Source organism: Virgibacillus oceani (genome assembly GCF_014638995.1).
Taxonomy (GTDB): Bacteria; Bacillota; Bacilli; order Bacillales; family Amphibacillaceae; genus Virgibacillus_E; species Virgibacillus_E oceani.
The window spans coordinates 1-57,068 of sequence record NZ_BMFR01000016.1; the positions used below are offsets into that span (position 1 = coordinate 1).

At 37.6% G+C, this 57,068-nt stretch carries 66 protein-coding genes and 1 pseudogene (1 of these 67 running past the window's edge); 16 read left to right on the forward strand and 51 right to left on the reverse strand.

The genetic code is table 11. From position 1 onward, the window contains the following. Positions 1–491 precede the first annotated feature (491 nt). The 4 genes from IEV74_RS15445 to IEV74_RS15460 form a co-directional block, all read right to left on the reverse strand. Positions 492–1,397 (reverse strand): endonuclease I family protein, encoded by a 906-nt coding sequence (locus tag IEV74_RS15445; protein ID WP_188456276.1) that lies wholly within the window; start codon positions 1,395–1,397, stop codon positions 492–494. Between the two features lie 145 nt (positions 1,398–1,542). After that, positions 1,543–2,385: a pyrroline-5-carboxylate reductase gene (proC, locus tag IEV74_RS15450; RefSeq protein ID WP_188456277.1), complete on the reverse strand. Its 843-nt coding sequence runs from the start codon at positions 2,383–2,385 to the stop codon at positions 1,543–1,545. A gap of 262 nt (positions 2,386–2,647) precedes the next feature. Then, positions 2,648–3,379, reverse strand: coding sequence for a class I SAM-dependent methyltransferase (locus IEV74_RS15455; RefSeq protein WP_188456278.1), 732 nt, complete (start codon positions 3,377–3,379; stop codon positions 2,648–2,650). Positions 3,380–3,494: 115 nt separating this feature from the next. Next, the gene (locus IEV74_RS15460) at positions 3,495–4,058 is read right to left on the reverse strand and encodes a GNAT family N-acetyltransferase (RefSeq protein ID WP_188456279.1); all 564 of its coding nucleotides are present in this window, start codon (positions 4,056–4,058) and stop codon (positions 3,495–3,497) included. A 134-nt stretch (positions 4,059–4,192) separates the two neighbouring features. On the opposite strand from IEV74_RS15460, the gene IEV74_RS15465 reads away from it, so the two are divergent. After that, positions 4,193–4,582 carry a thiol-disulfide oxidoreductase DCC family protein gene (locus tag IEV74_RS15465; RefSeq protein WP_188456280.1) on the forward strand — a complete coding sequence of 130 codons (390 nt, stop codon included), beginning with the start codon at positions 4,193–4,195 and terminating at the stop codon, positions 4,580–4,582. A 10-nt stretch (positions 4,583–4,592) separates the two neighbouring features. Here the strand turns inward: IEV74_RS15465 and IEV74_RS15470 are convergent. The 5 genes and pseudogenes from IEV74_RS15470 to IEV74_RS15490 all read right to left on the reverse strand — a co-directional run bounded on the left by IEV74_RS15470 (position 4,593) and on the right by IEV74_RS15490 (position 8,984). Then, positions 4,593–5,014: pseudogene (locus IEV74_RS15470) on the reverse strand (DUF1801 domain-containing protein). A 17-nt stretch (positions 5,015–5,031) separates the two neighbouring features. Beyond that, positions 5,032–5,538 carry a GNAT family N-acetyltransferase gene (locus IEV74_RS15475; protein ID WP_188456281.1) on the reverse strand — a complete coding sequence of 169 codons (507 nt, stop codon included), beginning with the start codon at positions 5,536–5,538 and terminating at the stop codon, positions 5,032–5,034. A gap of 320 nt (positions 5,539–5,858) precedes the next feature. Next, on the reverse strand, positions 5,859–6,776 hold the full coding sequence (locus tag IEV74_RS15480; protein WP_188456282.1) for an aldo/keto reductase: 918 nt from the start codon (positions 6,774–6,776) through the stop codon (positions 5,859–5,861). 77 nt (positions 6,777–6,853) lie between these two features. Beyond that, positions 6,854–7,282 carry a DUF5392 family protein gene (locus IEV74_RS15485; protein ID WP_188456283.1) on the reverse strand — a complete coding sequence of 143 codons (429 nt, stop codon included), beginning with the start codon at positions 7,280–7,282 and terminating at the stop codon, positions 6,854–6,856. A gap of 223 nt (positions 7,283–7,505) precedes the next feature. Then, entirely contained in the window at positions 7,506–8,984 is a 1,479-nt protein-coding gene (locus IEV74_RS15490) for a BCCT family transporter (RefSeq protein ID WP_188456284.1), read from the reverse strand. A 720-nt stretch (positions 8,985–9,704) separates the two neighbouring features. Between IEV74_RS15490 and IEV74_RS15495 the strand changes: the two genes are divergently transcribed. After that, positions 9,705–9,872, forward strand: a complete 168-nt coding sequence (locus IEV74_RS15495; protein ID WP_188456285.1) for a hypothetical protein — start codon at positions 9,705–9,707, stop codon at positions 9,870–9,872. Between the two features lie 23 nt (positions 9,873–9,895). Here the strand turns inward: IEV74_RS15495 and IEV74_RS15500 are convergent, their stop codons facing one another. Then, complete coding sequence (locus IEV74_RS15500; protein ID WP_188456286.1) at positions 9,896–10,927, reverse strand: S66 family peptidase; 1,032 nt, start codon at positions 10,925–10,927, stop codon at positions 9,896–9,898. Positions 10,928–10,988: 61 nt separating this feature from the next. Beyond that, on the reverse strand, positions 10,989–11,918 hold the full coding sequence (locus IEV74_RS15505) for an aminoglycoside phosphotransferase family protein (RefSeq protein ID WP_188456287.1): 930 nt from the start codon (positions 11,916–11,918) through the stop codon (positions 10,989–10,991). Positions 11,919–12,043: 125 nt separating this feature from the next. Between IEV74_RS15505 and IEV74_RS15510 the strand changes: the two genes are divergently transcribed. Together IEV74_RS15510 and IEV74_RS15515 are read left to right on the forward strand one after the other, a co-directional pair. After that, a complete protein-coding gene (locus IEV74_RS15510) occupies positions 12,044–12,451 on the forward strand; it encodes a general stress protein (protein ID WP_188456288.1) in 408 nt (135 codons plus the stop codon). A gap of 120 nt (positions 12,452–12,571) precedes the next feature. Beyond that, a complete protein-coding gene (locus IEV74_RS15515) occupies positions 12,572–14,854 on the forward strand; it encodes an ATP-dependent DNA helicase (protein ID WP_188456289.1) in 2,283 nt (760 codons plus the stop codon). Positions 14,855–14,941: 87 nt separating this feature from the next. On the opposite strand, the gene IEV74_RS15520 is transcribed toward IEV74_RS15515, so the two are convergent. The 4 genes from IEV74_RS15520 to IEV74_RS15535 all read right to left on the reverse strand — a co-directional run bounded on the left by IEV74_RS15520 (position 14,942) and on the right by IEV74_RS15535 (position 20,128). After that, on the reverse strand, positions 14,942–16,114 hold the full coding sequence (locus IEV74_RS15520; protein ID WP_188456290.1) for a hydroxymethylglutaryl-CoA synthase: 1,173 nt from the start codon (positions 16,112–16,114) through the stop codon (positions 14,942–14,944). Positions 16,115–16,418: 304 nt separating this feature from the next. Continuing rightward, entirely contained in the window at positions 16,419–17,561 is a 1,143-nt protein-coding gene (alr, locus tag IEV74_RS15525) for an alanine racemase (protein WP_188456291.1), read from the reverse strand. 89 nt (positions 17,562–17,650) lie between these two features. Then, positions 17,651–18,775 carry an alanine dehydrogenase gene (gene ald / locus IEV74_RS15530; protein ID WP_188456292.1) on the reverse strand — a complete coding sequence of 375 codons (1,125 nt, stop codon included), beginning with the start codon at positions 18,773–18,775 and terminating at the stop codon, positions 17,651–17,653. Between the two features lie 102 nt (positions 18,776–18,877). Then, positions 18,878–20,128, reverse strand: a complete 1,251-nt coding sequence (locus IEV74_RS15535) for a PucR family transcriptional regulator (protein ID WP_188456293.1) — start codon at positions 20,126–20,128, stop codon at positions 18,878–18,880. A gap of 230 nt (positions 20,129–20,358) precedes the next feature. On the opposite strand from IEV74_RS15535, the gene IEV74_RS15540 reads away from it, so the two are divergent. Continuing rightward, entirely contained in the window at positions 20,359–21,426 is a 1,068-nt protein-coding gene (locus tag IEV74_RS15540) for a YkvI family membrane protein (protein ID WP_188456294.1), read from the forward strand. Between the two features lie 68 nt (positions 21,427–21,494). Here the strand turns inward: IEV74_RS15540 and IEV74_RS15545 are convergent, their stop codons facing one another. The 4 genes from IEV74_RS15545 to sspO form a co-directional block, all read right to left on the reverse strand. Further along, complete coding sequence (locus IEV74_RS15545) at positions 21,495–22,916, reverse strand: DHA2 family efflux MFS transporter permease subunit (RefSeq protein WP_188456295.1); 1,422 nt, start codon at positions 22,914–22,916, stop codon at positions 21,495–21,497. Positions 22,917–23,147: 231 nt separating this feature from the next. Further along, complete coding sequence (locus IEV74_RS15550) at positions 23,148–23,435, reverse strand: hypothetical protein (protein WP_188456296.1); 288 nt, start codon at positions 23,433–23,435, stop codon at positions 23,148–23,150. Positions 23,436–23,568: 133 nt separating this feature from the next. After that, positions 23,569–24,735, reverse strand: a complete 1,167-nt coding sequence (locus tag IEV74_RS15555; RefSeq protein WP_188456297.1) for a TraB/GumN family protein — start codon at positions 24,733–24,735, stop codon at positions 23,569–23,571. 151 nt (positions 24,736–24,886) lie between these two features. Further along, on the reverse strand, positions 24,887–25,036 hold the full coding sequence (sspO, locus tag IEV74_RS15560) for a small acid-soluble spore protein SspO (RefSeq protein WP_188456298.1): 150 nt from the start codon (positions 25,034–25,036) through the stop codon (positions 24,887–24,889). 187 nt (positions 25,037–25,223) lie between these two features. Here sspO and IEV74_RS15565 point away from each other — a divergent pair, with 187 nt between their 5' ends. Together IEV74_RS15565 and serA are read left to right on the forward strand one after the other, a co-directional pair. Further along, the gene (locus tag IEV74_RS15565) at positions 25,224–26,369 is read left to right on the forward strand and encodes a pyridoxal-phosphate-dependent aminotransferase family protein (RefSeq protein WP_188456299.1); all 1,146 of its coding nucleotides are present in this window, start codon (positions 25,224–25,226) and stop codon (positions 26,367–26,369) included. Positions 26,370–26,396: 27 nt separating this feature from the next. Further along, positions 26,397–27,980, forward strand: coding sequence for a phosphoglycerate dehydrogenase (gene serA, locus IEV74_RS15570; protein ID WP_188456300.1), 1,584 nt, complete (start codon positions 26,397–26,399; stop codon positions 27,978–27,980). Positions 27,981–28,203: 223 nt separating this feature from the next. On the opposite strand, the gene IEV74_RS15575 is transcribed toward serA, so the two are convergent. The 6 genes from IEV74_RS15575 to IEV74_RS15600 all read right to left on the reverse strand — a co-directional run bounded on the left by IEV74_RS15575 (position 28,204) and on the right by IEV74_RS15600 (position 32,695). After that, positions 28,204–29,001, reverse strand: a complete 798-nt coding sequence (locus tag IEV74_RS15575; protein WP_188456301.1) for an HAD family hydrolase — start codon at positions 28,999–29,001, stop codon at positions 28,204–28,206. 41 nt (positions 29,002–29,042) lie between these two features. Continuing rightward, positions 29,043–29,249: a hypothetical protein gene (locus IEV74_RS15580; protein WP_308419005.1), complete on the reverse strand. Its 207-nt coding sequence runs from the start codon at positions 29,247–29,249 to the stop codon at positions 29,043–29,045. 194 nt (positions 29,250–29,443) lie between these two features. Continuing rightward, complete coding sequence (gene putP / locus IEV74_RS15585; protein WP_188456302.1) at positions 29,444–30,919, reverse strand: sodium/proline symporter PutP; 1,476 nt, start codon at positions 30,917–30,919, stop codon at positions 29,444–29,446. 294 nt (positions 30,920–31,213) lie between these two features. Beyond that, positions 31,214–31,780, reverse strand: a complete 567-nt coding sequence (locus IEV74_RS15590) for a DUF6241 domain-containing protein (protein WP_188456303.1) — start codon at positions 31,778–31,780, stop codon at positions 31,214–31,216. Positions 31,781–31,814: 34 nt separating this feature from the next. Next, positions 31,815–32,405: a DedA family protein gene (locus IEV74_RS15595; protein ID WP_188456304.1), complete on the reverse strand. Its 591-nt coding sequence runs from the start codon at positions 32,403–32,405 to the stop codon at positions 31,815–31,817. Between the two features lie 113 nt (positions 32,406–32,518). After that, the gene (locus IEV74_RS15600; RefSeq protein WP_188456305.1) at positions 32,519–32,695 is read right to left on the reverse strand and encodes a YjzC family protein; all 177 of its coding nucleotides are present in this window, start codon (positions 32,693–32,695) and stop codon (positions 32,519–32,521) included. Between the two features lie 184 nt (positions 32,696–32,879). Here IEV74_RS15600 and IEV74_RS15605 point away from each other — a divergent pair, with 184 nt between their 5' ends. From IEV74_RS15605 to IEV74_RS15615, 3 genes are read left to right on the forward strand one after another with little or no spacing between them, the layout of a single operon-like run. Then, positions 32,880–33,671: a methyltransferase domain-containing protein gene (locus IEV74_RS15605; RefSeq protein ID WP_188456306.1), complete on the forward strand. Its 792-nt coding sequence runs from the start codon at positions 32,880–32,882 to the stop codon at positions 33,669–33,671. Positions 33,672–33,725: 54 nt separating this feature from the next. Continuing rightward, a complete protein-coding gene (locus IEV74_RS15610; RefSeq protein ID WP_188456307.1) occupies positions 33,726–33,923 on the forward strand; it encodes a hypothetical protein in 198 nt (65 codons plus the stop codon). A gap of 3 nt (positions 33,924–33,926) precedes the next feature. After that, positions 33,927–34,133, forward strand: a complete 207-nt coding sequence (locus IEV74_RS15615; protein WP_188456308.1) for a GNAT family N-acetyltransferase — start codon at positions 33,927–33,929, stop codon at positions 34,131–34,133. A 65-nt stretch (positions 34,134–34,198) separates the two neighbouring features. Here IEV74_RS15615 and IEV74_RS15620 read toward each other — a convergent pair whose 3' ends face one another. Then, positions 34,199–34,471, reverse strand: coding sequence for a VOC family protein (locus IEV74_RS15620; RefSeq protein WP_373284364.1), 273 nt, complete (start codon positions 34,469–34,471; stop codon positions 34,199–34,201). Positions 34,472–34,732: 261 nt separating this feature from the next. After that, entirely contained in the window at positions 34,733–35,248 is a 516-nt protein-coding gene (locus IEV74_RS15625; protein WP_308419006.1) for a GNAT family N-acetyltransferase, read from the reverse strand. Between the two features lie 214 nt (positions 35,249–35,462). Between IEV74_RS15625 and IEV74_RS15630 the strand changes: the two genes are divergently transcribed. After that, the gene (locus tag IEV74_RS15630) at positions 35,463–35,873 is read left to right on the forward strand and encodes a DUF6376 family protein (RefSeq protein ID WP_188456310.1); all 411 of its coding nucleotides are present in this window, start codon (positions 35,463–35,465) and stop codon (positions 35,871–35,873) included. Between the two features lie 69 nt (positions 35,874–35,942). Here IEV74_RS15630 and IEV74_RS15635 read toward each other — a convergent pair whose 3' ends face one another. The 9 genes from IEV74_RS15635 to IEV74_RS15670 all read right to left on the reverse strand — a co-directional run bounded on the left by IEV74_RS15635 (position 35,943) and on the right by IEV74_RS15670 (position 43,358). Next, positions 35,943–36,617 (reverse strand): phosphatase PAP2 family protein, encoded by a 675-nt coding sequence (locus IEV74_RS15635; RefSeq protein WP_188456311.1) that lies wholly within the window; start codon positions 36,615–36,617, stop codon positions 35,943–35,945. Between the two features lie 79 nt (positions 36,618–36,696). Further along, complete coding sequence (locus tag IEV74_RS15640) at positions 36,697–38,538, reverse strand: LTA synthase family protein (protein ID WP_188456312.1); 1,842 nt, start codon at positions 38,536–38,538, stop codon at positions 36,697–36,699. Continuing rightward, a complete protein-coding gene (locus tag IEV74_RS15645) occupies positions 38,510–40,147 on the reverse strand; it encodes an aminotransferase class V-fold PLP-dependent enzyme (RefSeq protein ID WP_188456313.1) in 1,638 nt (545 codons plus the stop codon). Before IEV74_RS15645 ends, IEV74_RS15640 begins: the two co-directional genes overlap by 29 nt. Position 40,148: 1 nt before the next feature. Then, positions 40,149–40,703, reverse strand: coding sequence for a glycerol-3-phosphate acyltransferase (locus tag IEV74_RS15650; protein ID WP_229683216.1), 555 nt, complete (start codon positions 40,701–40,703; stop codon positions 40,149–40,151). A 300-nt stretch (positions 40,704–41,003) separates the two neighbouring features. Continuing rightward, entirely contained in the window at positions 41,004–41,507 is a 504-nt protein-coding gene (locus IEV74_RS15655; RefSeq protein WP_188456314.1) for a DinB family protein, read from the reverse strand. Positions 41,508–41,557: 50 nt separating this feature from the next. Further along, positions 41,558–41,794: a hypothetical protein gene (locus IEV74_RS15660; RefSeq protein ID WP_188456315.1), complete on the reverse strand. Its 237-nt coding sequence runs from the start codon at positions 41,792–41,794 to the stop codon at positions 41,558–41,560. A gap of 21 nt (positions 41,795–41,815) precedes the next feature. Next, the gene (csaA, locus tag IEV74_RS15665; protein WP_188456316.1) at positions 41,816–42,145 is read right to left on the reverse strand and encodes a chaperone CsaA; all 330 of its coding nucleotides are present in this window, start codon (positions 42,143–42,145) and stop codon (positions 41,816–41,818) included. A 103-nt stretch (positions 42,146–42,248) separates the two neighbouring features. Beyond that, positions 42,249–42,353 (reverse strand): small protein YxzF, encoded by a 105-nt coding sequence (gene yxzF, locus IEV74_RS20090; protein ID WP_506016888.1) that lies wholly within the window; start codon positions 42,351–42,353, stop codon positions 42,249–42,251. Between the two features lie 108 nt (positions 42,354–42,461). Next, entirely contained in the window at positions 42,462–43,358 is an 897-nt protein-coding gene (locus IEV74_RS15670; RefSeq protein WP_188456317.1) for a TetR/AcrR family transcriptional regulator, read from the reverse strand. Positions 43,359–43,533: 175 nt separating this feature from the next. On the opposite strand from IEV74_RS15670, the gene IEV74_RS15675 reads away from it, so the two are divergent. Continuing rightward, positions 43,534–45,069 carry a DHA2 family efflux MFS transporter permease subunit gene (locus IEV74_RS15675; protein WP_188456318.1) on the forward strand — a complete coding sequence of 512 codons (1,536 nt, stop codon included), beginning with the start codon at positions 43,534–43,536 and terminating at the stop codon, positions 45,067–45,069. Positions 45,070–45,123: 54 nt separating this feature from the next. Here the strand turns inward: IEV74_RS15675 and IEV74_RS15680 are convergent, their stop codons facing one another. The 3 genes from IEV74_RS15680 to IEV74_RS15690 all read right to left on the reverse strand — a co-directional run bounded on the left by IEV74_RS15680 (position 45,124) and on the right by IEV74_RS15690 (position 46,252). After that, positions 45,124–45,417 carry a hypothetical protein gene (locus IEV74_RS15680; RefSeq protein WP_188456319.1) on the reverse strand — a complete coding sequence of 98 codons (294 nt, stop codon included), beginning with the start codon at positions 45,415–45,417 and terminating at the stop codon, positions 45,124–45,126. Positions 45,418–45,513: 96 nt separating this feature from the next. Then, positions 45,514–45,813, reverse strand: a complete 300-nt coding sequence (locus tag IEV74_RS15685) for a hypothetical protein (RefSeq protein ID WP_188456320.1) — start codon at positions 45,811–45,813, stop codon at positions 45,514–45,516. A 34-nt stretch (positions 45,814–45,847) separates the two neighbouring features. Next, positions 45,848–46,252 carry a VOC family protein gene (locus IEV74_RS15690; RefSeq protein WP_188456321.1) on the reverse strand — a complete coding sequence of 135 codons (405 nt, stop codon included), beginning with the start codon at positions 46,250–46,252 and terminating at the stop codon, positions 45,848–45,850. A gap of 234 nt (positions 46,253–46,486) precedes the next feature. Here IEV74_RS15690 and IEV74_RS15695 point away from each other — a divergent pair, with 234 nt between their 5' ends. Beyond that, a complete protein-coding gene (locus tag IEV74_RS15695; protein ID WP_188456322.1) occupies positions 46,487–47,356 on the forward strand; it encodes a phosphotransferase in 870 nt (289 codons plus the stop codon). A gap of 20 nt (positions 47,357–47,376) precedes the next feature. On the opposite strand, the gene IEV74_RS15700 is transcribed toward IEV74_RS15695, so the two are convergent. The 5 genes from IEV74_RS15700 to IEV74_RS15720 all read right to left on the reverse strand — a co-directional run bounded on the left by IEV74_RS15700 (position 47,377) and on the right by IEV74_RS15720 (position 49,948). After that, positions 47,377–47,715, reverse strand: coding sequence for a DnaJ family domain-containing protein (locus IEV74_RS15700; protein ID WP_188456323.1), 339 nt, complete (start codon positions 47,713–47,715; stop codon positions 47,377–47,379). Positions 47,716–47,766: 51 nt separating this feature from the next. Next, positions 47,767–48,600 (reverse strand): alpha/beta fold hydrolase, encoded by an 834-nt coding sequence (locus IEV74_RS15705; RefSeq protein ID WP_188456324.1) that lies wholly within the window; start codon positions 48,598–48,600, stop codon positions 47,767–47,769. Between the two features lie 37 nt (positions 48,601–48,637). After that, on the reverse strand, positions 48,638–49,009 hold the full coding sequence (locus IEV74_RS15710) for a VOC family protein (protein WP_188456325.1): 372 nt from the start codon (positions 49,007–49,009) through the stop codon (positions 48,638–48,640). Between the two features lie 13 nt (positions 49,010–49,022). Beyond that, a complete protein-coding gene (locus IEV74_RS15715; protein WP_308419007.1) occupies positions 49,023–49,223 on the reverse strand; it encodes a hypothetical protein in 201 nt (66 codons plus the stop codon). A 95-nt stretch (positions 49,224–49,318) separates the two neighbouring features. Further along, positions 49,319–49,948, reverse strand: a complete 630-nt coding sequence (locus IEV74_RS15720) for a YczE/YyaS/YitT family protein (protein ID WP_188456327.1) — start codon at positions 49,946–49,948, stop codon at positions 49,319–49,321. A gap of 140 nt (positions 49,949–50,088) precedes the next feature. On the opposite strand from IEV74_RS15720, the gene IEV74_RS15725 reads away from it, so the two are divergent. Next, positions 50,089–51,246 carry an acyl-CoA dehydrogenase family protein gene (locus tag IEV74_RS15725; RefSeq protein ID WP_188456328.1) on the forward strand — a complete coding sequence of 386 codons (1,158 nt, stop codon included), beginning with the start codon at positions 50,089–50,091 and terminating at the stop codon, positions 51,244–51,246. A gap of 51 nt (positions 51,247–51,297) precedes the next feature. Here IEV74_RS15725 and IEV74_RS15730 read toward each other — a convergent pair whose 3' ends face one another. Next, positions 51,298–52,296 carry an inorganic phosphate transporter gene (locus tag IEV74_RS15730; RefSeq protein ID WP_188456329.1) on the reverse strand — a complete coding sequence of 333 codons (999 nt, stop codon included), beginning with the start codon at positions 52,294–52,296 and terminating at the stop codon, positions 51,298–51,300. 13 nt (positions 52,297–52,309) lie between these two features. Further along, positions 52,310–52,927: a DUF47 domain-containing protein gene (locus IEV74_RS15735; RefSeq protein WP_188456330.1), complete on the reverse strand. Its 618-nt coding sequence runs from the start codon at positions 52,925–52,927 to the stop codon at positions 52,310–52,312. Positions 52,928–53,253: 326 nt separating this feature from the next. Between IEV74_RS15735 and IEV74_RS15740 the strand changes: the two genes are divergently transcribed. Continuing rightward, a complete protein-coding gene (locus IEV74_RS15740) occupies positions 53,254–53,721 on the forward strand; it encodes a glycoside hydrolase family 25 domain-containing protein (protein ID WP_188456331.1) in 468 nt (155 codons plus the stop codon). 366 nt (positions 53,722–54,087) lie between these two features. Here IEV74_RS15740 and IEV74_RS15745 read toward each other — a convergent pair whose 3' ends face one another. From IEV74_RS15745 to IEV74_RS15760, 4 genes are all read right to left on the reverse strand, one after another. Then, entirely contained in the window at positions 54,088–54,549 is a 462-nt protein-coding gene (locus IEV74_RS15745; protein WP_188456332.1) for a hypothetical protein, read from the reverse strand. A 2-nt stretch (positions 54,550–54,551) separates the two neighbouring features. Further along, the gene (locus tag IEV74_RS15750; RefSeq protein ID WP_229683217.1) at positions 54,552–54,989 is read right to left on the reverse strand and encodes a hypothetical protein; all 438 of its coding nucleotides are present in this window, start codon (positions 54,987–54,989) and stop codon (positions 54,552–54,554) included. A gap of 212 nt (positions 54,990–55,201) precedes the next feature. After that, positions 55,202–55,756, reverse strand: a complete 555-nt coding sequence (locus IEV74_RS15755; protein ID WP_188456334.1) for an SLOG family protein — start codon at positions 55,754–55,756, stop codon at positions 55,202–55,204. 66 nt (positions 55,757–55,822) lie between these two features. Further along, complete coding sequence (locus IEV74_RS15760; RefSeq protein ID WP_188456335.1) at positions 55,823–56,248, reverse strand: spore coat protein; 426 nt, start codon at positions 56,246–56,248, stop codon at positions 55,823–55,825. Positions 56,249–56,374: 126 nt separating this feature from the next. Between IEV74_RS15760 and IEV74_RS15765 the strand changes: the two genes are divergently transcribed. Then, a complete protein-coding gene (locus IEV74_RS15765) occupies positions 56,375–56,857 on the forward strand; it encodes a PaaI family thioesterase (RefSeq protein ID WP_188456336.1) in 483 nt (160 codons plus the stop codon). 107 nt (positions 56,858–56,964) lie between these two features. Here IEV74_RS15765 and IEV74_RS15770 read toward each other — a convergent pair whose 3' ends face one another. Next, positions 56,965–57,068, reverse strand: partial view of a YczE/YyaS/YitT family protein gene (locus IEV74_RS15770; RefSeq protein ID WP_188456337.1) — the 3' portion only. It continues 547 nt past the right edge of the window; the window shows 104 of its 651 coding nt (coding positions 548–651); the start codon falls outside the window, past its right edge; it ends in the stop codon at positions 56,965–56,967.

A 57,068-nucleotide genomic window follows, 5' to 3' on the forward strand; every position in this document is an offset into this window, starting at 1 on the left:
AATCTTGCCCTACAAGCTGCTTGATAACTTAATAAATTAATGTGTCTAATTTTTCGGGGTCACTTCAACGCACTCCGGGGTCTCACCGATGCCTCATCTCCCACAGGAGTCTCCGTGTATACGGGCTGCTAGTAAGTTTATTTATAACGTAATCATGATTTCTTAAAGATATTATAGATACTTTATATTTAATAATTATAATCTATGCATGTACCGACATATATTAATTCCACTTCACTAGTCCGGGTGAGCGGAGGGCGGTGACTCCTGCGGGAAAAGCACGAGTCCGAAGACCCCGCAGAGTGGTTTTCTCGAGGAGGCTGAGGCCGTGCCCGCGGAAAGCATCCGCCCGCAGCGATCCCGGACGGCGACCCGAGAATATTACGTCGCAGTTTACGTCAACTACCTATCTTATCCTATGAAAAGACAACGCCTATTCTGTTATCGTTCGACTTTTGAACAAAACGTTTTAGATATGTGGTCTCAGCCTCTTACTGGATTTTAGCAATCTGATTCATTTTCCAAGGAAAATCAATATACGGATTACGGTTTCCTTGGATTTCGTATATTGCTTGGTTACGGTGTTTCTCATAGAGATCAGGTAAAAAATCACGATGCCATTTCAGTAAAAGGTCTATATCAACTTTATCTTTATGCTGATGTTCGATTTCATTTGGATACCTAAGTAAAAAATACAACACTGCCCTGGCAACGCTGCCTTTACCATACTCCGGCTCAAACAATCCCGTATCCGCTTTTCCACACGATTCTTCAATACGCTTTGTATTCATTCGTTCCGGGTTATAATCAGCAAAATCATGATAGGGATAATTGCTTCTGATTGAGTTGCATACAGGCTCACACGTAAACAAGTGGTGGAGGTCACCGCGCATTGGTTCTTGTTCGTTAAACCAGGATTGCGGCACGGAATGCTCACAATTAAATTTAAAATCAATTTCTATCCGCTTAAGTTGGTTATCATCCTCGGCCGCTATCCTTTTCATTTCTTCTTGTCGCTTTATAGAAGTTGCATAATCTTCCTGGATGACTTCCTCCGCCTGCCTCGATTTTCCAGAATAAATGCTAATAAGATTGCCGTCTGGACGCAGATCAACCCATGGATAAACAAACTCGCTCGGGTTATACCTGACTTTGTTCGTGTGCGTTTCTTGTAAAAGGTGTGTTAACGATTGAATCACGTTTTTATCGTTAACAAAATCAATAGAACGATAATATTGTTTGATCGTGAGCTTATCTTTTTCCTCGTCATAATACACTTTATTATCTTTCGTCATCTTTTCTTTTGTTTCTGTAAGCTGAAATAGAATGATATTCAAACGCTGGTGATCTGCTGGTACTGGGAGAAGTTTTTCTTTTTGCTTGTGAGATAAAGTCATTTTATATTCCTCCTACCAAATTGGGATTCTATTCAACAACTAAATACCTTAATTATCTATTTCTATCCCTATACCGGAATTCCTTTAAGATTATAAAAAATGCATTGTTGTACCTACAAGGTCCAACAATGCATTTTAGATTTAGTTAAGAGGTCACTAAAACTCGATCCAGCTCTTTACTGATCTCTTTTGAACGTCTAGCAGCATGATTTACCGCCTGAGAAATGGCTTCCCCACCATTGTATTTTTTAAGGGCGTCTAATCCGGCAGCCGTCGTACCATTTGGTGATGTTACTTTTTCTCTTAAATTAGCGGGGGATTCTTCTTTTTCTATAATCATTTTTGCCGCACCGTAAAGCGTTTGTGCAGCAATCTTGCGTGCGGTCTCGCCGTCCATTCCGCTTCCTTTTCCGATATTCTCCATTTGCTCCATTAAATAATAGAAATAAGCGGGGCCGCTTCCTGCCAAGCCTGTGAAGATATCCATTTGGGCTTCATCTATAACATACACTTTTCCCATGCACTCAAGCAGTTCCTGAACAAGTAATGTGTTATTGTTATCGCAATGAGCACCTGCTGACATTGCTGTGGCAGACTCTTGAATCATACTTGATGTGTTCGGCATTACCCGAATAACCTCTTGTCCCTGGTTAAGTCTTTCCTCCATATAGGAAGTGGATATTCCAGCAAGTACTGAGATAACAACTTGATTCGCACGGATTACATCTTTTATTGCTGCAAGAGTTTCTTCTGCCCCTTTTGGCTTCATCGCCAAAATAAAGAAATCAACCTCATCGTAAGGCATATCAGATAATGAAACAGTTCTTACGCCATATTTATACTTCATCCTATTTAAACGGTCTTGATTACATTTATTTGTAACGATAATTTGATCAGCCGGCACTTTTTCAGTTTGGATCAACCCAGAAATCATTGCCTCTGCCATAGATCCCGCACCTAAAAATGCGATTGTTTTTTGTTTTAACATAGTGATCTCTCCCACTTGTTTTGTCTTCCGTTCTTCATGACAACACTATGTAGGATAACATCTATATATAAACTTTCAAGGGATATACGGAAAGTCATGCGTAATTGAATCAATTAGTGAGGAAAAACGCTTCCATTTCATTTTAAACATACTAAAATCAACTCTCATCATCATTAATTCTTTCAAATCGCTCTATATGAAGAATAATTTTAATATAAAACAGATAGCCTGGAAGTATACCAGACTATCCGCTATTTGGTCTTTATTTAACAGCTGAGATTATCATAAACATTGGTCTGCGAAGCTCGTCTCTCATTGCTGGGCCATTCTTTAGCATTTCGCCGGTTGGTGTTGGTTCTTTAACTGCATGCAATGTAAACCCAGCTTCTATTAAATCATTTATATAAGTCGAGAAAGTACGATGATATTTAACCACATTCTCCGTTAAGAAATTAGTCTCTCTTCTTCCCTCCTCCTGATAATTGTCCACTGGCCAATGCAGACGATTTCCTTGTTCATCTATATACCAATTTTGTTCATTCCGTGATGTAAATATCGGATGTTCGACGGAAAAAATAAACGAACCACCAGACTTTAGACATTTATAAACCTTTTTGCAAAGTACATCAAATGATTTAACATAGTGAAAAGCCAGTGAACTGATTACAACATCAAATTGTGAATTGGAAAATGAAATATCTTCCACCGGCATGTTTACATATGAAATTGCCGGATCATTTGTCTTTTCACGTGCCTTTTGAAGCATTTTTTCGGATATATCAACCCCAATTACAGAACTTGCTTGCTGACCGCTGGCATATCTGCAATGCCAACCGAATCCGCATCCTAAATCAAGCACATGTTTATTGGACAATTCAGGGATTAATGCTTTAAATACCGGCCATTCCCCAGCAGCTTCAAGCCCGTTTATGGACCTTGGCATTTGTTCATATGCAGAGAAAAACGCTGCATCATCATATTTATTTTGTTTCATTGAATATACATCTCCTATACTTAAATAGCCTCCTAAAATGACATACTTAATTCTAGGAGGCTATTTCCGCTTGCCTTACTATAATCTCATTCACCTACCATTCCTGCTACCCGAATTAACCTTGAACCATAGTATATATGCACGTATCCCTAAGTTCTTTTCCATCAACAGAGCAATCCTCGTTTCTTAACACCCCTTCAAGATCAAATTTTAATCGTTCAGGTATCGCGCGGCTTTTTGTATTTTTAGCATCACAGCGAATTTCCACCCGCTTGGCGTTTAGTTCATTAAAAGCAAAATTAGTTATACCTTCCACCGCCTCGGATATAAATCCTTTACCGCTAAAACGGGAATCAATCCAATAACCTATTTCAAATTTGGGTACATCCCAATCAATTCGGTGCAGACCAGACGAACCTATTAATTTGCCGGTTTCCTTATGAAATAGGAGCAGCCGCAAATCCTCCCGTGCCAAGAATTTAATATGTGCTTCACGAATATTTATTTCAGCATCATCTTCACTTTGCTTGCTTTGCGCAAAAGGCAGCCATGGCTTTAATTCTTCAATTGATGCATTAATTGCTTCATATACAACTTGACCATCACCAGGCTTGGGGCATCTGATTAATAATCGTTCCGTTTCAAATGCATCTGGAAAGTCTAACAAAATAGGATTCATACAACACTCTCCCTTATGATTAGGTATAGAATAGTGAACAAAACATTATCGAAAACCTTTATATTCCCAATTAACTCAAGCCTTGTATACCCATTTAGATATTAATGATATACTTAAACAAAGGTGGGAATGAAATGAGCAGGATTATTTTATTCGATGGAGAATGTAATTTTTGTGATAAAAGTGTTCAATTCATTATCAAACGAGACCCTAAAGGCAACTTTAAATTTGCTTCGTTACAAAGTGATGTCGGAAATGATTTACTGAAAAGGTTTGATACCCCCAGAGATTTAGATAGCTTCATTCTGATTGAGAACAACCAGTGCTATAGCAAATCATCTGCCGCCCTTCGCGTGTGCAAACATTTAAAAGGCTTCTGGAAGTTTCTTTATATTTTCATGATTGTTCCGCGACCGATCCGGGATTTCTGTTATGAAATAGTAGCCAGGAATAGATATAAGTGGTTTGGCTCAAAAGAAAGCTGTATGCTGCCTTCACCCGAAGAAAGAAACAGATTCCTGTAATATTGGCGGATTAATTGTTCGGGTATGTTTCCTGCAAAAACGTTACAGACCGTTTTATTAAAGCTCTTAAAACATCTGGATCAATGTCCGCAACTTTATTTATGTACACACATGATTTGCCTGTCGTATGTTTACCGAAATCTTTTAATAATTTCTCACGTTCTTTATCACCAGTTGCAAAATACAAACTGATTTTTGCTTTACGTGGTGAAAACCGACAAGCGGCGCATCACCTTCATGACCGGATGCATATTTGTAATGATAGGATCCAAATCCAATAATGCTTGTCCCCCACATTTTTGCCAGATAACCCGTTGTTTCCGTAAAAATATCTAGTAATTTATATGCATCCTCACGCTTTTTAGGGTTTTCAATATGTTCAATAAACTCCATGACACTACTGTCGTTTTCTTTTGTTTTTAGTTCATACATATACGATCGCTCCTTTTCTAAAATAATTCTCCATTTATTCCAAGCTTAAAAATATATTCCTCTACTTCTTCGCCCCGCGCGTTAGAAAACCCTTTGTCCTCACCAGAAATGATGAATCCACACTTCTCCAGTACGCGAATGGAAGCTATGTTATCCTTGGCAGCACGTGCATAAAGCGGCCTAACTTTAACATAGGGCAGGAATTTTTGAAGAGCCTGTGAAGCTATTCCCTTTCCCCAATATTGCTTCCCAATCCAATAACTAACTTCAGGATTATCAAACTGTACAAAATTTGAAATGTTACCGGCAACCTTTCCATTATAGTAAATAGTCTTTTTGATGATGTTTTCATTTTCCAAAATGGAATTCCAATGTTTCATAAAGGCTTCTCTGTCACTTGGATCTTTAGAAGTAAATGCGGCCATATTGTTTGCAGAAGGATCAAGCTGCTGGTCAAAAAAGACATGGAGATCATTTTCAGTAACCTCCCTCAATTGAACTTGTCTGTAAGTAATCGGGTCCATTCATACTACCGCCTTCCATAAGTATCTAACTGTGTTTCCAACTCAATGTGCATAATATTAATAATCATAACATAAAATCATTTGTGGAAATTGAATTTTCAAATATTTAAAAGTCCCGTTTAAGCTATATGTGGACAAATTAAAAACGCCTGCAAACATGCAGACGTCTCTCGCGTTTATTTGTGGCGAAGAAGCTTGTGTTCACATTCACAAGTATTGCATTTATCCTTCGACTTACACAAATCAGCTCATCGCTAGATAAGTATATCATTGTTTTGAATGCAGCGCCACTAGTATTGAGTACACTGCCCTCCATACTTCTATGGTAGTTCATTTCCTGCTGCTCGATAAATTTCATACCATTCTTCTCTAGTAAGTTCGATATCAGAGGCTTTTGCAATGTTCGTAAGCCGTTCAGGATTCATTGTGCCAACAACTGTTTGAATTTTTGCCGGATGGCGTAAGATCCATGCTACAGCAATTGCCGACTTCGTTACTTCCCATTTATCGGCAATTTCCTGAAGTTTGGCATTAAGTTCAGGAAATTTTTCACTATCTACAAAAACACCTTCGAAATATCCGTATTGGAAAGGTGACCATGCCTGGATTGTCATATCATGCAAGCGACTATAATCCAAAATACTTTCGTCATGGTCGACAGAGTTAATATGTTTTGTATTCACTTGGAGACCTTTATCAATCATACCCGTATGCATAATACTTAATTGTAACTGGTTCACGATTAAATCCTGTTCCAGATACTTTTTTAAGAGTTCTATTTGCATTGAATTATGATTACTAACTCCGAAGTGCTGAACTTTACCGCTCTCTTTTAATACATTAAAAGCCTCCGCCACCTCTTCAGGCTCAACTAATGCGTCAGGTCGGTGCAGCAGAAGCACATCAATATAATCGGTATTTAATCGTCTTAAGCTTCCATCAACAGATTCCAAAATATGTTCCTTTGAAAAGTCAAAATAGCCTTTACGAATTCCGCATTTTGTTTGTAAAACTAATCTTTCCCGTAAGGAGGGATGCATCTTAATTGCGTCAGCAAAAATTTTTTCAGAATCTCCACCTCCATAGATATCAGCATGATCATAGAAGTCGATATCCAGATCCATAGCATGATGAATAACAGATGCCGCATCGTTAGTTGATAGATTACTAAGTCGCATACAGCCCAATGAAATATTAGAAACTTCCAAATCACTTTTTCCTAAACGAATCTTCCTCATTCGAACACCTCTTTCATTATTATGACTATTCTAGCATTTTAGAGGCTGCTTTAATAGAAGTGCGACTTGAATATAGATTAATTCTGAACGATTCGGTTCTCCTCTTCCAAGAATGATACAAAATGATAAACTGCTTTTACTGGCTGACTTTTTACCAGTGTAATATATTCATTCTTGCGGTGTTCAGAGGCTATATCGCTTTTCTGAATACGTTCAATAATATAGTCATTACTGATTTTCCGAATTTCCTTTTTGTGTGCTTTCGCCTCTTTAAAGAGCGCCATTCCAATTGCACCGATCGCAGCATAGATAACCAATGCTACTAATGATCTTTCACCGGGAACAACGAACAATAAAAAGAATAGATTAATAATAGAAATGGCAATTAGTGGAAATGACCACATCGTAAATTTAGAAACCTTCTTCATCAATGGAGCGATTACCTCTTGCAATTTCTCCATTTCCCGTTTAATAAAATTGGGAACATTAGTCATAAAAAAGTTCATTTAATCAATTCCTTTCGTCTGTAATAAAAAACGAGACCTTTGCCATTGTATGTTGGACAAAGGTCTCGCTGAACAATTTCTTGTTTAATAAGGCCGATGGATCAACCATGTATTGACGACCTTATCTCGGAGTTGGCTAGTCCAGCTCCAATGCTACTCCCCTTTATTAAAAAGGATTTATATTTAGTTTATAACTGTATTTTACCAAGATTATAGAAAAACTTCATCCTTTTTGTTTATCATTTCGTAACGCTTTATAAAAAGAGATAACCATTAGAAGCATAATTAACGAAAACGGAAGTGCTGCTGATATTAATGCATTTTGCAATGCCAGTAATCCCCCAGTATAAAGGAGTACAGAAGCTATTGCAGATTGGACTAATCCCCATACAAACTTAACGAAGGTCGAAGGAGATAGTGATCCATTTGTTGTCTGCATGCCTAAAACAAATGTAGCGGAATCCGCTGATGTAATAAAAAATGTTCCAATCAGCATAATCCCTAGTATGGATAAAACTGTGCTCAGTGGGAATGTGTCAAACAACCCAAACAATGCTTGCTCATCGGGGAGACCCGCAATATCTATTCCGCTATTTTGTGCTTCAATACCTGACATACCAAATGCTGCGAACCATAGGAAGCTGACAACCGACGGAACGATTAAAACACCTGACAGAAATTCCCGAATGGTTCGACCTTTGGAAACACGCGCAATAAAAATCCCAACGAATGGTGCCCAGGCAATCCACCAGGCCCAAAAGAAGACTGTCCAGTCCATAACCCATGCACGCTCTTCTTCACTATTTGGGGAAATACGAAAACTTTCAGCAGGAATCTTTTGAATATATGAACCAAGTGTATCGGTAAATGAATTCAAAATGTACATTGTAGGTCCAAGAATCAGAACAGCTAAGAAAAGAATACTAGCTAATAACATATTTGCATTACTTAAATATTTAATCCCTTTACTTAGACCAGTATAGGCAGATAACATAAAAAGCGCGGTTACAACTAAAATAATTACCAGCTGCACCCAAAAATCATCATCAACACCAAATAAATAGGTGAATCCTCCATTGATCTGAGTTGCCCCAAATCCTAGGCTGGTAGCCACTCCTACAATAGTTGCAAACACAGCAATAACATCGACAGCCTTCCCCCATGACCGATTCATTTTATTACCAAAAAGCGGTTCAAGTGCAGCGCTAATTAACCCTGGCTTACCATGGCGAAACATAAAATATGCAAGTACTAATGCCGTTACAGCATAGATTGCCCACGCGTGAACACCATAATGAAAGAACGTGATTCGCAATGAATCCTCAAGTGCTTCCCTTGTCCCTGCTTCTGCTGTGGGAGGGGTTTTTATATAATGTGAAACGGGTGAAGCTACACCATAAAAAACAAGCCCAATTCCCATCCCCGCACTAAATAACATAGCAAACCACGTAGGATAACTAAATTCTGGTTTATCGTTTTGCTTACCCAGCCTGATTTTTCCATATGGACTAAAAATTAAATACACGCAAAACACAACAAAAATAGTTACAAGAATTAAATAATACCAGCCAAAGTGAATGGATATATAATTCATAATTGCTCCAGAAACACTTCCAAATTTATCTGGAGTCACGATACCGAAAATAGATAAGACAATTGTAATGACCAATGTTATCCAAAAGACTGCAGTTACCTTTTTCATACAAATCCCCTTTCATTTATGCATTGTTAGTATTTCTGAAATTAGGGGTTCTATGCAGTAAGGCTGATGCATTATAGTCTGGATAAATTTATATAATAAAAAGCCTTGATATCATTTCATATCAAGACCTCATACGATAAACTTTATCAATTTGCGTTCATTTATGCCTTTTAGGACAGCTTCTAATGCTGTTTTATTTCCGTGTATATCCGATATTATTGCAAGTTTGATCACGATGATTCCACATGAATTCTTTCATATTTATTTAATTAACTGAAATCGTTGCTTTACTTCATAGTTTCCGTAGACTGCGACATAAGTATTACATTTTATGATGTTCTTCGATTCCGCAGCCCGTATACACTACGCTTTCCGTGGGCGGCTGATGAGCCTCCTCGTGCTGACGCACTCCGGGGTCTCACCGATGCCTCATCTCCCACAGGAGTCTCCGTGTATACGGGCTGCTAGTATGAGGGTAAATGATTTTTCTATTTCGTTCTACTCATCATTGCAATGAGATTATAATGCACTACATATGATATTGTCGGTTATTTTATAATATTCTCAAGCTAGTTTTAATTTATCGGAATATGAATTATTCCTTACCTCGCAGTTTACGTCTTTTATGAAACAACATCTATTAAAAAACCTAAATATCGATCATAAATCCGAGAGTGAATATGGAATTATTGGAAACGCTAATTTCTGGAGGTGTACAAAATGGATAATAATCATCGCGAATATAGAACTGGTCAAGGTGTACCGAAAAATGGCGAGTATATCTGCCAGTCCGGAAAAACAGTAACATTTAATGAAAATGAGGAGTTCCCTGTTTGCCCTGTTAGTGGTGAGGAAACAGGTTGGCAGCACAAAGACGTTAAGGAATAAAAACAAGGGAAATTCCCTTGTTTTTATTCCACACCACTTTCCAAAATATGGAATTTCACCTTTTCACAATCAATCTTTGACAATGCTCCGTACGGCAAGATAATCTTCGGTTCCGTATGACCGAAATTCAAGTTATAAAGGATTGGCAGATTTTCAAGACTATATTCCTTCATAATGTTTAAAATCTCCTCTTTATATTCCTCGTAATACTTTTCATGAATCGGTTTACCAAAAATAATTCCATTTACCTGATGCAAAATACCTTGCGCAGCATAATTCCGCAGCCAATACCGAATAAATTCTGGAGCAGGCTGGTCTTCGGACGTTTCAAAGAAGAGAATGCCATCTTTCCAATACTCCGATTTCGGCCAAAGCGGTGTACCTTTAGCAAATTCCAGAACATCTATGCAGCCACCTATCAAACGACCTTGCGCAACACCTGATCCTTGAAGCAATTCATATCCGGTGTTAGGCTGCATTGTCCGCCGTGTATGCTTATTCGATTCAACCCATTCCAAAAACTCACTTGTCCATTTTAACGCGGGTTTAATTTCACCAATAACCTCACTTGAGAAAAGTGTGCGTTCTATCATTTCGATTGTGTACGGGTCCATATCCATGTTTTCAGCAAAATCCGTTAATATTGCCGGACCATAAAAAGATGAAATCCCCGCTTTATGGCAAAACAGATGTGAAACGGTTACATCTGAATAGCCCATGAAAATTTTCGGATTATCTCGTATAACATCAAAATCTATAAAGGGAAGTAAACGAATACTATCATCCCCACCGATATTTGCGAAGATTCCTTTAATGTTCTTATCCCTGAACGCCGTCATCAAGTCCCAAGCTCGAGCCCTGGGATTTTCATACGTAAATTCCGTTCCTTTTAAACTATTTGGCATCGGCACAACTTCAAGGCCAAATATTTCCTTTAATCGTTGAACCCCCTGCTCATAACGCCATCTGATTTCAGGATCACCCGCACCTCCCCATGATGGGCTAACAGTTGCAACACGGTCCCCCCGCTGCAGTTTTTGAGGTTTGATCAACATGTTGAACACCACCTTATTCATCTATCTATTTATCATTCGCTCATCTCTGCCATTTTCCTTTTTACCGATTAAATGATTCATTATTCTGAATTCCATAGATGTCATCATAAAGCTTTTCAAAAACAGCTATCATTTGAAAAAAGTCTTTATTGTATGCTTCATTGTCAACCGTCCATGAAGTTGCTAAAACAGTATGGCAATATCCCCAAAGAAGAATTCTCTCCCTATCCAGGTTTAGTTCATTCGCGAAAATTTCCACCCGTCTTTTAATCACCTCATAAACGCCTTTATCTGGCAGGTTATTTAACAGATATTGAATTAAATCATACTCAATCTCGCCAATCAAACCCTTGGGATCAATTGCCTTCCATCCGCCGTCACCTGCAGCAAGTATATTATAGTGATGGAAATCCCCATGCAGAAGTAACTGTTGTTTTGTTGTATGATTCATATATGTAAAAACTTTTAACGCTTTTTGGAGTGTCTGAGCCGAAATAGGACCAATTCCATTTGTATTTTCCTTCACTATTTTTCTCAGTTCTTCTTCCCTCGTCATTATAGTGGGAATTCTAGTATTAATCGGGGCTGGGGCAGCCAATTCTTTCATAACATTAGCTGCAATTTGACAAGCCTCCTCTTCATCCGTTATTTCCGCAAGCGTACATCCAGGTGAAAGCTTTTCAAGAATCAATATGCCATTTTCTTTATTATAATCGATTAATTGCACTATTTTCTTATGAAACAATTGTAATGCTTCAAGTTCAGCCAAAAAACCGCTTCCGGGAATGCAGATTTTAACAACCGCTTCCTTCCCATTTTGCATAGTTGCCGGGGCAACGTAATTAACGGAAAGGGTATATGGTTCATGCATTTTTACCGACCATTTGTTTTCACAATACTGAATTAAACTCGGCAAATCCTGCAGCCATTCCTTACCTTGCTCTTTGAAATATAGACGGACTGTTTGAACGAATTGTTTTTGCAGGTACATACTTCATCTCCCCAACTCTCGGCATATTATCTATTAATACAACTATATCAAATCACAATGTTTGAATATATCATTCACGGGAAAATGATAAATAGAAGCTTGGAATATGGCGGGAGGTGTTCATGATGACTAACCAGATTTTTGGACCCTATCACTCTATCGAGAAAGCAGTTGCAGCAGTAAACATATTGGAATTGAAAGGATACAAAGCAAGTAATATAACCATTTTCTCCAGTGAAAATAAAGCTGTAGAACTAGATGAGCAAACAGATGTGAATGTTGAAGGCGAGTCAACAAATAACGAATCTTTCAGAGATAAAATCACAAGTATATTCAACAAGGATATAACCCCCGATTATAATATCCATGACAAATTGATGGACTATGGGCTATCAAATAAGCAGTCTGAAAAATACATGGAAAGAATCGAATCTGGTGAGGTGCTAGTTATTGTTGATGATGAATTGAGAATGGGTAACGACGCGACCGTTAAAACCGTAACAATGGAAGTAGATGCAATTCACAGTGATTAAAGAAAGTGAACAGTTCCATAAACTGTTCGCTATAGCATTTTTCAAAACCCACCCAACATCAGTTCCCTATTCCGTTATTACCTGCTAAACTAGATATAATGAATAGTAACAGGTGATAACATGACAAATGTGATTAAAATATCGGTAAGACATCTAGTAGAATACGTGTATAAAAGCGGAAGCATTGAATCAGGATTCCGGACCGCTACTGCACTTACAGATGGTACGAAAGCCCACCAAAAGATACAGAAAACATACGGCGAAAACGATCAAAAAGAGGTTTATGTAAAGACAGAAATCCCTTATGAAAATATAGTTATACAGGTTGACGGACGCTGTGATGGTCTGCTTTTTCATGAAAATGGTTCAGTTACAGTTGATGAGATTAAATCTACCATGCACCCACTTGACATAATCGAAGAAAATTCATATCCAGTCCATTGGGCTCAAGCATGTTTTTATGCATATATTTATGCAAAGGATCATGAGCTGGCGGATATAACAGTTCAGTTAACATATGTTCACGTCAAAACGGAAAAACAAAAACGATTTCAGCGATTCATGCCTATTGCTGATTTGGAAGCATTCGTAGTGGAAGTGGTGCAAAAATATGCAGCATATGCCAAGGCTAGATTGCAGCATAAAATCAACAGAAACACTAGCAGTAAAGAACTCTCCTTCCCATTTGCAATGTATCGGGAAGGACAGCGCAAACTTGCTGGATCTGTTTACAAGACAATACAGGATAAAAAGGTGTTGTTTGCAAAAGCTTCAACGGGAATCGGCAAAACCATGTCGACCATATTTCCCGCAGTGAAGGCAATGGGGGAAGGTCGCCTGCAGCGCATTTTTTACCTAACAGCAAAAACGATTACGAGAACAGCGGCAGAAGAAGCATTTCGATTATTGATTGAGAATGGATTAGATATAAAAGTCGTTACAATAACAGCGAAAGATAAAATTTGTTTTCAGGAAGAGACAATTTGCACTGCAGAGCATTGCCCGTTTGCCAAGGGGTACTATGACCGAATTAATGAAGCAATTCTGGATATCTTTGAACATGAATCCATCATGACTCGACCAGTGATTGAAGTGTATGCCAGAAAACACCGTGTTTGTCCATTCGAATTTTCACTTGATATCGCTTATGCCGCAGATGCTATTATTTGTGATTATAATTATATCTTTGATCCAAAGGTTTCCTTAAAGCGCCTTTTAGAGGAACAGAAAAAACAAACCGCATTGCTTGTAGATGAAGCCCATAACATGGTTGATCGTGCTCGTGAAATGTATTCTGCTGAACTTTTTAAATCCGATTTCCTTAGGGTCAAAAAAGATTATAAAGGAATAAATGATGCAATTGCTGATGCAGCAAAATCTATCAACGTTCATTTGGCTGAAAAAAGAAAACGGAAGAATTTAATTGAAAAAGAATTGGATGAAAAACTAGCAATTCTAGTGGAAAAATTTGCAGAAGTTACAGAAGTGGAATTAGTGCAAAATGAAAATCCCAGTCAGCATTTACTGGATACGTATTTTGCAGCAAACACCTTTTCAAAAATCTCCAGACTTTACGATAAGCGATTTACAACCTATGTTGAGCTTGAAAATCGTGAAGTAAGAGTGAAATTATTTTGCCTGGATCCATCTTATCTCATTCAGCAAATGGGAAAAGGCTTTCGATCCAAGATTTTCTTTTCAGCTACATTAGCACCAGCCAATTATTATAAGAATTTATTAGGTGGAACAATGGAAGACTATGTACTCTCCATCCCCTCACCATTTGCCCGGGAAAATATAGAGGTGCTGATTCAACCATTGTCCACCCGTTATCGTGACCGTGATCATACGCTCAGACCGATGATTCGATTTATCATGGATGTTTTAACTAAAACTGCAGGTAATTTTCTTATCTTTTTTCCATCCTATAGCTATATGAATACCGTATTTGAAGCATTTAAACAGAATGCGCCGGATATAAAAACCATTGTTCAGGATGCAGGAATGTCAGAAAGTTTGCGAGAAGAATTTTTAGGTAAATTCCAACCAAACGTGGAACAAAGAATTGTAGGGTTTGCAGTACTCGGCGGGATCTTTTCAGAAGGTGTAGATTTAAAGGGTGATAGGCTCCGCGGGGTTATAGTGGTTGGTGTTGGACTTCCGCAAATCGGATTGGAAAGAGACATCATAAAAGATTATTTTACCTCAGTGGGGCAAAATGGCTTTGATTATGCCTATGTTTACCCTGGGATGAACAAGGTTTTGCAAGCAGGTGGCAGACTGATCAGATCGGATTCGGATCAAGGCACCATTGTCCTGATCGATGATCGCTTTTTACAGCCGAAATACCAGGCACTATTGCCAGAAGAGTGGAGGCATTTTGAAATTGTTCATAATCAATAACTATAAAGAAGCTGCAGTCGATTTGTTTTCGATTGCAGCTTCTTAATTTGATATTAGGAACACACCGGAGATTCACCGGCTTATCCTCTAGTTCATCTTATTAACATATTGACGCATATTATCAGTCATACCTGATAAACAAATTTTCGCTGGGTCTTTATCAATGTCAAATTCAATTGTCGAACCATCAGTTGGTAACGTTTCCTGGAAAACCTTCTCATATTCTTCAACAGTCACTTCAGTTCTTGATGAGAATAGTTCAGCATGTTGATCCACACGTAAATATTCACGATAATTTGGCTGCAAAATACCAGTAAAAAACTCCCCTACAGCTCCAGAACCATAACTAAATAGCCCGATTCTTGAACCCTCTTTCAAATCTCCTTTTTGTTCAAGAAGTGAAAGCAGGCTTAAATAAAGTGATCCCGTATAAATATTTCCAACGTTCCTGTTATAGGTCGTGCTTATTTTGTAGTTTTCCAATAACCGTTCTTTATCTTCTTCTGTTCCTTCGTCTAATATTGTTCTTAGCGCCTTAAGTCCCATTTTCGTGTATGGAAGATGAAAGCAGATTGCCTCTAAATCTTTAAGTTCTAACCCTGTCTTCTCTTTGTAGGCTTCCCATATTTTTGAAAAGAACAAAATATATTGCTCATTTGAATATTTACCATCAACAAATGCTTTATCAGAATATACTGGTCGCCAGAAATCCATAATATCAGATGTCAAATAAGCACTTTGCTCTTCAAGTTCCAGAATTTTAGGATCTGCGCTGATAACTAATGCAACCGCTCCTGCCCCTTGAGTAGCTTCTCCTGAGGTATTTAAACCATATCTGGCAATATCCGAACCCAGGACTAAAACTTTCTTTGTTGGATTTAATGCGATATGCCCTTTCGCCATCTGGATAGCAGCTGTCGCCCCATAGCATGCCTGTTTTACTTCGATTGCCCGAGCATGTGGATTTAGCCCTAACAAGTGATGAACATAAATTCCTGCAGATTTCGAATGATCAATGCCTGATTCCGTCCCAAAAATACAAAGATCAATAGCTTCCTTATCCTTTTCGTCCACGATTTCAAAAGCTGCATTTGCCGCAAGTGTTACGGAATCCTGCGTGATTGGAGGGATAGCCATTTTTTCCTGTCCAATTCCTATTGTAAACTTTTCTGGTTCCACATTCCTTTTGACTGCTAATTTGTTCATATCTACATATAAATGAGGTGTGTAAAAGCCAATTTTTTCAATACCTATTTTCAATTTATGCTCCTGCCTATCTATATAAGTTTAATATATAATGTAGTAACATTAATAAATAATAATATAGTCAAGTTCGAAATACAATTATTTGAGATAATCATTAAGTGGTAAAAATGTGAACTTGAAAAAAATTATGGACTCCATTCAAGTGTGTGAAGTAGATAAGAAAACCTGGATTAACGCTAATCCAACCGCTCCCGCTAATAGAAAAAGCTTTAACCAGTGTGAATCCATGAAAATGCACCCATTTTTTAAATAACAGACATATTAATAGAGGCCATCCATATTAGGACAACCTCTTTGCTTAAGCCATTTTGTTTTCCCTGATATATATACGCGGGACTCTTTTCCCAATCAGGGAAGCTGCTTCATAATGAATGGTATGCATCTGATCAGCTACTTCTGCCAAAGAAATATACCCATCACCCGGATCACCGAATATAGTAATCACATCTTCCGAGCTAAACGGTTCAATTTCCGTCACATTAATCATCGCCTGATCCATACAAATCCGACCAACGATAGGTGCCCGTTGTCCATTAATGGTTACATTTCCTGTATTCGATAATGCCCGTGAAAATCCGTCTGCATAGCCAACCGGAATCGTCGTAATTGTAGAGTTTTTTGCTGGAGCATACGTACATCCGTAACTGATTGGCTGACCGATCGGTACCGTTTTCGTCATAACTGATTTTGTTTTGAAGCTCATCGCTTGCCTTAAGCTGATTTTTTCTTGCAGATGCTCACTTGGGTATAACCCATACATACTTACCCCCACCCGAACCATATCTAAATGCATCTCCGGATATGCAATCGTTCCTGCACTGTTGCAACAATGTTTAATAGGTATTTGAACGTCATGCTCTTCCAGATAATCAATCAGCTTATTAAAACGATTAAACTGTTTATTAGTATACGCAGAATCAACATTGTCCGCATCAGCAAAATGCGTAAAGATTCCTTCTATTAAAACAAATGGAGATGATATTGACTGAATCAATTGAAATACCGCTGTTTCACTGATTAACCCGATTCTGCTCATCCCTGTATCAATTTTTATGTGAATACGAGCTTTTTTTTCATTTTCTTCAGAAATATCGTTAATCCTCTTGATTACATCCTGCGTAAATACAGTCAATGCAATATCGTTCATAATTGCATCTTCTGCGGCAGAAGGGGGAGTGTAACCAAGAACTAAAATAGGAAAATCTATCCCTGCGTCCCGAAGTTCCATTGCCTCATCCAGCAAGGCAACCGCTAAATAGTCTGCACCCGATTGGATTGCCGTTTTTGCGATTTCGACAGCACCATGCCCATAACCATCTGCTTTTACAACAGCCATAAGTCTGCAATTATTGTGTATATGCCCCTTAAAAGCTTTTACATTTTCCCGAATAGCATCCAATGAAACCTCTACCCATGTATCTCGATAGCTTCCATGCTTCACAACTAATTCCCCCTGATCCATTTAAAAATACCCTTCAAGCAATATCACATGAAGGGTATTTTACATTAAAAACTTTAAATTGACGAGATTTAAGTTAAGTCTGAGATAGCTTCTTCTACTTTAACATAATTGTAGCCAAGATCATGTGCTACTGCTTCAAATGTAACCTTGCCATTAACAACATTTACACCTGATTTGATTGCAGTGTTCTCATTGATTGCCTTCACAGCACCTTTTGAAGCAATTTGAACTGCATAAGGAATGGTAACATTTGTTAGTGCCATTGTTGATGTGCGCGGTACTGCACCAGGCATGTTTGCAACAGCGTAATGAAGGATACCATGTTTTACATAAATCGGATCATCGTGTGTTGTAATGTGATCAACTGTTTCAAAGTTGCCGCCTTGATCAATGGCAACGTCAACAATAACTGAGCCAGGCTGCATGGATTTAACCATTTCTTCTGTTACAAGTTTAGGAGCCTTTGCACCTGGGATTAATACAGAGCCAATAACTAAATCAGAGTCTTTTACCGCTTCAGCAATATTGAACGGGTTAGACATTAATGTTTGTACACTTGTGCCAAAGATATCCTCCAACTGGCGTAAACGTGTTGGATTTAAGTCAATAATCGTTACATCTGCACCAAGTCCGACAGCAATCTTAGCAGCATTTGTGCCAACCATTCCTCCACCAATAACAGTTACTTTACCTCGTTTAACACCTGGAACACCACTTAGAAGAATACCTTTTCCACCGTAAAATTTTTCAAGGTATTGTGCACCAATTTGCGATGCCATCCGGCCGGCAACCTCACTCATCGGAGTGAGCAGCGGCAGTGTATTGTTTACTGTTACTGTTTCATAAGCTATTGCAGTTACCTCGTTTTCAACTAATGCTTTTGTCAATTCCGGTTCCGCTGCTAAGTGAAGGTATGTGAATAAAATTAACCCCTTACGAAAATAACCATATTCAGATGAAAGCGGCTCTTTAACCTTCATAATCATTTCCGCTTTTTCCCAAACGTCTGAAGCGCTTACAATAATTTCGGCCCCAGCTTCTTTATATTCATCATTTGTGAAGTTACTGCCAACTCCAGCATCTGATTCAATAATAACACTATGTCCAGCTTTTACTAAATTCACAACCCCAGCCGGTGTCATTGCAACACGATTTTCGTTATTTTTTATTTCCTTAGGTACACCAATAATCATATTTATCTCTCCTAACTATCATTTTACACTTCATTATATCGTTTTTATTCTGAATTTTGTTTATGCAGGTAACAAAAAATTTGAGGGATGATTTGTGCAAAATCACATATTATCCCCCCTGATACTTTCTAATTTTAAATCAAGGTATATCGTTGTTTTCTGGTTAGGATCCTTTAAATCAATTTCCGCAATTTCAACTATCCTTTTAAGACGGTAATTTAATGTATTGGTATGAACGTGTATCAAATTAGCCGCTCTATGAACGTTACTGTCACATTCCAAATAAACCTTTAACGTTGCTAACAATTCGGAATGATGCTTTCGATCGTATTCCTTTAATCTATCAATGGCGTAATTTCTATATTGCTCCTTGCTTCTGATTTTATATAGTTCATCTAAAAATTGATAAATGCCAAGTTCCTGATAACTATATATATTTTTTAGCTCCTGTGAAAATTGCTCCTTGACCTCTAAAACCTTTGAGGCTTGGCTGTAGCTATTTTTAATAAATTGTGGTGAATCATAAATTATTCCAAAGGATCCTTTCACATCATTAATTTGCAATCGTTCACTTATTTTGTGAATAAAATTTTGGATAAATTCATTCAAAGCATTTATAGCCTTTCCATTTTCTCCTACACGGATTAGCAATATTAGCTGGTTTTGATCAAATACACGACAAACCACATGAACAAGCTGCAATGTTTCCGTCAAATAGTAAGAATGCTTCTCGATCGTTTGTGTTATTTCACAATCGTATTCAATCATGGCAATTGCGAGCCTGCCATCTAATCGTAACCCGAATTGCTTTGCCTGACGTTCAATTACGCTTTTCTGCTGGACATGCCCAGTTAATAACTTCCAAAAAAACTCCTGGTAGCTTTCCTCTGCCTTTTTCTTTTTAATTTGGAGTTTGAGCAGCTGTTTCGTTACAAGATTGGCTGCTTCTTTAAGCAGATTAATTTTCTCATCACTGAGGGTTTTATTGTCAGTCTGTGCCCATATGAACCCAAGTACTTCATTGTTTTTTCGAACTGAGACAGCGATGCGGTTGCCTAATCCCACTTTTTCAATCGCAGGAATAATAACCGGATCGTCACTTTCAAATAACTTCCCCATCACACCATGTTTCCACAGGCTGTTAATCACTTTTTCCGGTACTTTTCTTCTAATAATGGTAGCTATCCTGGCGTCATCAATATTCTTTTCATGCATGCTGTAGGAAAGTATTCGATGGTTGGAATCTTCAATTGTAATTGGGCAATCCAGAATTTCTCCAATCCGATCGGCAAGCCCTTCCAGGGAATCAAAATCGTCTTTAAACAATTCGTTATAATCGGATGAATGACTCATATAAACGTTCACTCCATTCTGTCCCTAGAATACCACATTATCGGTAATTTGTATTAACGCCTTGTGAATAATTACAAATTATATATTTCAGATTTTATTAATACTACAACCGAATGCTGGCAATATTTTGTTACACTGTTGAAAACGTTTATATTATTAGACAAAATTCGACAAATTGTCATTTTTTTAGTATTATATGCAATTGGCACAACATGTTTGGAGGATACCCCATGAAAAAAATATTAAAGATTGGAAGCGCTTTTATTGGAATCATTGTCGGTGCAGGCTTTGCATCGGGACAAGAGGTATTACAATACTTTACTAGCTTCGGGATATTAGGAACAATCGGAGCGATTATTGCGACAGCATTATTTGCCTACCTTGGTATGACATTAGTTAGGCTTGGAAGCCGTTTGCAAACAACATCACATAAAGAGGCAGTATATAAAATCAGCGGACGCTATCTTGGCGTAATCGTTGATTATATCATTATCTTCACCCTGTTTGGTGTAGGTGTTGTCATGATTGCTGGCGCGGGATCCACCCTTAATCAGCAGTTTGGGCTGCCATCGTTTATGGGTACAGCACTATTGACAATTTTAGTCATCCTTACCATTATGATGAATGTTGATCGCGTTGTTGCGGTAATTGGAAGTATTACGCCGTTCTTAATCCTTGGTGTAATCATTGTATCCATTTATAGTCTGTTTTCAATGGACACTTCATTTGCAGCACTTGAACCAATTGCTAAAGAACAGCCATCATCATTGCCAAACTGGTTCATATCGGGAATCAACTATGTTTCATTTAATATTGCAGTAGGAGCTTCTATGTCCCTTGTTATGGGAGGCGCTGAAAAGGATGAAAAAACTGCTGGACTTGGTGGCCTTGCTGGCGGCTTGGGTCTTGGAATTCTAATTATTTTAAGTCACCTGGCTATCTATTCGAAAATTGACGTTGTTGCAAGTTTCGATATGCCGATGTTAAAAATCGTTGATGATATATCACCTGTTTTAGGAGTCATTTATTCATTAATTCTATTTGGAATGATATTTAATACAGCGGTAAGTATGTTCTTCGCATTTGGGGCACGTTTCACGGAAATTGGATCAAGCAAATATAAATTGTTTGTCATTATTACGATGATAGTAGCTTTTGGGGCTAGTTTTGTTGGTTTTACCGATCTAGTTGCATTTTTCTATCCACTAATTGGATATCTAGGCTTGTTCCTTATCATCGCACTTGTTTATGCATCTATTAAAATGCCCTCCGCAAAAAGGGGAAAAGCACAATCCTGATCTAAATAAATTATATATTAAAGGAACGAGCTCTACATGAAGCTCGTTCCTTTCGTTTTTTCGCATGTTTAAGCAGTTTCACTTCCATCAATCCCTGGGCGTGAGTTTTTAATAAAGAAAGCTAAGACCAGCCCAATAATCCCAATAACACCGGCAACTATAAATGAAACATTTACGCCATGTATGAGTCCGCTGATCCCCTGCTCAGGAATAGCATTATTTGTCATGACAGATACAAGCAAGGCCGTACCAACCGCTCCTGAGACCTGACGCATTGTATTGTTCATTGCTGTTCCGTGGGAAATTAGGTCCTTAGGCAGCTGATTTAATCCGGCTGTAGTCACTGGCATCATTACCATTGCAACACCAAGCATCCTTATGGCATTCATAACCGCTATATATGTGAATGATGTTTCAGTTGTTAAATCTGTAAACATAAATGTTGTAATAACTAATATGGCCAGCCCTATAATGGATAACCATTTTGCACCAAACTTATCAAACAATCGTCCCGTAATTGGGTTCATAATCCCCATCAGCAACGCACCCGGCAATAGCGCAAGTCCGGATTCAAATGCTGAAAATCCGAGCATATTTTGCATAAGTAAAGGCAGTACAACTGCTGCTCCAATCATAGCGATAAACACAACCATACCAAGTGCAGTTGTTAATGTAAATATTTTGTATTTAAATATTCTAAACTCAAGTATTGGTTCCTCCAATTTTAGCTGTCTGAATATAAACCATGTTAAGGCGATCGCACCAACTATTAATGAAACGATGACTTGAGTACTTGCCCAGCCGCTGCTTCCCGCTGTACTGAATGCAAATAACAATCCTCCAAAGCCTAACGTTGATAAGATAATCGATAGAATATCCAGCTTCGGAAATGTTTGTTTTGTAACATTTTTAAGAATGAAATACGCTACAGCAATATCGATAATAACAATTGGCAGGATAACATAAAACAAGCTTCTCCATGGGAATTGTTCTACAAGCCATCCTGACAATGTAGGTCCTATTGCTGGTGCAAATGCAATTACTAACCCAAACATCCCCATCGCCGTACCTCTTTTTTCAATTGGAAATATTAGAAATAATATCGTTTGCATTAGCGGCATGATAATACCAGCACCCGCCGCCTGTGCAATTCTCCCAACCATTAAAAAAGCAAAATTGGGTGCAATGGAACAAATAACGGTTCCGACCGCAAAAATACTCAACGCAGAAAGAAACAATCCTCTGGTCGTAAACCTTCCGATCAAAAAGGCGGTAATTGGTATCATAATTCCGTTTACAAGCATAAAGATAGACTGCAGCCACTGAGCAACGTTGGCGTCCAGTTTTAGGTCATGCATGATGTGCGGTAATGCAGTGGCTAATAATGTCTGATTCAAAATCGCGACAAACGCACCTGAAATCAATACGATCATGATTGGTACTTTATTAATTGTTTCCCCCGATTGTGAAGGAGTTTGACTTTTTTCCATTGATTCTTTTCCTTCTTTCCTAACATAGAAGTCTGTTGCTTTATTAATTCCACTGCAAAGTTTTTTTATGAAAGCGTGAAATTTAAAACAATACTTATTCCATTTCAATTATGTGATAGCTGCAACAGTACATCCTAACATAAAAAAGGAATGAATAAAAGGAATCTATTTTATATATTTATATAATAAATAAGCGGAACCAGATCCAGTCTCTGTTCCCGCTTATCCATTTTATTCCGTTTTCCCTATTTCCTTAAAAGCTTCGATAAACTTTTTCGGCGATGATTTCACTGTATATGTATAAAGTCCGCTGCTTGTATGCAGATATAGCAGACCGCCATCATCCCCTACTGAACGATATGTTATATCAAGTACATCCTGAATGGGAAACTCACGATACTTGGTAACAATTTTATCGTGATATAAGTATAACGTACGTGCATGTTCAATATCCTTTTGTTCGATGCTATTTACTTGCCTTTCAACCTTGAAATACGGTTGTTCAGCTATTAAATGCATAAAAACCCTCCAGCCCAAATTCCTATAACGCTTGGCTTTTTATCTTTTTACCCTAGTCTCTTAATCTTTCTTAAACTAACTCAAACAAATGTTTATGTATTTAAGTGAACAGGAAATTCTATATACCGCTTTTTTACAAATTCTCAATGAACAAGCGAATAACGTCTGCTCCTCCGATAAATGTTCCTAAAGAGCTTCCTAAATTCGCAAAAACAACCACAAGCAGAATACGCGTCACTTTATTATTCCAAAATCCTTTTACACTATAAACGTCCTCTTGCAGATTCTCAAAATCGGCAACAGTAGGTCTTCGGAAATATGCTTGTACAAATCCAGCAAACCAGCCAGCTGCAGTTATAGGATCCAAGGATGTAATGGGTGCAGCAACAAATGCAGTAAGAATGGTTAATGGATGACCTAATGCAATTGCCGTCCCTATTGCCGATAAGCTTCCATTCCATAATACCCAGCTAATGGTTTGCTGCAGACCGGCAGAGGGATCCACGTTAAAAGTGTAGATGATAATCGAAAGAAGAACGATTGGTATGGTCCAGGCAATAATCTTTGGTGCCTTCGATTTAGGCGGCCGCTCGGAAAGGCGCTCTAAATCGTGTTCTTTTCTAATTTCTTCTTTTATTCCGGGAACATGCGCTGCTCCAAGAACGGCAACAACCTTATCTCCCGGCGCTTCTTTAATTTTTTGAGAAAGAAATTGATCACGCTCATCGATTAATGGCCTTTTTAACTTGGGAAAGTTATCAGTGAAATCATGAAGCATGGAATCAATCATATCCTGTGACTTCATTTTTTCCAATTCCTCTTCGGAAATGCTTTCGTTACTGAAAATACTCCCAATCACTTGCATGAGAAGGATTGCCTTTCCTTTTAAACCAATACTGCCCCAGATGCGGGAAAATGTAATTTGAATATTTCTATCAGCCAACACTAAGTTCGCGTCTGTCTCCTTAGCCGATTCAATACCCTGCATCATTTCCTGACCGGGGTTAATGCCGAATTGTTTTGCCATTCGTTTTTGAAAGGAAGATATAGCTAGGTTCATTAACAGCAACGTAGCTTTCTTTTCTTTAATGACTTTGAAAATATCTGTATCTCTCCACTTGCTGCCCTCCATCATCGATTGGTATCGCTGTTCATCCAATTCGATACACACAGAGTCCGGCTGCTCCGCTTCAATTACTTCCTTTACTTGCTCTGCACTATGCTTTGATACATGGGCAGTCCCAATCAGTATGTATTCTTTTCCATCTAAATTAAGTCTAGTAATGTTTTCTTCCGACATAAACTACCTTCCTTTTATAACTTCCCGTATTCCCTAAGAAAAATATGCTATATATCAATAATAAACTAGAACAGACTAAATTAGAATTAATTTCTTCAAGTATTAAGCCATAGCACATGAAATTAGCATGCAGTCTATGGCTTTCTCTCCATTATTGTCGTTTTTTTGTTTTTTTATTGTTGTACTTTTCATTCTCTGTTAACGGTTCATTAGCAAATTCATGATCATAGCTTCTGGATAATTCCTTTCTTACAGCTTGTTCATCACTTACTCCATTATTTGTTTGTTTCTTTTTACCCATTCGTAAACACCTCCATAACGTTATTTTGCCTAAACATATGCTGTTTATCCAATTTCTACGCACGCAATAGTAAATAAATTTAAAATTGATTAAATTCATTGACAATATTTTTGATTCTGCTATGCTAGAAAATATTTTAACTTGCTACGTACTAATTTCTTATTTTCATTTAGAAAGGAGAAAGGTAATGCTACCAGACCATCAATTATTAAGAATTCCAGGCCCCAGCCCAATTCCTCCAAGTGTACAACGTGCAATGAGTCAACAAATGATCGGGCACCGGGGGCAGGAAACAAAGGATCTGTTGCAAAGGATTAAGCCTAAACTAATGCCGATATTTGGAACGGAGCAGGAAGTCATGATTATTGCGGGTAGTGGAACAGCAGGACTGGAGACAGCGGTTGTCAATGCCGTAAATCCTGATGATGAAGTATTAGTAATTGTTACAGGCTCTTTTGGTGAACGGTTTGCTAAGCTATGTTCGGAGTATCGGATTCAAACCCATCGCTTGGATATTGAGTGGGGAAAGTCGGTATCACCTGAGTCTGTTGAACGGTATCTTAGACAACATCCTTCGATTAAAGCTGTATTTTCCACATATTGCGAGACATCTACTGGAGTATTGAACCCAATTGAAGAGCTTGCACAGGTTGTACATCATAATTCAAATGCATTATTTATCGTGGATGGTGTCTCCTGTGTTGGCGGCGTTGAGTCAAAGATGGATGAGTGGGGCGTTGACATATTAATAACGGGCTCACAAAAAGCGATGATGCTCCCCGCTGGATTAACTTTTGTCGCAGCAAGTAACCGTGCTTGGAAAGTCATTGCGGCAAATAAACGTCCGCGATTTTATTTGGATTTGAAAAAGTATCAAATCACCCTTGCAAAAGACTCAACACCTTTTACACCAGCTTTATCCCTTTTATTTGGTTTGGAACAAGTTCTTAAGCTTATGGAAGAAGAAGGTCTTGAGCAGGTTTATGCAAGACACCAATTAATGAAGAACATGACAAGGGCAGCGTTTCAGGCACATGGAATTCCTTTGTTAACAAGTGATACTTCTGCCTCGCCGACCGTAACAGCTATAAAACCAGCCGATTTTCCTGCTGAAGAATTAAGACGTATTATCAAAAAAGAGTTTGGATTGTCTATAGCAGGCGGCCAGCAGCATTTGGAAGGAGAAATTTTCCGTATTGGTCATATGGGCTATTGTTCTCCAGCAGACGTACTGCAAATAATCGGTATCATTGAAATTGGCTTACAAAAAATCGGCAAGGCAATTGATCTTGGTAAAGGAATTCGTGCTGCTCAGAAGGTTTATATTGGCTAGGATTATCATACAGGAGGTTTTACGGTAATGTTTCGTATATTAATTTCGGATCCGCTTAGTGAAGAGGGAATTCACGCCTTGCAATCCACAGAAAACGTAAATATTGTAATTGATATAGGTTTATCCCCTACAGAATTAAGAGATAAAATTTCAGATTTTGATGCATTATTGGTGCGAAGTCAAACACAAGTAACCCGTGAATTAATTCGTAATGCTCCTAACCTGAAAATTATCGGCCGTGCAGGTGTCGGAGTAGACAATATAGACCTTAATGCAGCTACTGAGCACGGAATCATTGTCGTGAACGCCCCTAATGGCAATACAAATTCAGCAGCAGAACATACGATGGCAATGCTAATGGCCATGTCCAGAAACATTCCGCAAGCTTACTACGCACTTAAAAATCAGCAATGGGAACGTAAAAAGTATCTTGGTGTTGAATTAAAAAACAAAACGCTTGGAATTGTCGGTCTTGGCAGGATAGGTACGGAGGTTGCTTATCGTGCTAAGGGGCAACGAATGAATGTTATGGCATATGATCCATTTTTAACGGAAGAAAAAGCAGAAAAAATGGGAATTGAATACGGAGCAATTGAAGATGTATTAAAAAATGCGGATTTCATTACAGTACATACACCGTTATTAAAGGAAACAAGGCACCTAATAAATGCAGAGGCTTTTCAGCTGATGAAGAATGGTGTACAAATTGTTAACTGTGCCCGCGGCGGAATTATTGATGAGGACGCTTTATATGAAGCAATCATTTCTAAAAAAGTCGCCGGTGCTGCGATGGACGTCTTTGAAGAAGAGCCTTTCCTCGATAATAAATTACTGGAGTTACCAGAAGTGATTGCTACCCCCCACCTAGGCGCAAGCACAATTGAAGCCCAGGAAAATGTTGCTATTGATGTCTGTCAGGATATTATCAGCTTTTTAACAGGTGGAACAGTAAGGAATCCAGTTAACCTTCCGTCCGTACCGAAAGATATTATGAACAAAATTGAACCATACTTTAATTTAGCGGAAAAATTGGGGCTGTTCCTGATCCACTTAACACAAGAGGTAATCGAAGAAGTGAATATTTATTACGCTGGTGACTTATCAGAGGTGGAAGTAGCGCCAATAACCAGAAATACGGTAAGGGGAATTCTAAAACGTCATCTTGGCAATCATGTCAACGATGTAAATGCTCTTTACCTTGCTGAGAAAAAAGGCATTACAATTCATGAAAATAAAACTTCCCAGGCGAAAGGATTTACAAATTTGCTCAAAGTTGAAGTGAAAACGAAATCCGATAAACGCAGCGTATCAGGAACCTTGTTAAATGGCCTGGGAGCAAGAATTGTAAAGGTGGATCACTATAGTGTAGATTTCACCCCTGCTGGTCATATCGTGGTTATACATCATAAAGACCAGCCGGGAGTAATCGGGCGAATGGGAAGTCTTCTAGCTCAGCATCAGATCAACATAGCCACCATGCAGGTAGACCGTTCTGATATTGGCGGAGATGCGATCATGATGCTGACTGTTGATAAACACTTAGAAAAAGATGGACTTGAAGAATTGAAAGCATTAAATGAGATTTATGATGTAACTGCGATAGATCTATAAGTAGTGAGCGGCTGTTCGAATTTGGGCGGCCGCTTTTATTGAGATAGTGTAACACTGCTACTATCAACCATTGGCTGCGTGGCGCATTCACTGGAAAAAACTTGACGGAGCGCCGAATTAATTGCGGGTACGCCGAATTAATTAATTTAACGCTGAAATAATTCCATTAACGCCGGAATTATATAAAATCCGCCGATTAACCGTCAAAGTTTTTTCTATTAATCTATTTATCCCGATGATTAATTTTATTCACTATCGGCAAAAGCTCCTCCAAATTGGAAATCTCATAATCCGGGGCCGCATCATTTACTTTTTTATTATGACGGTTAATCCACACAGAAGTTATACCTGCCCTTGATGCACCAAGTATATCCGTCATCAAATTATCCCCTACCATGATTACGTTGTCCTTTTGAACGGATAGTAAATTCAAAGAATGTTCGAAAATTGCCGGATCCGGCTTCCCTCTCCCAAACATTCCTGAAATCACAATATGGTCAAAATACGGTGTGAGTTCTGGAGTTATTTTCAGCTTCGTTTGCTGTAATTCAGGCGAACCATTTGTAAGCAGTAATAACTTATAATCGCCTTTCAACTGATCTAGTACATGAAATGTTTCCGCAAATACGAATGCACTTTTCTTGCGCATCTCTGGAAATGTCTCTGCCAATTGATGGCCAAATAAGGAATCGTTAATCCCCATATCGCTTAGCCCTCTAGTCCACGATTCTTTTCGGTAACCCGGAACAATCTCTTTCAATTTACCAAAAGATTCACCTTCATCTGTGAAATTTCCCCACAACCCTTCAAATGGATTAATCCCAATCATCTGTGTAAAGGCATGGGTATCGTAGGAAGCGTATAATGCCCGGGCATTTCTCCTAACTTTATCCTCCAATAAAGCTGGATCAATACCATACTTCTTCTCAGCCAGTTTACAGGTAGCTTCAAAAGCCTCTTTAACACTTCTTTTATCCCAAAGTAAAGTATCATCCAAATCAAAAAATATTGCTTTAATCATGTATTCAACTCCACATCCTAATTTCATTTTGGGACATGGGGTCAGACCCCCTGTCCCACACCATGGCCGATCATCCAATCAGCGAAGACTATTTTATTGTACTCTTTAAGTCGTTCGATATGTTTAGAATATGATATCCCACTGACTTCCCAAAGCTTTGGGTACGTACTTATCTTTGTGAAACCCAGTAATGTATTTACTTCATTTAACACAGGTTTTTCGTCTTCCCCCAAAAAAAGTCTACCCACGCTAAACCCTCACATTCTAGTAATTGAAAAGCATTTATTGTCGTTTACTGTATTATATTGCACTTCTTTCTATATCATGGAAATAAAAGGTCGGTTCTCCTGTCCCACCATGACCCCGTGTCCCGCCTAATCTTTTCTGTCCCTATAAAAAAGATAGCATCACAATTGATATGATGCTACCTCTTTATGATAGTTTATTCTGTTTCTGCCATTTTTTGTTCCATTTTTTCAAACTGTTCGTGAACTTGTTTTTCGGGTTCTTTTGTTAACAGACTAACAATAATGACTGCTATAAGGCTCAGTATAAACCCAGGTATTATCTCATAAAGAAAGTCAGATAGGCCAGGTATATTTAGCCAGGTAATAACTGTTGCACCTCCAACAATCATTCCTGCTAACGCACCCCATTTTGTCATTCGTTTCCAATACAGACTTAACAGTACAGCTGGTCCAAATGCTGCTCCAAATCCTGCCCATGCGTTACCTACCAGTCCAAGGATTGTATCGTTTGGAGTATAGGCAAGGATTAAACTTATAACCGCGACAATTAAAACTGCCAATCGACCTACAAGAACTAATTCCTTATCAGATGCCTTCCTTCTAAAGAACGTTTTATAAAAATCCTCTGTCACAGCACTTGATGTAACAAGAAGCTGTGAAGAAACTGTACTCATGATTGCCGCAAGGATTGCTGCTAAAATAAATCCGGTTATATAAGGATTAAATAATACCTCTGCAAAAACAATCAGAACCGTTTCAGGATCACCAAGCTGACCTGGATGATCTGCAAAATAAGCGACACCGATAAGTCCAACAAGCATAGCTCCGGCGATAGATATGATCATCCAGCCAATTCCGATTCGGCGAGCTGTTTTTAATTCTTTTGTTGAACTAATTGCCATAAATCGTACAATGATATGGGGCTGTCCAAAATAGCCTAAACCCCATGCCAGGAAAGATATAATTCCAAGAACAGATGTGCCCTTAAAAAAGTCTAAAAGGGAAGGATCAATCCGTTGCAGATCGTCCAGCAATGTTTCAGTTCCTCCAACCTCTGTCAAAGCAACAATCGGAACCAATACCAGAGCTACAAACATGATAACGCCCTGTACGAAATCTGTCATACTTACGGCTAAAAAGCCACCGAAAAGAGTATAGGCAACAATAACACCTACTGTCACAAAAAGACCAATTTTATAATCCATGCCAAATGCACTTTCAAACAGTCTGCCGCCAGATACCATTCCCGCTGAAGCATATAAAACAAAAAAGATGAGAATAACCAGACCAGAAACAAGTCTTAGTATATTAGATGAATCATGAAACCTATTTTCCAAGAAATCCGGTATGGTTATGGAATCATCAGCAATTTCTGTATACGTTCTTAATCTTGGTGCCAAAATAATATAGTTCAAGTAAGCTCCTACCGTTAGTCCGATCGCAAGCCATGCACTTGCAATCCCCGTAACATACATGGCTCCAGGCAAGCCCATAACCATCCAGCCACTCATGTCGGAGGCGCCAGCTGACAATGCCGTAACCGCAGGACCTAACCCGCGTCCTCCTAACATATAATCCGATAAATTGGACGTCTTGCGATAAGACCAGTATCCAATTAATAGCATGCCGACCATATAAATGCCCAGCGAAATAAATACTCCGAACTCCACCAAATCGCTCCTTCTAATTTATTATTTGCTTTTTTAAGGTTGTACTTCTCTTGATCAGGCGATGATCAACTTATAAGAAGCAAATAAAAGCAAACTAAAAACATCAACGGTTATATAAGTTAACATTGACCGGAGGCTTATTCAAGCGAAGTCAGAAAAATCGATTTTACATAAAACACACCTGCCACACTACTATGACAGGAATGAATACGCTTGCAAAAAATACAAAAGAAACAAGATTGGCAATTGTCAATCATACCTATATACCATGGTTAACAATTAAATTTTCCATCATTATTCCGATTGATTATCAACATATTTTTGTTCTTCCTCGGCACTCAATACACCAATCGCTCTGCCAACAGTTCCCCCTTGTAAATTCCAGATGGTATTATGGTCATCATCCGCACTGGAAAAATTTGCTTCACTCCATTTCTTTAAAATATCCCGATATACCTTCTCATTGGCTAAATCCACCTTATCCAATCCGTCCAAAAGCCATTGAATACGCTCAGGATGTATCTCATAAAATCCCCACTTCTTACTTGCTTTTACCTTTTGATGTGACATTCCATGAATATACTCCTGATACCTAATATCCGTTAATTCCTCCATTTTTGTATCTTCTCCAAACGGATTCAATCCTTTTTCTTTAAAAACGGTTAAATCTTCTTCAGTAATCGTGCCATCTATTTCTTCACGCTGTTTCTGAATTTCATCCCGTTCTGCTTCTTCTGCATTTGCAGTCTTCTCACCTTTTGCAACATCTTCCCCTTCACCCTCAAGCCATTTATACGTACCCCAATAGACACCAGCAGCCAACAATAGTAAACATAAAATAAAAATAAATGCCTTCTTCATGTGATCCCTCCAGAAAATCTCTCTATGTATAGTTCTAGTTTCTAGGCGAAATATCCTTTTTTAGCTTAGTATAATAAATAAATACGATTACCCCAAGAATGACTAATCCAGCGGCTATATAAACGTAAATACTATAGGCATCAAAAAATTGCTTAAAAGCCTCGTAGCTTCCATTGAAATAATCACCTAGCATAATCATTACGTACGACCAAGGATAAATACCGATTAACGTTAGGGAAAAATATTTGAACACATTAACCCTGCTCATGCCAGCAATGTAAGAAATGTAATTGCCAACACCAAGCGGACGTGATAAAGCAATACTCCATACCCCAAACCGATTAAAAAATGCTCTTCCTTTATCTAATCCTTTTTTCAGCCTTTTTGAAATAAAGCTTTCAAGTTTCTTTGCTAAAAAATATGGAATCAGGCTCGCAAGACTATAGCATATACTCATGTTTATTGCTAAAAAGGCGGTATCCAGGTACCCAGGAGATAAAATATAACCAAAGGAAAGCACCAAAATAACTCCTGGAAAAGGTAATGAAGAACCCTCCAGTAACATCACTATATATAAACCAGGCTTCCCCAATTCCCCAAGCCACTCAATAATTTGCTGAACCATAGCATACCCTACCCTCTAAGACAAGGGGACAGTCCCGCGTCCCAGCTCCCATAACGCTTACTTGTATTAAAAATGAAGGTGGGACAAGAAACCCCTGTCCCACCTTTCCTTATTTAATTTTTCTCATGTGTCCAAACACGATCATGGTTTGAATTTTGCGGGAATTTTTCTCCTGCCTTCAGTTTAACTATTTTCGGATCGCTTACACTGCTTCCGGTCTCGCCAATTTCTCTGAACACACCATTCTTTGGTGCCTTTTGTCCGAAACGGAAATGACTATACTCACCCATCTATCATCACTCCTCTTTCCCAATCTTATCTCTATTAAAATGTGTAATTCCACGTTCTTTTATACAGATTTCCAGGTAAGAAAAATGGCAAAAGTATAATTATTAGTTATTGATTTTGATTCGAAACATGTATTATTTTTATCGGTGATTATTATGTATTCTATACTTATAGGAGATGATTACATTGACAATTAATTTCCACGATGCAAACAACAAACAAAGTTATACTACACGTGCAGCCGATAAAGATTGGCAAGCACTGATTACAAAATTGCTGCCTAATAAAGAAATTTCTCATGCGGCTGATATCGGGTGTGGCGGCGGTATCTATTCCAAGGCACTTTCAGAAATGGGTATTCCAAAAATAACTGGTGTTGATTTTTCCGAGGCTATGCTTGAAGGAGCAAAAGCAAACTGTCATGACTGCGAGATGATAAATTTCAAGCTTGGCAACGCCTACAATACTGGTTTACGAAGTGATTCGTATGATTTACTATTAGAACGAGCACTAATTCATCATTTGGACGATTTACCAACTTGTTTTTCTGAGGCATTCAGAATTTTAAATCAAAGCGGAACAATTATAATTCAGGACAGAACTCCTGCCGATTGTGTGCTAAAGGGTACTGACAATCACATTAGAGGGTATATTTTTTCAATATTCCCTCACCTGGCTGACCTCGAAGTTAAGAGACGCTATTCAAGTGAAACAGTCAAAGAAGAATTAAATAGTGCTGGATTTAACAGCATTCATGAACTTAAATTTTGGGAAATTAGAAAAATATATACCTCGAAAAACGAATTATTAACGGATTTACGAACACGAAACGGCCGTTCCATCTTACATGAACTGTCTGACAATGAACTTGAGCAGCTTATCGGTTACATTGATAGCGTATTAAATTGTACTGGACAAATTATCGAGAAAGACCGATGGACAATATGGGTAGCCACAAAAAATAGGGGGAGAAAATGAGAATTCCTGTAGAAAATCAACTGGAAATCATTGAATTTACCGAGCAATACCAGCATGATTGCAAAGGACCTAATACTCGAAGGATTCAAAGAACGATTTGGTTTTATCGACCACACCTGCAATCCTGATCTTAAGGACATTTTCACCTACTACAACAGGGAAGGGTATGCTTTCTTTGTAGGTTTTCATCGAGATCAAGTCATTTGCACAGGCGCATTGACGAAGGAACATGATGAGGCTGGCAGAACCTGAACGATGTCAGTGAAAAAGCCTTTCAGAAGACAAGAGTTTGCACAAATAATGTTAGTACACTTAGAAAATTATGCTATAAAATTAGGATATCCAAGACTTGTGCTGGAAACGAACAAAGAATGGATGAGTGCAATCAACCTGTACAAAAATAATGGGTATATTGAATATGAACGAGATCATCAACGTATTTATCTGACAAAGGATTTATAATTTTTACTGTGAACATTGAAACCTTGTTTAACGGGATCCACGCATAGGCCCCGTTAAACAAGAAGCTATTCCCAAAAGCACACTTGCAATTTATTATGGTCAAGATCATAAAAATCAAAAAAGGTATTAACTCCATCTTTTTGTATTTCACCCGCCTTGACACCATGATCCCGTAATTTCTTATATACAATATCTAGGTCTTTAGTAAAAAATATCGGATATGCCCGATTCGTCAGTGAGGATGCTTCCCCTTCTTCAATCGTTAAAGGTACCTCACTATTTCCAACACGTAAAATCCGGTATCCATTGCCACTAAAAGCCACTGTGAACCCAAGCATTTCCTGATATCAATTGCTTGATTCTTCAACATTACTAACTGTTAAACACATCGTATCGATTTTTTCAATCATATAATGGAACTCCTTTTCTTATGTATTACTTCCACAATCTCTCAACCTCTGTCATACTGTTACTGTCAAATACTAATCTATAAATATCGGGTTATAAATGGAGGTTCCGCGTGACGTACCATGTATATTGCAGTTTTCAATGTTTATCCCCCAAATCGAACCTTCATTTATATAAGAAACCTTTGCGTATCAATTTACCTTAACCATCGTTACAAACTCTGCCGAATCCGTATCAAATGTCATGCTCTTAACAAACCCAAGTTTTTCATATAAATGCAATGCACGTTCATTAAACGTGGCTACAGTTAAGCGTAAACCCTTCTCCATATAGTTCACTTGAACCTTTTGAAAAATAAAAGAACAAAATTCAAATCCATATCCCTTGCCGGTTAAGCCTGGTTGCATCCCAAATCCGACATCAACCATATCTTCTAGATACGCTCCAAATCGATTTCCGATAGGTACTTGGGCTGATTCTCCAATACAAAAGAAACCAATTAGTTCATTTTCCTGATTAACTACAGCATAATATTGGTTATCAAGAAATTCTTCTAAAGATTCATCATCCGCTTCATTGTTGTAAAAATCATAAGGCTTTACATATCTCCAATTTAAAATTTCCAATGCACGTTCTTCAGTCATGTTTTTTAAAAATAAATCCACTTTAATCTTCCTTTCATAGCGAACACAGGTAACTGTTTTCAATCAGAACCTTCTTTTCCTCAATGTATTTCCACTGCTCATTTATTCACACTTCAATTTTGAATAGTTAGAATATTTCATTCACAATACCACTATACCACAAATAACAACGGAATAATAATCGGAATGGACAAAACTTCTTGCAATTTAACATAATACACGACATATAGTGGAATTGATGCTATCTTTAAGTCAAAAGATTCAAAAGGAGAAATAAATGAAAAAACAACTTGCATTGAATATGGTAATAGTATTTTTCGTTCTTAGTGGGTGTTCCATGTTAGAGGATGCCAATAACTCCTTAAATTACGTAAATGAATCAACAGAGTATATTAATAATCTTCGTACATTTGCAGAAGACGCTGCTTCACTTGAAGGAGCAGACTTGGAGGCAAGATTGGAAAAACTAAAAGGAAATATTCAGGATTTCTTGGAACTTGAAGCCCCGGATTTTGCCGCAAATGTTCACAAAGAATTAGAAGCCAAAAGCCAGGTATTACTCGATGCAACGAACAATGTATTACAAAGTGGTGAAATAGCTATTGATCAATTGCAGCAATCGGAAATTTTCCAAACCATTGGCAATATAACGGATCTATTAAATCAGATTGAACAATTGGGACTATAATCGGGACATGGGACCAGAGCCATCGTTCCAATTACAAACGAAAACGGGACAAGGAACCCCTTGTCCCGACTAACCCCTAATTTGATCTTTTTCGCTTCTTGCTCTTTCCTTTATCGGCAGGAAAGAATGAATAAATATACTGATTAACAGCCATGCCCCTCCTGCAGCAAATCCACCTAAAACATCCATTGGGAAATGAACCCCTAAATAGACACGACTAAATCCAATTAGGACTATTAATGCGGATACAAGCAGCCAGGTCCAGAATCGTTGCTTTTTTGTTTTGACTATATAGCTGCAAATTAAGAATGCCAGCAATCCATAAAATGCTGTTGAATTCATGGCATGACCACTTGGAAAGCTATAATAACCTGCATGAACTAAATGCTCCAGGTTAGGTCTAGCAACTTCAAAAACAGATTTTAGAATACGATTAATTAGCCGTACACTGATAATATTAAACGCTACCAATCCAGCAACCCAGTAGTACCTTTGGAAAACGAAATACATAACTAACAATCCAGTTAACGGCAGTTGAAAATAACCTGACCCAATGTTCGTAATACTAGTAAGAACAGAGGTCCAACCATCACCTAAAAAGTTATAAAGCTTAACAGCAACCGCTGTATTAAGATCTGACCAATGCGAATCGTGGTAGGTGAATGAAAATATAACAACTATTATCATCAAAAAAAGGGTTCCAGCAATTAAAAATCCTCGTTTTCCTTTTCGCGATAATGGCATAATAAAGTCCTTTCACAGCTGAAAATTATATTTTTCGCCCTCCATAAATTAGTATATCTATAAGCTGCTTTTTGTATTCTCAATCGATAAATCGAAATAAGTCCCCCATTATAATGTCGTCAGAGAGCTGTAACTCTTTCCGTACAGTATCTAGGTATGGTGAACATTTTTTACCTTCCACCACTTGTTCGGAATTTCTGTCATAACACAAATTATCCAGGTAAGCATAATCACGTGCTACCATACTTCCATCCCTAAAAATAACTGGTTTGTCTTTATCTCTTGAGAACAAATTATGACTAAAAGAAGTCTGTTGATAAGGAGATATTCCCAGTAAATGGAGGATAGTTGCACGAATGTCTATTTCGCCGCCGATTGTGTCTATTATTCTACCTTTCTGTCCAGACATATGGATAATTAATGGGACCTGCTGCAAATTCAGATGGTTCAGAGGAGTATTTTCCTGACCCAGCAATTCATGAACTCCCTTTTCATATTTTTTTGAAATTCCATAGTGATCACCGTAAATGACAAATAATGTGTCCTCATACATACCTTGCTCTTTTAGTAATTCAAAAAAACGCTTAAGCGCCGCGTCTTCATACCTAACTGTAGTTACATACCGGTTGACAACACCCTCTTCCGTATCAGCCTGTTCAATCATTTGATCCTCCTCATCTAACAGAAAAGGGAAATGATTGGATAACGTAATAAATTTCGCCATGTACGGTTCAGGCAAGGCAGCAAGATCATCCATTGATTGTTCGAAAAAGGGTATGTCCTTAATTCCGTAATTAATCGAGTTTTCTTCCGTTACATCGTAATTTTGTTTCGCATAAAAGTGTTCATAGCCAAGTGTGCGATACATTTGATCGCGATTCCAAAACTCAGCGTCGTTGCCATGAAAGGTATAGGCTTTATAATCGCCATTTTCCTTTAAAATAAGTGGCAGTGATTGAAAGTTATTTTCCGGTCGCCGCACAAAAACAGAACCACTCGGCATCGGATATAATCCAGTATCCACCATAAACTCCGCATCAGATGTTTTTCCTTGAGCTGTTTGATCATAAATATTGGAAAAATAATAGCTGTCTTTAATTAAATCATTAAGAAAAGGCGTTATTTCCTCTCTATTTACAGTTTCATTTATAACAAAGTTTTGTGTCGATTCTAAGCTAATCAGTACAACATTTTTCCCCTTAGCTATTCCAAATAAGTCCGATTGTTCTTTATCGTTATTTTGTATATAACTATTTACCGCTTGAGCATCCGCTTCATTGGACAAAGCCTTTTCAATTGGTGCCTTCACACCATAAATCATATTAACTATCTGATAATTATATAGGCCAAGGGAATCTACAAGCTGCTCACGATTATACTCTGTTTCAAGTATATGTGGGTTTTGCAGCACACTTAGACCAATCGTAACGGCAATCAACGCTAATCCTGAAAGTGCATATTTCTTTTTTCCCGGCATCATTAATTGCTTGCGTTTCTTTCTCATTGAAAAGATTAGAAAACCAACAACAAAGATATCAATAAAGATCAATATATCGAAAGGTGAAAGCAATTCGACCGTACTTGGTCCTAATCCTCCAACATTGTTTAATTGAAGCAGGACGGATACGGTAACAAAGTCGATATAGAAACGATAATATAGTAAATTCGCATATAAAATTCCCGTTACCAGTACATAAATAACCATTAAACTAATTGGATGAACCCGTTTACTAAAAAGAAAACTGATACCAATGAAAAGCATTAGCGTTCCAATCGGACTAATGATTAATAAAACAACATCCAGCCAAGATACAATTGTCACATCAAAACAAAATAGCGTTACGAGTACAGTCTTGATCCACAAAAAAATGACTGTAGAAGCAATTATATGATTAGATAAATAGGCCGCTATTTTTTTCATCTTCTGTTCCCTTTTCTTCTAAATACTGTTTATATTGATTTTTTATTATATCAATTGCCTTCATGACACTCTCATATTTCTGTTCACCCATTAATGCTATTTGAAACCAATTTCGTCTAAGCAAATAGCCGCTTTCATAGCTTACATGCACCCCAAATGATTTTAAATGGTCACCAAAATCTCTTGAAGACATCCCGTTAGACAAGCTGGCCGTAATAATCCCAGGCGAATATCCATCCCCTCTAAGGACGGTCATCCCCACAGAATTAAATTCATGACAAATTTTATCAGCAAGTTCCTTGATTGTGGGCTGCGGATTAGATAATGCAGCTTCTAAGGCCAGCAAACCATTAAATGAATGTGTGTAAGGCACACTCTCATATGCTTGATATCGTCCAATATCCAGGTAATTGGGGATTCTTTCATTCGGTAAAATTTCTTTTCGGTGAAATACGATGGCAATCCCAGGGTAGGATGCTAACCCTTTTCCACTAACAGTACTTGCTAAATACACACCCTTTAAATCAACTGGAAATACACCTACAGTACTGCAGGCATCGACACATAAATGGACATTATGCTTATTACAAACTGCCTGCAAATCGTCCAATGGAAAGACATAACCGGTAGACGTATCACAATGCACTGTCCAAAGCCACTTGATATCCGGATTTTCTGCTAAAACACTTTCAATTTCTTCTATTGTAATAGATGTATTCCATTGTTTATAAATTTTTTCAAAGGAGAGCCCCCATCTATTTCCATGATCAATTAAACGTTCTCCAAATTCCCCATTAGCTAAAATCAATCCTCTGCCGAAATGGACAGACAACTGTGCAGCTACCATATCATTTGCAAGTGTGCCTGTTCCAACAACAATTTCCGCATAATTTGCATTGGTTAGATTACATAATTGATGTTGTACATTTTTTACCGTCTCCCGAAACTTGGATGAACGATGTGATATGGGAGGTTCTTGCCATGCTTTTTTCACTGCTTCAGGAATCTCAACAGGGCCAGGAAGAAAGTTATGATAGAACCTTTTTTCTTCCCGCTGCATTAACCTTTGAAAAACTTTAGATGACAATTCAAAGTTCTTCTTTGTTAAGAACATTGGCTGATATGGTGCTTTCTCAGTACCGACAAGTGGTCCAAATGCTTGGAATCCAATATGCTTATAGAGTTTCCTTTGTCTTACAGTTCCAGAAATCAAGGCCATATTATATCCTTGTTCTAAACAATAAGAAACGAGCTTTTCACACATTCCATAAAAAATACGCCCGCCACGATACCTCGTTTTAATGGAAAGCAGCCTTACTTCACAGGGTAAGGCTTGTTCAGGCAAATAAGTATCAAGATTGTCCAGTTTTTGATCCAGTGAAAATGGCCGTTTTCCGTTAACAGAAATCATGCCAATGACCTCATCTTCTTTTTTCGCGATTATATATGTATTCTCATGATTAAAACGATCGATTAATTTTCTTTCCGAATTTGTTTGGTGTTGAGGAATTTCCTCTACAAATGTTTCATAATTTAATTGATATATTTGCTCCATTTCATCAGCATACTCAGCTATTTTATACTGAATATGTGTAGTAGAATGACTCATTTCAATCCCCATTTCTATGCACAAGTATAACGATTGATAACATAACTAAAAATATTCCTGCCAGTATAAATTTGCTCAAAATCAGCAGGGTAACAGGAATTGTGGAAAGGCCAATTAAACCTATGATTGTAAAATTTCTCTTAACCTTTAAACCTATCAACACCGTTAAACCGACTATCACAAGTGTAATTGGCGCAAGCACTAAAGCAGCAGCTAAATAGACAACCACACCTTTTCCGCCCCGGAAGTTAAGCTGCGCTGGCCAAATATGACCTGCTAAAACCGCTAAGGCTATACCTCCAAGTACCAATAAGGATGTATCGAAAAAGTAAAATACAATGGTTAATGGTACTGCCGTTTTTAACGCATCAATTATAACAGTATATACAAATGCCGATCGGCCAAATACTCTTCCCGCATTTCTAGCCCCAGCATTAGTACTTCCAAGTTGCCTGATATCCTTCTTTGAAACAATCTTTCCAACATAGTAAGCGCCATTCAGACATCCGAACAAATAGGAAATGCATAGTATAATAATTTCTAACAGAGGCTTCACCCCTTACATTCGAAATAACTATCCATCATTATTTTAACATTAATATACAATTAGGGCTAAATGCATTATAACTATGATTATGAAAATTCACATTAAAAATATGCTTAGAGATTCCCCCTAAGCAAACAAGCGATATAAATAATATTCGGTTGTTGCCCAATCTATGAAGACTCATTCCATTTGATTTCGCCAACTTCATCCATTTATTTATTTATGGTTTACTATGTCCGTAAATATTTATAACCCGTAGCATTGCAGCATAAATCGTTATGTTAGATCTTCGTTTTGGCTACCCGGCATTTAAAAGGGTAGCATCTTACGTAAAATCCGTATTTGCCCCCTATGATTAAGTTCATCTTCAAAAACATGGAACCAAATGAAATAATTGTTTGAGCTGACATCCCCCCAAAGCCTTTCTTCATACAACCATTTATCATCTCTTTGTTTCAGTTCTTCTAAAGTTCTATTTCTAACTTCATTTAACCGTTCGACATAAAACTCCAAATGGTTTCCTTTGATTTCAGTTCGGCCTAAATCCCCAAGCACATATGCTGCACCCCATTTGTCCATCTCACTCTCATTAGGTCTTCTCCCATCGAATATCTCAATTTGAAAACCCGTTTCAACCGCTGCCATATGTAATAACAGTGCCCCAATTGAATTACTTTTCTCATTTACTACATAATCGAGTTGTTCCATATTTAAGCCCTTTACAGCATCTAGCGTTGTAGAACGTGCGTAATCATCATTGAAATCAAATGTCCAATTTGAATACCCGTCTATTTCTGATATTTTTATTTCCATCCTATCCCCCCGATCTATATATTTAATTTGCTTTCTTCAGATTCATATTGTTACCCTTTACCATTACGTTCATTGCCTCGTTTAAAGTTTCCGGTGACTTTCGCCAATAATAACTGTACAGCTTTTTCATCGGCAGCCTGATCAATTTTGGTTAAAAGTTTTTCTGCTTGTTTACCTTTTAATACCTTTACTTGCTTACCTTCATAATCTATAAAAATAGTATTGTTTTTCGTAACGCTATAACGAAACAAATCACCATCTAGGCGATTTCGTTTATCAATACTCAAGCGTAATCACCACACTTCTTTTTATGAAATACGTGTACCATTTTCAACCGTTTCATCAGGCCGTAACAGTACCACATCTCCATCTTCCGGAACACCGCCAATGACTAAAACCTCAGATTTATAACCAGCGACACGCATTGGAGGAAAATTCACTACCCCTACTACCTGCCTGCCAATAAGCTGTTCTGGTTCATATCGATATGTAATTTGTGCAGAGGATTGTTTTATCCCGATTTCCCCAAAATCCACCTCAAGTTTTATTGCAGGTTTTCGCGCTTCCGGGAACGGTTTCGCATTTACCACAGTGCCTACACGAATATCCAACTCCATAAAGTTATCAATAGTTGCCATAATCAAACCCCCAGATTTCTTTTTATAATTATTTCTACTAAAGCAGGTAAATTCCTTCAAAAAAGGCGCAATTCTTTTTTAGAATTTGCACCTTTACAATTGTTTATTGTTGATTATATTTTCTATTCCTTCTTTTGTTGATAAACTTCCTTATAATTGGATAAATAATCGGTCCATATTTTATAAGTCGTCTTATTAATCGTCCCATGTTTAATCCTCCGTCTAAATTATAGATTATTTATCACTTATAATTCCTTGCCTGGGATATTTTAAACACACGAAAATTTAATTTAGCATACGGCAGCAGCAGTTTTAATTAAGCCTCAATCTGCTCCATTAATTGCCAAACCATTTTAGACAGCTGATTTACTTCATGTTCATAATCTGATTGTTCAAAAACATGGGATAAAGACATTAATACACTTTCTAATAAAAAGGTACGTGGCCATTCTGCTTGAAGCTCATCTTGCAGAAACTTAATATAATCGGACTTTTTCTGATCGATACGTTCCATTTTTCCTACCTTTTTATCAAGTCTTTCCAATTTAACAAGTACCTTCTTTTTCATTTCCGTACTATCCGTTACTGAAGGATCGATTGACATGGGAAGCCAATCATTCTGAAAGAAAACTTCCTTAGACTGCATTTGCTCTTCAATAATTGGTTTCAATCGATTTAGTGCAAATTGAATGACTTCTTCAGATGCAATCTCCTTACTTGTACCCAATTTCCATACATGCATTAAATGGTGAACCATACCTAATAACATTACTGCATGATCCAGTGAATACCTCCTATTCTCAAAACGAAACACTTCTGTAATTCTTGTTGAAAGCCATTTTAGTTCCTCAATATGCTGGTTTTTTAAAAGCGTTTTCAAGTCTGTATCATCCGAAACCGATACAGATTCAAAGACTGCCATAATACTGTGCTTGCGATTAATGTTCATTCGTATGGCAATTTGTGCAACAAGCACTTTCTCATTATCCTTCAATTTCCCATGTGCAAGCTCTTTCCGTTTTTGGTCGCCTTCTTCTTTTACAAACTCCAATATCGCCATTAAGCATTCGTTCTTTGAAGCAAAGTAATTATAAAAAGTACCTTTTGCGATTCCCGCTTCATCCAAAATATCTTGAATCGAAGTTAGGGCAAATCCTTTTTCAATAAATAATCGGTGTGCAGCATCTATAATTTGTTTCTTTTTAGCGTTCATAATACCACCTTTTTGTAACGTTAGTCTATTTAAAATTTTAAGCCATAAACCTTAATATATCAATTATTTTAATTGTAAGCGTTTTTAGGGGTTGCTATTTTTAGACTATCGGTATAAAATACTTAAGTATTAAATTAAGGATAGTAATTTTTAATGAAAGAAGGAATGAAAGGGTATGTCAGAATCTAGCTCTCTTCAACATAAACCACCCTATGGCATGATTGCTGTTTTATTTATTGGAGCGTTTGTAGCCATTTTGAATGAAACTTTGTTAAACGTTGCACTTCCATCTATTATGGAGGAATTTGAAGTTAATGCAACCGCGGTTCAATGGTTATCAACTGGTTATATGCTGATCAATGGAATATTGATCCCTGCAAGTGCATTTTTAATTCAGCGTTTCACGAATAGAAACCTGCTTATTATTGCAATGACTTTATTTACAGCTGGTACATTGCTCGCAAGCTTAGCACCAACATTCGGAATACTGCTTGGGGCAAGAATGATTCAAGCATCAGGCTCAGCTATCATGATGCCACTGTTAATGAATGTAATGCTAACTGCTTTCCCAGTAGAAAAGCGTGGTGCAGCGATGGGTACGTTTGGTCTGGTTATGATCGTAGCTCCCGCACTTGGACCAACAACATCAGGCTGGATCATCGAACATTACAGCTGGAGAATGCTGTTTGATATTGTATTGCCGATTTCTGCTTTAACATTAATTTTTGCAATATTTAAGGCAAAAAATGTCACACCTCAACGGGCAATCAAACTTGATGTAATTTCCATCATTTTATCAAGCTTAGGTTTTGGAGGATTATTATATGGCTTCAGCTCTGCTGGAGACAAAGGATGGGATAGTCCATACGTATACGGCACAATAATTATTGGGGTAATTTCTCTTATCAGCTTTACTCTGCGTCAATTACGTATGGATGATCCAATGCTTGAATTCAGGATTTTTAAATATCCAATGTTTGCATTATCATCGGCAATTTCAATTGTAATTGCGATTGCTATGTTTTCAGCCATGATTTTAATGCCAATCTACGTGCAAACAATTCGTGGAATTTCGCCAATGGAATCAGGCTTGCTCATGCTTCCAGGTGCTTTGGTGATGGGAGTTATGTCGCCAATTACTGGTAAATTATTTGATAAATACGGAGCACGTACACTAGCAGTAATTGGTCTAACGATTACGATTGTCACAACGTACTATTTCAGCAAAATTGATATGCACACTTCATACGCAAATCTTGTATGGCTCTATACCTTCCGCATGTTTGGTATGTCGATGGTAATGATGCCTGTAATGACGAACGGATTGAATCAGCTTGCAATGAAAGACAATCCACACGGAACTGCTATGAATAATACATTACAGCAAGTTTCTGGTGCAATCGGATCTGCCTTGTTAATTACAGTAATGAACAATCGCACGGAGTCTGAAGCAACGAAATTAGCTGCAGATGCAATGGCTAATATGGATCCAAGCGCCGCACAGCCATCAGCACAGGCTGCTGCTGAAATACAGCAGCAGATTATAAATGAAGCAATGCTGCATGGCATTAATTTTACTTTCTTTATATCAACATTAATTGCAACAGTAGCGCTTATCTTAGCCTTTTTCATTAAAAGGGTGGAACCACATCATGTTGATTCCGCTAAAGAAAATGTCGCTGTAGACCCTGCAAAAGTGGCCACTGAATAATATGCTCTTAAAAAGAGGCAGTTCTTAGAGTGCTAAGAACTGCCTCTTTTTTAATTATGATCCGTGGCGATTTTTCCTTTGCTTTTTACTTTTAAATCGAATAATAAAGGAATCAATGATTAATCCGTAAATAAAGAATGTAAACAAGTGCACAACATAGGAAGTGGCTAGCAATTTGTTTTCCTGTACATTAACCATCCAATTGCGGTAAGGATCCACGTTAATAATTTCATTTAACACAGGATTCATTTTTATAAGTAAAATATTGTTATCATCATAGCCTAGAATATTATAAATAATGATTATGATACTTATAATCGGCAGCCAAAAAGAAAACATTTTAAACATGAATATCACCTCTGCAATATTATATTGCTGAGCCAGACAGAACGTTTCAGATTTCCATTTAAAAAACGTTCTTAACTGATTGCAGATTGATGATTATCAACATTTCATCCAACCGATTATTATAGGTGCTGCCAACAACACGATTGAAACACAAATTAATGTCACGGTAATTTTCTTTGGTAATTTCTCTCTGCCTTTCCCCTTATACCATCCAGAAAACTGCAATTTATTTCTATAAAAAACGAAAAGTAACGTATAAATGCCAATCGCACCTATCCATTGATACTTTTGGATAGTAGTGTTTATTGCGTACACTTCCCCTAATAATAACCACGCCACAACACCAAGTATGGCAAAAATAATAATGATTCTTAATAATTCTAATACGACTTTCATGCTAGTACTCCATTCTCTTTTCCGCAGACTTTAATTAAATACCATTCGTATTCATTAAAACAATTCTCCAGCCATCGGGATCTTCAATTGTAATTCCCTTTTCTTCCCAATAAGCGTTCTCAGGCTCCACTTCCGGATACCCCATTTCAAACAATCTTTCCGCAATTTTCGTAAGCTGTTCTTTGCTTGGAATGTACAAAACCAGCAAATTATCTTCTGTTGGCGCCGGGCACGGACTGCCATTTACATGCTTCGTAAATTCAAGATGATAGGATGTTCCAGGTAGACCATATATCACACCGCTGTAACCATCATGGTGTGAAAAATCAGTTAATCTGGGCAATCCAACTCCCTTTTCGTAGAATTTAATAACTTCTTCAAATTTATCTGTTGGTCTTGCTACCCTAATTTGTGCTACTGTAAAATCTTTGAATTCCAATTTCTATCTCTCCCTCGTATAATTAAACAAATTCGGCATTACTGGAATTGCAGGTACACGTTAGAATTTGGCTATAAATCTATTAGCAGTGCTTCGTTCCTGTCTAACTTTTGAATATCCATACCCTTCCGCTTGGTGAATCATTTTGCTCTACTATATATTCTATTACTATCATGATTTTCCTTCATACGTATGATAGAATCAAACCTAACTTTACAAATGGAGACCATAATTATGACTGAAAAAGAAATGATTGACTATATTAAAATATCCTTTCCCGATTTAAAGATAAATGCTGTACAGGTTAATCGGGATGGATGGGATAACACTATTATCATAATTAATCAAGAAATAGTATTTCGATTCCCCAAAAATAATGATATCGCTTGGAATGTGGTTGTAGAGACAAAGTTATTGAAAGGTTTACATAAATTGGAGCCAGAAATAACTATTCCAGATTATACGATCTTGCGTGATGAAAATGATGAGTTAAAATGTGTATATTACCGTTTTATTAAGGGGGTTTCTGTGAAGGAAGGACGAATAAATCTTACGAAGAAAAACGCACAAATATTGGGGGACTTTTTAACGAAGCTGCATAGTATGAAGCCTGACTTAAAATTAAATTCGGTCCAGACACCTGATTACTGGAATAATCTATATCATTCAGTTCATAACAAAATCTTTCCTTATTTAAATGAGAAACAAAAAAATGAAATAAATGACACCTTTTTATCGTTTTTAAATAGTAATTTTTCCAGTTCTATTAAAAAGTCGGTAATCCACGGCGACCTTACCGCATCAAATATAATCTGTGATGGTTCTGGAATGATAAATGGCATTATCGATTTCACAGACGCGCAGCTTGGTGATCCAGCATTTGATTTTGCAGGATTTTATTGGAATTTCGGTCCTGATTTCACGAAGGATGTTTTATCCTATTATAATGGTGCTGAATCAGCCGAATCATTGTATACGAGGGTTAAGAGCTTTTATGGACTTCAGCCAATTTTTCATGAATTATTGTACGCAATTCAGCATGACATAACTATTGATTGGGAGACCGCGCTAAAAAAATTTTTTAAGCTCAAAGGTAATGGTTAAGGCGATGTCTCCCTTAATTACTATTCAAAAATTTTATTTTTCTGCAGTGAAGGCGGACATGCATAGTTATACTCTTTAATTTTCTTGTTAATATCTTTAATACGTTTTCGTTTTTCTTTATCCCCCAAATCACTAAGCTTTTCTTTCATGGCATCGATTTCTTTACTTAGTTTGATCCATTTCGGCAATATATTATTATCTTTTAATGTCTTGTAAATTTGTTTGTCAGGATTATTGAAATAGTTGTTATCCAATTTCAGCGGCTTGCCTTTTCCCGGCAGGTCATCAAATAATCCATCTTTTTCTGCCTGCCTAATGATTTCCGTCATATGGTCGGTATATTCGTGATCATTGCTCATAATAAATTCCTCCAGTGAATTCGATTTATGTATGAAACAACTGTATAACTATCATTGATTAATAAACGCAGCGATTGCCTTATTGAATGCAAGTGGGTCCTCCATATATGGGTGGTGTTTGCTATTTAGAACATTTACCATAGAATTATAAAATTTAAAGGTTTGATGGTGGGCTGGACCAATTGCATCATCATACCTTCCCGTAATAACCAGTACTGGCACGTTTATCTTATCAGTAATCCTTGTAAAGTCCTGAAAGTATTCTTCTGCCGAAAATATGAATTGTTGAAACGAAGGATCCGTATCCAGATACTTATCCAATTTATCCATTTCTGTTTTATTACCAAGGTTTTTAAATTGCAAATTAAAGTATTTCCCGCTGTTTATTAATTTTTCCAAAGTCGAATAAAACACAGTCATAAAGGAAGGAAGATCATCTGTTGGTATATCGATTGGCTTCTCGTTTAGAATTTCCCTTCCTTTTTTAATTTGATGACTAAAGGAATCGATCATATTTAATGTAGCATTTGTAAGAATTATCCCTCGCGTTCTTAAACGATATTTATAAGCATAATTAACAGCAAGAATCCCACCAAATGAATGGCCCATAACATACCACTCATCAATACCTAATTGTTCTCTAACCTCTTCAATGTCATCTACTAGTCTATTCAATGAATAATTTAGTTTGTCATCATAAGCAGATCGGCCACAGCCTCTCTGATCTAAATAAATCATTTCCATATTCTCTTCCAGATACTTACCTGAAAAATGCTGAAATGTTTTGCTCCAATAACCTGGACCACCGTGTAAATATATACATGGTATCCCCCCGCCTTTCCTTTCAACGTACAGGCTAATACCATCACCTGTCATTATATTCATTATCATGCCTCCTTCATATATCACAACTAAATTTCTTTTAACAATTCACTCTAGTCATCTCACCAAGTTCAATACGATTTCCATCTGGATCCTGGAAAACAGCTATTGTGCCCCAATCAAATGCTAAACGTTTTTGGTAAAAATTCACGCCACGTTTTTCCAGTTTCATAACCTCGGTTTCTAGTGAATTGACATTGAACCTCAATACAACAGGATTTTGACTCCGGTCTTTTTCACTTTCAGATCCAACTCCGCCTTTTTCAACCATAAGATAACCACTAGGAATATTATATGTAACTAAGCTATCCTCCTCATTACGCACTTCAAGCTGTAAAACTTCTTTATAAAAATGGATACATTTCTGATAACGGTCAACAAATAATATTACCCCGAATTCTTTAAAATTCATGTGGCACCTCCCGTCAATCCTTATCCAAATCATCGTCTAAAAATGACTTTTTATCATTTTTAATAATACTATCCGTTCCATACTTCTCCCTTATTATTTTCCCCACTTCAGAATTATCGATGCCATTTCTAACAGCCGCTTGGATAATAAGATAAAGAATAAAAAGTCCAATTATATATAAAACTAAATTAATAAGGAAACCCAATTTGAACACCTCGCTTTATATCTATAATTGTATCGATAATGGCAAGGAATGGCAAAGTAATTTCAAGAATATTTTCTACTATTAATGCAAAAAAGAGAACCTGCTTATGAAGCCAGTTTCTCCTGTTTCTGTCCCAGATTTTTATATTTCGTAACATAAGGCACAAAAAAACTAATGACAACTCCTGATAACAGTGCATTAAGCAGTGTTCCAATGCCTATTGCTCCATCGAAAAAATATGCTAAAACGACAAGTACTACACTAATTAGAGCACGTGAATAAGTCATGCTCCATTCCGTTATTTTTGAAAGGATAAGCATGGAACGGTCCATTGGATTTGGGGCAAATGTTGACTGCAAATATACCGCCACACCAAGACCAATTAAAACAATTCCAAGCCCTAGATACACAGTCTGCCCAACCCAGGTCACTGGCACTGCCCATGATTTCAATAAAAATAACCATGCATCAATACCAAGACCAGTAATCAGGGACGTTAGCAAGGCATAGTATTCCGGTCTTTTTTTCTCTGCAAGGGCATTACAAAGAACCATTGAAAGACCGACAACGATTTCCCAGCTGCCAACAGTTAATCCAAATGTCCGATGCAACCCAACAAGAAGGGAATCAAACGGTGATGCACCCAATTTTGACTGGATTGTAAGTGCTATACCCAGTGTCAAAATGATAATACCTATAATGTATAAATGAAATCCGGCACGCATTAGCCGCATGACTGCACCTCCCTTAAAAACATTAGTTGCTAAATTCTCCTAATACTATAACAGGAAACCAATCTAAGGTCCATGAGTGGCATAATCCCGATAAATTTAATAAGATTTATATTATACTACTTTTACTGGAGTGAATAAATGTGTCTAATCTATTTAAACCTTTTATAAACAATGAACGTCAACAACGATTATTTGATAAAGCTGATAAAATCGCTGATCTTGTTAAACAAAGAGTACCGGAAGCTGAAAAAACTGCGACCTTGCCAAAAGAAAATTTACAGGATTTAAAAAGTGAGGATTATGTTTCACTGCCGCTTCCTAATGAATACGGTGGACAAAATTTAAGTCTTTACGAATTAATTCTTATGCAGGAAAGACTGGCAGCAGGTGACGGTGCAACAGCGCTATCAATAGGATGGCATATGGGAATAGTGATGGAATTAAGTGAGCAGCAACTGTGGCCCAAAGATAAATTTAACATGATAGCGAGTGAAATTGTCAACCATCAGAAAGTGCTAAACCGAGCATCAACGGAACCAGCTACCGGAAGTCCCACACGTGGTGGTAAACCGGAAACTAATGCTGTAAAAGATGGAGACTTTTATATCTTAAATGGTAGAAAATCATTTACATCGATGGCTAGTAGTTTAGATTATTTTGTTGTCTCCGCCTATGTAGAGGATAAGGAAGCAGTCGGCTGGTTCCTTATCGATAAGGACACACCAGGCATAAGTGTTGATCATACGTGGGATACGCTTGGCATGCGTGGTACTGGAAGTGATGACTTAGTTTTACATGATGTGAAATTAGCAGACGATCTGCTTGTTGAATTAGCTAGTGAAGAACCTAGAAAACCAAAAGGATGGCTTCTGCATATCCCTGCTTGCTATTTAGGAATTGCCATTGCCGCAAGAAACGATGCAATACTTTTTGCGAAAAGCTACCAGCCAAATAGTTTAGATACTACTATTTCCGAAGTTCCGCATGTCAAACAAAAGATTGGTGAAATGGAATTAAAATTGATGCAGGCCAGACATTTCATGTATCGAATTGCGGAAAAATGGGATGAAAAACCTGAAGAGCGAGACTTGCTTGGCCCGGAACTTGCTGCTGTCAAGACAGTAGCTACCAATACCGCCAACGAGGTAGTTGACCTTGCAATGCGGATTGCAGGTGGAAGGGGTCTTGCGAAAGGTTCCCGTTTTGAACAATATTATCGTGATGTAAGAGCAGGGCTTCATAATCCGCCAATGGACGATATGGTAATTCAAATGCTCGCAGGACGCGCATTGAAATAATGAGAGTGAGGCGGGACATGGGGTCTGACCCCATGTCCCGCCGTTTCCTCTTTATAAAAACAGGTTTAGTATTAGATAAACGATTCCCGCCAGCATAGCGGTTATAGGCAGGGTGATGACCCATGTGATAAGCATTCTTTGTGCGACACCCCAATTTACACCTTTTACGCGATGTGAGGCACCGACGCCTAATATTCCAGAAGAAATGACATGTGTTGTACTAACAGGCAGATGAATTAACGTTGCCCCGAATATAACAGCCGCACCAGTTAAATCCGCAGCTACTCCATTGACTGGACGGATTTTCATAATCTTGCCACCGACTGTTTTTATAATTCTCCAGCCGCCAACAGATGTACCAAGTCCCATAGCAAGTGCACAGGAAAGCTGTACCCAAAATGGAATTGCGGTAGATTCATGCATACCACCAACAATTAATGCCATTGTGATAATCCCCATCGATTTTTGCGCATCGTTAGTACCGTGTGAAAATGATTGCAGCGCGGCGGTAAAGATTTGTACGATACGAAATCGTTTATTTGTTTTCGCCAGGTTACTGTTTTTGAATATCACTTTTATGATGCCATAGAAAATGAACCCTACTACAAATGCAAGTACTGGAGAGACAAGTAAAGCAATTATAATCCCTGATAAACCACCGAAATTGATGGCAGAAAAACCGGCAGATGCAATAACCGCTCCAACAACCGAACCGATAATCGCATGTGAGGAACTACTTGGAATTCCGAAATACCATGTAATCAAATTCCATGTAATTGCCGAAATTAATGCCGCTAAAATGACAACCATGCCATTTTCAAGGTCAAATGGATCCGTAATACCACTAGTGATCGTCTTAGCAACGCCAGTGAATGTCAATGCCCCAATTAAATTCATTACTGCCGCCAATAAAACGGCCCTTCTTGGGGTTAATGCTTTTGTTGAAACGGAAGTGGCGATTGCATTTGCGGTATCATGAAATCCGTTAATAAAGTCAAAGGCAAGAGCAAATATTACAATTAATATGATCGTTACAAAAAGTATGTCCATTGTTAATCCCTCATTACGCGTTTTTCATGATAATGCTTTGGAGTGTGCTTGCTACATCTTGGCAATAATCTGCAATTTCCTCAAGGGTTTCATATATTTCCTTGTATTGGATTACCTTTATGGAGTCTTTCTCCGTTTGAAAAAGGTTTTTCAACGACTTACGGTATAAATCATCACAATTACTCTCATATTCCTTTATTTTAATTGCATGCTGTTCTACATCTTTTAATCCATTATTAGCTATTAAATGCATGGAAGCTAAAATTTCTTTCGAGCATTTTAATATGTTGTCAGTGAATCGGTCCATAAAATCATCAGAAGAAACGATTTGATAGATATCCATCATTGCTGAGAATTCTTCCATCCCATCTATGATATCATCTAAATTCATGGTAAGCTGCATGATATCCTCGCGCTCGATTGGTGTTATAAATGCTTGGTTTAAATCCTTGATCACCTGATGCACTTTATCATCAGCTTCAGATTCATACTGTTTAATCGTATTTGCAAATTCCCTCAGTGTATCGGTATCCTTCACTTTGAAATTAACAAAAAAATCGACCGTCTTGTCCAAGTGTTCTGCAAAATCGACTAAGTAAAGTGAAAATTTATCTGCCTTTTTTTTAAACATTTCATACCCTCCAGTTGAAATTAAGGAACCACTAACTCATTATTTCGATTACGATTTTAATTAAAACAAAATCCTTACATATCATATCAAAAAATTAGATAAAACAATAGAATTTTGTCGACTTTTCTTTTTCGAACTCGTTTTAATTATGCACGAACTTCTTCAAATTCATCAAGGTTTATAAATTGCATCGGATTTTGGGCAACATACTGACCAGCCTACACATGCCGTACCTCTTTTCAATATACTGCAATAAGCATGAAGGGAGGTTTTTCTAGTTTTTTATGCGGGGCCTGTTTTTCATGGTCCTTGGAATAGTTTTTGTATTGGCATTTCCAATAACACTGAACCAATTTATTTTTGATAACAATTCTGGAAAATCAAATGACCCACCTGCTGAAGAGAGTTACAACTCAAATTCTGATCAAAGCGACCGGGATAAAGATAAGCTATTATGGGGTGTTGATTCCGCTAGTCAAACGGATGAAGATTTATACCAATGTGTTAAAAGCAATTTCGGTGACCCTGAAGTATGGGGACGATATTTAGCCGATAAAGAAGGGGTTTCTGAAGGATTGGATTGTGATGAAACAGTTTACCTTCATGATAAAGATGTAAAGGTTCCCGTTATTTATAATCACTTTACTGTTGCAACCGGCTACGATAATGGTGCAGAAGAAGCTGAACAAGCAATTGATTATGCAGTTGAATTAGGGGTACCAGAAGGGGTTGCACTATTTAGGGACATTGAACCAAACTCCCCTGTGAATTTCAGGGTTGGCAATATGCACTAGATGCACAAAAGTGTACAATCGACGAATATAGTTGAAGGAGAAATGCTGGATTTTTTATGGTAACCGGAGGAAAATAAAATATGAATTCAATCGAAAATGGATTGAATTCATATTTACCTTTTTATCCCAGAATTGCTACCTTAAATTACTGGCTCTTTTGCCGAATAATCAAGGATAACCGTGTAAGTTTCAAAATGAATCGTTTCGTAAACTTTCAGGAGAACGAAAACACTTAATTTGTTAATAATAGGAAAGCAACCAAATCCCTAACATGAATACAACCAGTCTAAAAATATCGTATCCTAGGAAACCACTAGACAAACCAAGCAAGCTTACAATACTATATTAACCAAATGAATTATTCTCTTACTCATAGTCCATTGCCTTCCGGGGCTTTAACTTTTCCAGAATCTGATAGTCGTTTGACTTTGACATAGATATGTTGTTTGCACCGGCAAACTTAACAAGATTCTCATAAACTTTAACAGGTCTAAATGCAATAATGCGTATATTCAATCCTTTCTCCATTTGGATAACTGCCCCTCTTGTTGACCAGCCGTATCGTTTGAATATTATCTTTTGAATCTGAACCGCGGGAAGTTCTTTTTTATAGATTGATATGGAGAAAAGCGTTATGTGATAAGACAAACCGTTTTTACTAATTTTAAGGGTATATTGAATAAAGATGGTTGCAACTAAAAGCAGACATAGCAAAACTTCCAATAAAACTAATGCACTATGTTCCGTATCACCTAATGCCTGAATTAATATTACGAATAAAATTGTTTGATATGCAGTTTGATGTTTTGCAGTAGATTCATAGGTCAACTTTAACCCTCCATCCTTAATTGAGTTAAATGATGCTGCAGTTCCTGGATCTCACTGCCAAAATGACTCAACTGAACGATAATAATTACCAAGAGAAGTATAAGGAATAATGGAACAGATACCTTCGAATTAGAAATGATTGGTATCTTGGACTTTTTGAAGAAAACGAGGCATACGATAAGCAAGGAAACAAGTGCTGAACCCAATTCCCAGTCATTTTCAAGCAATTGTTCCGTGTTTAAAATATAAAGCAGCTTACCAACATTTTGATCACTTACAGGAACAGTTGTATCTTCATCAGAGAAACGTTCGTGTATAAATAATTTGTCATGATTTTCATTCAGTTCAAATGAATATCCACTAGAATGTAAAGCAAAAAGCTGGGATAGTGCAATTAAGAAATACATTATGGCCATGAATAATGCTGCATACTTCGCCAATTTCCGAAATATCTCTTTTTCCTTTTCGCCCATCTGTATCTTCCTCTTTATATAATCATTTTTCTTTTTTACGAAGACTTTTCCAACAAATTTATTATTACTTACACAATCATTCTATCATAAAATTAACATATAATTCTGTACAATTAGAGTTTTAATTTCCTCATATGAATATCGGCATTTCAATAAATACTGATACTATGATATGCTCATTAATCCCAATATCCCGGATCCTCCATCCGAAGCTCCTCAACAACATCTTCTAAGTCTGCAGGAGTAATTGTATGAATCGGATAATCTTTAGCTGTCTGTTGCGCTTCTTCGTAAAAAAAACGATTGCTGCCAGGATACTCATCATGGATTAAAATTAAACAGCCATCGCTTTTATCAACAAGCCACATGTTCTTAGCTTTAAATTGAAATGAACCTTTATAGTCACCCTTATAAAGCGGCTGATAAAAGTCTGCAGCGATACTAATTTCCTGGTACTGCTGCTGCATTTGTTCCGGCCAGCGGTTTTCCTGATTTTCGAATGGCGGAATTACACCAATTTTTATATCATAAATTTCTTGCAGTTCAAGAACGACTTCTGCTGTCCACAATTCAACTCCCATTTGCCCAGAAATGATCACCCATTCTAATCCTTCCTCAATAAATTCTATCAGTCTTTTTCTAATTGCAGCCCTGATAAATTTAATTCTTTCGTCATCAGGCTTAAAAATACTTAGTTCCATTGGTTTATAACCAGTAACTGCCACTATTTTCATATGTAGTCGATCCTCATTTCAGCTAAAATAAAGAGCTGGTAAACACCTACCAACTCTTTATTAAGATTAACACCATTTATGCGGTTGTTTCCAGTTGTTCATGGCTTGCGGTTGATGGAATGCTGGTTTCATGCATTTACCATGATGACCACCCTGATTCATTATCCCCGCAACTTGATTTGGAGCACCCGGACTCATTGCCCCTGCGACCTGATTCGGACTCTCCGGACTCATTGCTCCTGCGACCCCTTGCGGCGGGGATGGTACATTAAATGCTCCCCCAAATTCGTCTACACTGTTGAATGTATTTTGTACAGATGTAGAATGTGGATATACATGCCTATTTCTAGTTAAGTGGTGATTTCTAACTGTTGTATGGGAAGGATGTACATGCTCCACCACATCCTCTGTACAACAGTCAACAACATTTTGTCTTACTGGATGGACAATACGTCTTGGACAGCCGCAATTACGACCGTGCTGATGCCTCATATAAAAGCCCCTTTCTTGTGATAGGTTCACTAATAACCTATGACAGATGTCCGCAGTATGTATGAGGCACCTACCTATTTTAAAATATTCTTTTATGATATACTATTCTGAAAAGGAGGGGAAATAATGGATAATACTATTGCAAAAGCTATACAAGATGACTATCCAGATGATTTTTCGTGGTGTTATGGATGTGGGAAATTGAATGAAAATGGGCACCGCTTCCGGACAGGCTGGCAAGGTAAAAACACGATAACCATATATACACCAAAAAATGAGCATACTGCACTGCCTGGTTTTGTTTATGGCGGATTGATCGCCTCCCTTATTGACTGTCACGGTACTGGCTCGGCTTCCCTTGCACTACATAGAAAAAACGGTCATGAACCAGGGGACAGCGCAGAACCCCCGCGCTTTGTAACAGCATCATTACATGTAGATTTTATCAAACCAACACCACTTGGCATTCCGTTAAAGGCTGTGGGCACAATAGAAGAAATTCATCCTAAGAAATTTAAAGTACATACAGAGGTTTTTGCAGATGGGAAGGTTTGTGCAAAAGGGGAAGTTATTGCCGTTGTCATGCCAAGCACGTTTATGGATAACTAAATTAATTAAGCGCATGTTTTCTAAAATATACATGCGCTATTCAATATTACACAAATCATTTATTCTAAAAAGCTTACAAATGCTGGTCCAAAATGCAGGCTCCCAATTTACCTAGCAACACCGGAATCCGATGCACGTTCTCCAAGTTTGTGAGCTTCAATTCGCTCAATAAATCCCTTACATCTTAAATAAACAAATTGGAAAATAGGAC

What these genes read in the sequence shown, in the direction of transcription:
- IEV74_RS15515 (WP_188456289.1), top strand. Translation starts at nt 12,572, where the DNA reads ATGACAAATGTGATTAAAATATCGGTAAGACATCTAGTAGAATACGTG.
- IEV74_RS15720 (WP_188456327.1), bottom strand. Translation starts at nt 49,948, where the DNA reads ATGCGGCTAATGCGTGCCGGATTTCATTTATACATTATAGGTATTATC.
- IEV74_RS15545 (WP_188456295.1), bottom strand. Translation starts at nt 22,916, where the DNA reads ATGGAAAAAAGTCAAACTCCTTCACAATCGGGGGAAACAATTAATAAA.
- IEV74_RS15475 (WP_188456281.1), bottom strand. Translation starts at nt 5,538, where the DNA reads ATGGACCCGATTACTTACAGACAAGTTCAATTGAGGGAGGTTACTGAA.
- IEV74_RS15460 (WP_188456279.1), bottom strand. Translation starts at nt 4,058, where the DNA reads ATGAATCCTATTTTGTTAGACTTTCCAGATGCATTTGAAACGGAACGA.
- IEV74_RS15540 (WP_188456294.1), top strand. Translation starts at nt 20,359, where the DNA reads ATGAAAAAAATATTAAAGATTGGAAGCGCTTTTATTGGAATCATTGTC.
- IEV74_RS15465 (WP_188456280.1), top strand. Translation starts at nt 4,193, where the DNA reads ATGAGCAGGATTATTTTATTCGATGGAGAATGTAATTTTTGTGATAAA.
- IEV74_RS15565 (WP_188456299.1), top strand. Translation starts at nt 25,224, where the DNA reads ATGCTACCAGACCATCAATTATTAAGAATTCCAGGCCCCAGCCCAATT.
- IEV74_RS15685 (WP_188456320.1), bottom strand. Translation starts at nt 45,813, where the DNA reads ATGAAAGTCGTATTAGAATTATTAAGAATCATTATTATTTTTGCCATA.
- IEV74_RS15700 (WP_188456323.1), bottom strand. Translation starts at nt 47,715, where the DNA reads ATGAGCAATGATCACGAATATACCGACCATATGACGGAAATCATTAGG.
- ald (WP_188456292.1), bottom strand. Translation starts at nt 18,775, where the DNA reads ATGATTATTGGTGTACCTAAGGAAATAAAAAATAACGAAAATCGTGTT.
- IEV74_RS15680 (WP_188456319.1), bottom strand. Translation starts at nt 45,417, where the DNA reads ATGTTTAAAATGTTTTCTTTTTGGCTGCCGATTATAAGTATCATAATC.
- yxzF (WP_506016888.1), bottom strand. Translation starts at nt 42,353, where the DNA reads ATGGGACGATTAATAAGACGACTTATAAAATATGGACCGATTATTTAT.
- IEV74_RS15480 (WP_188456282.1), bottom strand. Translation starts at nt 6,776, where the DNA reads ATGAGGAAGATTCGTTTAGGAAAAAGTGATTTGGAAGTTTCTAATATT.
- IEV74_RS15705 (WP_188456324.1), bottom strand. Translation starts at nt 48,600, where the DNA reads ATGAATATAATGACAGGTGATGGTATTAGCCTGTACGTTGAAAGGAAA.
- sspO (WP_188456298.1), bottom strand. Translation starts at nt 25,036, where the DNA reads ATGGGTAAAAAGAAACAAACAAATAATGGAGTAAGTGATGAACAAGCT.
- IEV74_RS15645 (WP_188456313.1), bottom strand. Translation starts at nt 40,147, where the DNA reads ATGAGTCATTCTACTACACATATTCAGTATAAAATAGCTGAGTATGCT.
- IEV74_RS15555 (WP_188456297.1), bottom strand. Translation starts at nt 24,735, where the DNA reads ATGTCGGAAGAAAACATTACTAGACTTAATTTAGATGGAAAAGAATAC.
- IEV74_RS15670 (WP_188456317.1), bottom strand. Translation starts at nt 43,358, where the DNA reads ATGAACGCTAAAAAGAAACAAATTATAGATGCTGCACACCGATTATTT.
- IEV74_RS15500 (WP_188456286.1), bottom strand. Translation starts at nt 10,927, where the DNA reads ATGTTGATCAAACCTCAAAAACTGCAGCGGGGGGACCGTGTTGCAACT.
- IEV74_RS15600 (WP_188456305.1), bottom strand. Translation starts at nt 32,695, where the DNA reads ATGGGTGAGTATAGTCATTTCCGTTTCGGACAAAAGGCACCAAAGAAT.
- IEV74_RS15455 (WP_188456278.1), bottom strand. Translation starts at nt 3,379, where the DNA reads ATGAAACAAAATAAATATGATGATGCAGCGTTTTTCTCTGCATATGAA.
- IEV74_RS15695 (WP_188456322.1), top strand. Translation starts at nt 46,487, where the DNA reads ATGACTGAAAAAGAAATGATTGACTATATTAAAATATCCTTTCCCGAT.
- IEV74_RS15710 (WP_188456325.1), bottom strand. Translation starts at nt 49,009, where the DNA reads ATGAATTTTAAAGAATTCGGGGTAATATTATTTGTTGACCGTTATCAG.
- IEV74_RS15630 (WP_188456310.1), top strand. Translation starts at nt 35,463, where the DNA reads ATGAAAAAACAACTTGCATTGAATATGGTAATAGTATTTTTCGTTCTT.
- IEV74_RS15635 (WP_188456311.1), bottom strand. Translation starts at nt 36,617, where the DNA reads ATGCCATTATCGCGAAAAGGAAAACGAGGATTTTTAATTGCTGGAACC.
- IEV74_RS15495 (WP_188456285.1), top strand. Translation starts at nt 9,705, where the DNA reads ATGGATAATAATCATCGCGAATATAGAACTGGTCAAGGTGTACCGAAA.
- csaA (WP_188456316.1), bottom strand. Translation starts at nt 42,145, where the DNA reads ATGGCAACTATTGATAACTTTATGGAGTTGGATATTCGTGTAGGCACT.
- IEV74_RS15765 (WP_188456336.1), top strand. Translation starts at nt 56,375, where the DNA reads ATGGATAATACTATTGCAAAAGCTATACAAGATGACTATCCAGATGAT.
- IEV74_RS15640 (WP_188456312.1), bottom strand. Translation starts at nt 38,538, where the DNA reads ATGAAAAAAATAGCGGCCTATTTATCTAATCATATAATTGCTTCTACA.
- IEV74_RS15510 (WP_188456288.1), top strand. Translation starts at nt 12,044, where the DNA reads ATGACTAACCAGATTTTTGGACCCTATCACTCTATCGAGAAAGCAGTT.
- IEV74_RS15445 (WP_188456276.1), bottom strand. Translation starts at nt 1,397, where the DNA reads ATGACTTTATCTCACAAGCAAAAAGAAAAACTTCTCCCAGTACCAGCA.
- IEV74_RS15730 (WP_188456329.1), bottom strand. Translation starts at nt 52,296, where the DNA reads ATGGACATACTTTTTGTAACGATCATATTAATTGTAATATTTGCTCTT.
- IEV74_RS15735 (WP_188456330.1), bottom strand. Translation starts at nt 52,927, where the DNA reads ATGTTTAAAAAAAAGGCAGATAAATTTTCACTTTACTTAGTCGATTTT.
- IEV74_RS15550 (WP_188456296.1), bottom strand. Translation starts at nt 23,435, where the DNA reads ATGCATTTAATAGCTGAACAACCGTATTTCAAGGTTGAAAGGCAAGTA.
- IEV74_RS15505 (WP_188456287.1), bottom strand. Translation starts at nt 11,918, where the DNA reads ATGTACCTGCAAAAACAATTCGTTCAAACAGTCCGTCTATATTTCAAA.
- IEV74_RS15595 (WP_188456304.1), bottom strand. Translation starts at nt 32,405, where the DNA reads ATGGTTCAGCAAATTATTGAGTGGCTTGGGGAATTGGGGAAGCCTGGT.
- IEV74_RS15755 (WP_188456334.1), bottom strand. Translation starts at nt 55,756, where the DNA reads ATGAAAATAGTGGCAGTTACTGGTTATAAACCAATGGAACTAAGTATT.
- proC (WP_188456277.1), bottom strand. Translation starts at nt 2,385, where the DNA reads ATGTTAAAACAAAAAACAATCGCATTTTTAGGTGCGGGATCTATGGCA.
- IEV74_RS15575 (WP_188456301.1), bottom strand. Translation starts at nt 29,001, where the DNA reads ATGATTAAAGCAATATTTTTTGATTTGGATGATACTTTACTTTGGGAT.
- IEV74_RS15615 (WP_188456308.1), top strand. Translation starts at nt 33,927, where the DNA reads ATGTCAGTGAAAAAGCCTTTCAGAAGACAAGAGTTTGCACAAATAATG.
- IEV74_RS15620 (WP_373284364.1), bottom strand. Translation starts at nt 34,471, where the DNA reads ATGCTTGGGTTCACAGTGGCTTTTAGTGGCAATGGATACCGGATTTTA.
- IEV74_RS15675 (WP_188456318.1), top strand. Translation starts at nt 43,534, where the DNA reads ATGTCAGAATCTAGCTCTCTTCAACATAAACCACCCTATGGCATGATT.
- IEV74_RS15610 (WP_188456307.1), top strand. Translation starts at nt 33,726, where the DNA reads ATGATTGCAAAGGACCTAATACTCGAAGGATTCAAAGAACGATTTGGT.
- serA (WP_188456300.1), top strand. Translation starts at nt 26,397, where the DNA reads ATGTTTCGTATATTAATTTCGGATCCGCTTAGTGAAGAGGGAATTCAC.
- IEV74_RS15655 (WP_188456314.1), bottom strand. Translation starts at nt 41,507, where the DNA reads ATGGAAATAAAAATATCAGAAATAGACGGGTATTCAAATTGGACATTT.
- IEV74_RS15535 (WP_188456293.1), bottom strand. Translation starts at nt 20,128, where the DNA reads ATGAGTCATTCATCCGATTATAACGAATTGTTTAAAGACGATTTTGAT.
- IEV74_RS15485 (WP_188456283.1), bottom strand. Translation starts at nt 7,282, where the DNA reads ATGAACTTTTTTATGACTAATGTTCCCAATTTTATTAAACGGGAAATG.
- IEV74_RS15590 (WP_188456303.1), bottom strand. Translation starts at nt 31,780, where the DNA reads ATGAAGAAGGCATTTATTTTTATTTTATGTTTACTATTGTTGGCTGCT.
- IEV74_RS15490 (WP_188456284.1), bottom strand. Translation starts at nt 8,984, where the DNA reads ATGAAAAAGGTAACTGCAGTCTTTTGGATAACATTGGTCATTACAATT.
- IEV74_RS15760 (WP_188456335.1), bottom strand. Translation starts at nt 56,248, where the DNA reads ATGAGGCATCAGCACGGTCGTAATTGCGGCTGTCCAAGACGTATTGTC.